The 57,671-nt window shown below is 49.2% G+C and carries 38 protein-coding genes and 2 CRISPR repeat arrays (1 of these 40 running past the window's edge); of the genes, 10 read left to right on the forward strand and 28 right to left on the reverse strand.

From position 1 onward, the window contains the following. The 8 genes from ACJ2PR_RS09695 to ACJ2PR_RS09730 form a co-directional block, all read right to left on the reverse strand. The coding region (locus ACJ2PR_RS09695) for a DUF1688 family protein (RefSeq protein WP_446876856.1) at positions 1-1,083 on the reverse strand (1,083 nt) is incomplete at its 3' end. 815 nt (positions 1,084-1,898) lie between these two features. After that, positions 1,899-3,083, reverse strand: a complete 1,185-nt coding sequence (locus ACJ2PR_RS09700) for an LptF/LptG family permease (protein ID WP_446859324.1) — start codon at positions 3,081-3,083, stop codon at positions 1,899-1,901. A gap of 28 nt (positions 3,084-3,111) precedes the next feature. After that, positions 3,112-3,840, reverse strand: coding sequence for an LPS export ABC transporter ATP-binding protein (gene lptB / locus ACJ2PR_RS09705; RefSeq protein WP_446859323.1), 729 nt, complete (start codon positions 3,838-3,840; stop codon positions 3,112-3,114). 94 nt (positions 3,841-3,934) lie between these two features. Beyond that, entirely contained in the window at positions 3,935-4,498 is a 564-nt protein-coding gene (locus ACJ2PR_RS09710; protein WP_446859322.1) for an LptA/OstA family protein, read from the reverse strand. A gap of 200 nt (positions 4,499-4,698) precedes the next feature. Next, positions 4,699-5,133, reverse strand: a complete 435-nt coding sequence (locus tag ACJ2PR_RS09715; protein WP_446876857.1) for a DUF309 domain-containing protein — start codon at positions 5,131-5,133, stop codon at positions 4,699-4,701. 210 nt (positions 5,134-5,343) lie between these two features. Continuing rightward, complete coding sequence (locus tag ACJ2PR_RS09720; protein WP_446876858.1) at positions 5,344-7,143, reverse strand: ATP-binding protein; 1,800 nt, start codon at positions 7,141-7,143, stop codon at positions 5,344-5,346. Further along, positions 7,100-8,626: a chemotaxis protein CheB gene (locus ACJ2PR_RS09725; protein ID WP_446876859.1), complete on the reverse strand. Its 1,527-nt coding sequence runs from the start codon at positions 8,624-8,626 to the stop codon at positions 7,100-7,102. Before ACJ2PR_RS09725 ends, ACJ2PR_RS09720 begins: the two co-directional genes overlap by 44 nt. A gap of 369 nt (positions 8,627-8,995) precedes the next feature. Then, positions 8,996-10,138 carry a DUF58 domain-containing protein gene (locus ACJ2PR_RS09730; RefSeq protein ID WP_446871580.1) on the reverse strand — a complete coding sequence of 381 codons (1,143 nt, stop codon included), beginning with the start codon at positions 10,136-10,138 and terminating at the stop codon, positions 8,996-8,998. Between the two features lie 268 nt (positions 10,139-10,406). Here ACJ2PR_RS09730 and ACJ2PR_RS09735 point away from each other — a divergent pair, with 268 nt between their 5' ends. Continuing rightward, positions 10,407-11,681, forward strand: a complete 1,275-nt coding sequence (locus ACJ2PR_RS09735) for a type IV pilus twitching motility protein PilT (RefSeq protein ID WP_446859317.1) — start codon at positions 10,407-10,409, stop codon at positions 11,679-11,681. A gap of 140 nt (positions 11,682-11,821) precedes the next feature. Here ACJ2PR_RS09735 and typA read toward each other — a convergent pair whose 3' ends face one another. Next, entirely contained in the window at positions 11,822-13,618 is a 1,797-nt protein-coding gene (gene typA / locus ACJ2PR_RS09740) for a translational GTPase TypA (protein ID WP_446859316.1), read from the reverse strand. A gap of 348 nt (positions 13,619-13,966) precedes the next feature. Then, positions 13,967-14,422 carry an EVE domain-containing protein gene (locus ACJ2PR_RS09745; RefSeq protein WP_446876860.1) on the reverse strand — a complete coding sequence of 152 codons (456 nt, stop codon included), beginning with the start codon at positions 14,420-14,422 and terminating at the stop codon, positions 13,967-13,969. A 131-nt stretch (positions 14,423-14,553) separates the two neighbouring features. On the opposite strand from ACJ2PR_RS09745, the gene ACJ2PR_RS09750 reads away from it, so the two are divergent. The 3 genes from ACJ2PR_RS09750 (at position 14,554) to ACJ2PR_RS09760 (ending at position 18,326) form a co-directional block, all read left to right on the forward strand. Beyond that, positions 14,554-15,369: a squalene/phytoene synthase family protein gene (locus tag ACJ2PR_RS09750; RefSeq protein ID WP_446876861.1), complete on the forward strand. Its 816-nt coding sequence runs from the start codon at positions 14,554-14,556 to the stop codon at positions 15,367-15,369. A gap of 557 nt (positions 15,370-15,926) precedes the next feature. Continuing rightward, entirely contained in the window at positions 15,927-16,205 is a 279-nt protein-coding gene (locus ACJ2PR_RS09755; RefSeq protein WP_446859312.1) for an HU family DNA-binding protein, read from the forward strand. A 300-nt stretch (positions 16,206-16,505) separates the two neighbouring features. Then, complete coding sequence (locus ACJ2PR_RS09760) at positions 16,506-18,326, forward strand: AAA family ATPase (RefSeq protein ID WP_446876862.1); 1,821 nt, start codon at positions 16,506-16,508, stop codon at positions 18,324-18,326. Positions 18,327-18,644: 318 nt separating this feature from the next. Here ACJ2PR_RS09760 and ACJ2PR_RS09765 read toward each other — a convergent pair whose 3' ends face one another. Continuing rightward, positions 18,645-20,876: a CHASE2 domain-containing protein gene (locus ACJ2PR_RS09765; protein ID WP_446876863.1), complete on the reverse strand. Its 2,232-nt coding sequence runs from the start codon at positions 20,874-20,876 to the stop codon at positions 18,645-18,647. Between the two features lie 553 nt (positions 20,877-21,429). Here ACJ2PR_RS09765 and ACJ2PR_RS09770 point away from each other — a divergent pair. Both ACJ2PR_RS09770 and ACJ2PR_RS09775 read left to right on the forward strand, forming a co-directional pair. After that, the gene (locus tag ACJ2PR_RS09770; protein WP_446876864.1) at positions 21,430-22,116 is read left to right on the forward strand and encodes a DUF928 domain-containing protein; all 687 of its coding nucleotides are present in this window, start codon (positions 21,430-21,432) and stop codon (positions 22,114-22,116) included. 399 nt (positions 22,117-22,515) lie between these two features. Then, entirely contained in the window at positions 22,516-27,402 is a 4,887-nt protein-coding gene (locus ACJ2PR_RS09775; RefSeq protein ID WP_446876865.1) for a CHAT domain-containing protein, read from the forward strand. A 632-nt stretch (positions 27,403-28,034) separates the two neighbouring features. Here ACJ2PR_RS09775 and ACJ2PR_RS09780 read toward each other — a convergent pair. Continuing rightward, positions 28,035-28,244, reverse strand: coding sequence for a hypothetical protein (locus ACJ2PR_RS09780; protein ID WP_446876866.1), 210 nt, complete (start codon positions 28,242-28,244; stop codon positions 28,035-28,037). Positions 28,245-28,588: 344 nt separating this feature from the next. Between ACJ2PR_RS09780 and ACJ2PR_RS09785 the strand changes: the two genes are divergently transcribed. Both ACJ2PR_RS09785 and ACJ2PR_RS09790 read left to right on the forward strand, forming a co-directional pair. Next, entirely contained in the window at positions 28,589-30,502 is a 1,914-nt protein-coding gene (locus tag ACJ2PR_RS09785) for an ATP-binding protein (RefSeq protein ID WP_446876867.1), read from the forward strand. 521 nt (positions 30,503-31,023) lie between these two features. Beyond that, positions 31,024-31,857: a dienelactone hydrolase family protein gene (locus ACJ2PR_RS09790; RefSeq protein ID WP_446876868.1), complete on the forward strand. Its 834-nt coding sequence runs from the start codon at positions 31,024-31,026 to the stop codon at positions 31,855-31,857. A gap of 349 nt (positions 31,858-32,206) precedes the next feature. Then, positions 32,207-32,752: direct repeats of the CRISPR family, unit length 38 nt; unit sequence GTTTCAGTCCCGTTGCCGGGATTTAGGTTTGTGAAAGC. Between the two features lie 203 nt (positions 32,753-32,955). Here the strand turns inward: ACJ2PR_RS09790 and cas2 are convergent. From cas2 to cas6, 4 genes are read right to left on the reverse strand one after another with little or no spacing between them, the layout of a single operon-like run. Beyond that, a complete protein-coding gene (gene cas2, locus ACJ2PR_RS09795) occupies positions 32,956-33,252 on the reverse strand; it encodes a CRISPR-associated endonuclease Cas2 (RefSeq protein ID WP_446876869.1) in 297 nt (98 codons plus the stop codon). 2 nt (positions 33,253-33,254) lie between these two features. After that, positions 33,255-34,232, reverse strand: a complete 978-nt coding sequence (gene cas1d, locus ACJ2PR_RS09800) for a type I-D CRISPR-associated endonuclease Cas1d (RefSeq protein ID WP_446876870.1) — start codon at positions 34,230-34,232, stop codon at positions 33,255-33,257. 1 nt (position 34,233) lies between these two features. Continuing rightward, entirely contained in the window at positions 34,234-34,812 is a 579-nt protein-coding gene (gene cas4 / locus ACJ2PR_RS09805; RefSeq protein ID WP_446876871.1) for a CRISPR-associated protein Cas4, read from the reverse strand. A gap of 2 nt (positions 34,813-34,814) precedes the next feature. Next, entirely contained in the window at positions 34,815-35,621 is an 807-nt protein-coding gene (gene cas6, locus ACJ2PR_RS09810) for a CRISPR-associated endoribonuclease Cas6 (RefSeq protein ID WP_446876872.1), read from the reverse strand. 29 nt (positions 35,622-35,650) lie between these two features. On the opposite strand from cas6, the gene ACJ2PR_RS09815 reads away from it, so the two are divergent. Further along, a complete protein-coding gene (locus ACJ2PR_RS09815) occupies positions 35,651-36,064 on the forward strand; it encodes a hypothetical protein (protein ID WP_446876873.1) in 414 nt (137 codons plus the stop codon). Between the two features lie 3 nt (positions 36,065-36,067). Here ACJ2PR_RS09815 and ACJ2PR_RS09820 read toward each other — a convergent pair whose 3' ends face one another. Genes ACJ2PR_RS09820 through ACJ2PR_RS09845 form a run of 6 tightly spaced genes read right to left on the reverse strand, consistent with a single transcriptional unit; the run spans position 36,068 to position 43,461 of the window. Then, entirely contained in the window at positions 36,068-36,331 is a 264-nt protein-coding gene (locus tag ACJ2PR_RS09820; protein ID WP_446876874.1) for a hypothetical protein, read from the reverse strand. Between the two features lie 28 nt (positions 36,332-36,359). Continuing rightward, a complete protein-coding gene (gene cas3, locus ACJ2PR_RS09825; RefSeq protein ID WP_446876875.1) occupies positions 36,360-38,645 on the reverse strand; it encodes a type I-D CRISPR-associated helicase Cas3' in 2,286 nt (761 codons plus the stop codon). Continuing rightward, on the reverse strand, positions 38,635-39,459 hold the full coding sequence (gene cas5d, locus ACJ2PR_RS09830) for a type I-D CRISPR-associated protein Cas5/Csc1 (RefSeq protein ID WP_446876877.1): 825 nt from the start codon (positions 39,457-39,459) through the stop codon (positions 38,635-38,637). Before cas5d ends, cas3 begins: the two co-directional genes overlap by 11 nt. A 2-nt stretch (positions 39,460-39,461) precedes the next feature. Continuing rightward, positions 39,462-40,517, reverse strand: coding sequence for a type I-D CRISPR-associated protein Cas7/Csc2 (gene cas7d, locus ACJ2PR_RS09835; protein WP_446876878.1), 1,056 nt, complete (start codon positions 40,515-40,517; stop codon positions 39,462-39,464). 11 nt (positions 40,518-40,528) lie between these two features. Continuing rightward, a complete protein-coding gene (locus tag ACJ2PR_RS09840; protein ID WP_446876879.1) occupies positions 40,529-43,246 on the reverse strand; it encodes a hypothetical protein in 2,718 nt (905 codons plus the stop codon). Between the two features lie 11 nt (positions 43,247-43,257). Next, complete coding sequence (locus ACJ2PR_RS09845) at positions 43,258-43,461, reverse strand: hypothetical protein (protein ID WP_446876880.1); 204 nt, start codon at positions 43,459-43,461, stop codon at positions 43,258-43,260. A 158-nt stretch (positions 43,462-43,619) separates the two neighbouring features. Here ACJ2PR_RS09845 and ACJ2PR_RS09850 point away from each other — a divergent pair, with 158 nt between their 5' ends. Then, positions 43,620-44,483 carry a helix-turn-helix transcriptional regulator gene (locus tag ACJ2PR_RS09850; protein WP_446876882.1) on the forward strand — a complete coding sequence of 288 codons (864 nt, stop codon included), beginning with the start codon at positions 43,620-43,622 and terminating at the stop codon, positions 44,481-44,483. A gap of 267 nt (positions 44,484-44,750) precedes the next feature. Further along, a CRISPR array of direct repeats spans positions 44,751-47,036; the repeat unit is 37 nt; unit sequence GTTTCACAAACCCAAATCCCGGCAACGGGACTGAAAC. A gap of 104 nt (positions 47,037-47,140) precedes the next feature. On the opposite strand, the gene ACJ2PR_RS09855 is transcribed toward ACJ2PR_RS09850, so the two are convergent. The 6 genes from ACJ2PR_RS09855 to ACJ2PR_RS09880 all read right to left on the reverse strand — a co-directional run. Then, positions 47,141-47,350: a hypothetical protein gene (locus ACJ2PR_RS09855; protein ID WP_446876883.1), complete on the reverse strand. Its 210-nt coding sequence runs from the start codon at positions 47,348-47,350 to the stop codon at positions 47,141-47,143. Between the two features lie 35 nt (positions 47,351-47,385). Continuing rightward, positions 47,386-48,123: a hypothetical protein gene (locus tag ACJ2PR_RS09860; protein ID WP_446876884.1), complete on the reverse strand. Its 738-nt coding sequence runs from the start codon at positions 48,121-48,123 to the stop codon at positions 47,386-47,388. Between the two features lie 100 nt (positions 48,124-48,223). After that, the gene (locus tag ACJ2PR_RS09865) at positions 48,224-49,273 is read right to left on the reverse strand and encodes a pentapeptide repeat-containing protein (RefSeq protein ID WP_446876885.1); all 1,050 of its coding nucleotides are present in this window, start codon (positions 49,271-49,273) and stop codon (positions 48,224-48,226) included. Positions 49,274-49,703: 430 nt separating this feature from the next. Further along, complete coding sequence (locus ACJ2PR_RS09870; RefSeq protein WP_446876886.1) at positions 49,704-52,643, reverse strand: methyl-accepting chemotaxis protein; 2,940 nt, start codon at positions 52,641-52,643, stop codon at positions 49,704-49,706. Between the two features lie 44 nt (positions 52,644-52,687). Continuing rightward, positions 52,688-55,735: a hybrid sensor histidine kinase/response regulator gene (locus ACJ2PR_RS09875; RefSeq protein WP_446876887.1), complete on the reverse strand. Its 3,048-nt coding sequence runs from the start codon at positions 55,733-55,735 to the stop codon at positions 52,688-52,690. A 468-nt stretch (positions 55,736-56,203) separates the two neighbouring features. Further along, on the reverse strand, positions 56,204-57,671 hold the 3' portion of the coding sequence (locus ACJ2PR_RS09880) for a methyl-accepting chemotaxis protein (protein ID WP_446876888.1). 1,370 nt of this gene lie beyond the right edge of the window; only the last 1,468 of its 2,838 coding nucleotides appear in the window; its start codon lies beyond the right edge, outside the window; the stop codon is at positions 56,204-56,206.

Here is a 57,671-nt window from a genome sequence, read left to right on the forward strand (position 1 = left end):
GGCGATCTGGTCGAGGAGGCAGACCGTTAGGGCACGCCATTCGATGATGATTTCTGAACTGGGGGCATGTCGCTGGTGCCAGATTTCGTCATTTTTGACTTGTAGGAGTCCCAGGTCGAGACACAAGCCGCCGTTGCGGTATTCGGGTAGCCCGGTCATTTGGTTGAGGCCGATGATTTCTAGGCCGAGTTCCTGTAGAGGTTCTAGTAGAGAATAGGTGAGCCACTGAGAAAGTTTGTGAAAGGGGACTAGCTGGCTGGAGGGGTCTAAATTGGGCAGGGCGGAATGGTGCCAGACATCGCCCAGGTTGACTCCTGAGAGGGTAATTCGTCCGGGCCAGATTTCGCTCAGTCCTTGCAGAATGGCACTCAAAACTGTGGTGGCGGATAGCTTGCCTGAGGGCGATCGCTCCAGCAGATAATCCACCAGATTTCCAGGACGCGCTTCTTGACCAAACAATTCAGGAGCGTTTTGTAGGGTTTGACCTAATTTTTGCAGGAGTTGCGATCGCCCTTCTAGCCCAACTAATGGATTTTCGGTCGTTGCTTGAAACCCGATCGCGAGAGATTTGGCGGTCACCTGTTGGAGGGCTGTGGCATCGGTTTGATAAAGGTTGTCTGGATTGCTGGAGAATGCGCCCTGACAAAAGAGATGAAAGCTGGCAATGGCTAATCCTTCTGATCGTCCCCAGACTTGCCCGGTGTCTGATTCAAAATAGTGCCAGCGATCACCTGCTCCCGCATCTAGTAGCACACTGGGAATGACAAGATCGAATTTTGCTTTGGCTTTTTCGAGTTTGGACAGATTTTCTAGAGTGCGATCGAGTCTGTCTACCCGTGAAATATCTCCAACTTCAAAGTGTCGCCAACGGCTGTGAAAGGGAATTTTTAGGTCAGGATACTGTTCTTTTGTCACCTGTAACACGTAGTCAGCTACCCGATCTAACTGCGTCAAATCACAGCGAAAATGCTGCAACTGATCGGATTGTGCCAGTGTGAACAAGATGCCACAGCGATCGCGAATGGTCTGGGGAGAACGCAGGAGGGCGATCGGAGAGCGATCGTCAAGCTGAACGGTTTGCATGGGGAAGGCGATCAAATTGACCCTGAGTGGAGCCTATTGTACCTCAGAAGTTCCAGGCGATTTGTCAGGGATGAGGAATGTGATTGGAACTGGTTTAACGAGACGTGAATTCGACAGAATCTTTCGCTGCGGTTGCAGATCCGGGAACGCCCCCTAACCCTCCATTCTGGCGGACTTTGAATCGTTGGTTTCCCTTCGCATTGGGGGCACACGTGATTTAGCAATGCCCGATTTCCAGGGGGCGATCGATTCGATTGGTAGCGTTGGATCGTGAAGAGCAATGCAGCAGATCACGCGCAAAGGCGTTGCTAATTAAAGAGATGAATCTGTGCTGTGGGAAGTGTCCATCTTTTCGCCCCCTAAATTCCCCATGCTGGGAGACTTTGACAAAGGAAAGATTTCCAAAGTTCAAAGCCATGACGACGGCTCAAAGTCCCGCATTTTTGGGGGATTTAGGGGGCGAAGGATCTGTAGCCTTAACAAATTGATAATGAAAGATCAACTTGGTATTAGACCAGTTGTTATACCAGGTTGAAAATAAGTTGCAACCAATTGATCAGTCAAACTTAGTCAAAATCCCCCATTCTGGAGGATTGTAGGAGCGAGGATCTGTAGCAAGTAACCGCTGATTTGGGATTACGCATGGCGGAATTTCCCTCTTGGTAGAATGATCAGATCTAACAAGAGTAGGGAGCTTTGAACCAAAAGTCCTCTCCTAAAGTCCCCCAGAATTGGCCGCTTGGGGGTAGAAGCTCTGAAGGACGCAGTTTGAGAGGCTACTTTTAGCTGTTGATTCAACCTACTTTGGACAAGCTTTACCGGGCAGCCCGAAACAGCAAAAATCCCGCTGCGGTCAGTCCCAGAGCTGTGGGCAACCAAGCAGCCACGTAGGGAGATAGCACTTGTAGCAGCCCCAAAGAATCGCAGATAAAAGACAGCAGATAGTAGGTGAAGATAATAATCACACTAATTGCAAAACTTGTACCCCTGCCGCTTCTGCGTTGAGGACTGGTTCCCAGAGTCGCCCCCGTCAGACCAAATACCAGACACACAAACGGAAAAGCCAGCTTCTGGTTGATACGAAGCCGCACCTTTTGAGACTCTTTCTCATCACCGCTCTGGGTTACGATATCCAACGAATTGCGTAGCTCTGCAATATTCATCTCGGCAGAGTCTTGTTTGCGGTTTGCTAGATCGAGCGGTGTGCGGGGGAGTTGAATCTGTTGACGCTCAAACTTGAGAATGTTGCGATAAGAACCGTTGGGGTCAATGATGTAGATCGTACCGTTGGCAAAGTCCCACAGATTCTTGACGGGATTCCAGGCGGCTGACTCGGCGGCGACAATTTGGTTTAACCCGTTTTGAGAAAAATCCAGTACCGTTAAGCCTTTCATCTGACGACCATCAAACCGTCGTGCGTAAAAGATGCGATCGAGAACCTGCTCGGTTTCGCCGTCTGCCGCTCTGGGTTTACGAAACTGCTGAACGAGAATATTTTTGCGCTCTTTGAATTCGGGTTGTTCTTGGTTGAGGGCCCGATCGAGCGTCAAAGACGCTTGATAGTTCGCGGCGGGCACGATCGCTTCGTTAAAGCTAAAGGTCAAGGCAGTGACGAAAAGACTCAGCACGATAGTCGGCGCGATCAATCGATAGACACTGATCCCCGCACTCCGCAGCGCAATCAACTCACTGTCAGTCGAAAGTCGGCTATACACCATCAACGTCGCCAACAAAGTCGCCATCGGAAACGCCAAACTGACGAAATAGGGCATCCTCAGCAAAAACACCCGGAAGGCCAGTGAGAAAGGCAGTCCCGCTTCGGTTACTTTGCGAATCAGATCAAATAGCGCCCCAACCGACACCAAAATCGAAGAAAATGCCGCAACTCCAAACAAAAAAGGAGACGTAAGCTGACTGGCGATATAGCGATCGAGTACCGACAACCCCAACAGCCGCCGTACGGGACGAAATGAATTTTGCTGAGATAGTCCTGGCGACATGGGCGGGGAAGTGAGGAGTGAGGAGTGGTCAGGGTTGGAAGTTGTCTCCGAGGTAATATTGTCTGACTAAGGGGTTGTTGTAGAGTTCTTCGGCGTTGCCAGAGGCAAGGATTTGACCGTCGCGCATGATGTAGGCTCGATCGGTGATAGCCAGCGTTTCTCTAACATTGTGATCGGTGATCAGAATTCCCATTTGGCGATCGCGCAGTTGAGCGACGATTTCTTGGATTTCGGCGACAGCGATCGGGTCAACTCCGGCAAAGGGTTCATCGAGCAGCAGAAATTTTGGGCCTTCAACTCCTGATGCTAACGCTCTGGCTAATTCTGTGCGGCGACGTTCTCCTCCGGAGACTTGAATCCCTAGTGTAGAAGCGACTTTTTCGAGCCGAAATTCTTTGAGCAGACTGCTGAGGCGATCGTTCCATTGCCATTGAGGGACGTTGGTCTGCTCCAGCACTAATTGAATGTTTTCCTGAACAGTGAGATATCGAAAAATGCTTGCCTCTTGCGCCAGATAGCCGATCCCCAATTTTGCTCGCTGGTTAATGGGCAGAGCGGTAATCTCACGATCGTTGAGCCAAACCCGTCCGCTGTCTGGTTTTTCTAAACCTGTGGTGATATAGAAGGTCGTGGTTTTTCCGGCTCCGTTGGGCCCAAGCAGTCCGACGATTTCTCCTTGCGAGACCGAGAGGCTGACTCGATTGACGATCGCCCGTGGCCCATACGACTTATGAATATTCTCTAGTACAATCCTCACAAACTCGCTCCTTCAAATAGCCCAACCGGGAGTCTGGGATGTCTCCGTGGCTCCATTCATTCCTGAGTGACAATTTTCTCTTAATTAAAAGATTCTAGCGCTTGGTAGAAGCGGGTGTCTGAAACTGTGGCTTTGAGTCAAAAGGAGCGGCGGCGGCGGGTGGAGGAGCGGTGGGGGCAGCAGCAGACGGGGCAGCGGGGGGCACAGGCGGCACATCTTGAACCAGATAAATCGCTTCGACCTGCTTGTTGGAGTCTGGCAGCGCCTCAAATCGCCCCTCATTGACCAGGTAGGTAATCGTTTCACCCCGCAAACTGTTGCCCTGTTGCAGCACGTAGACATTTCCAGTCAAGACAATTCGATTTTCTTTGCTAAAAAAGACAGCCTGGGCGGCCGTAGCTTGAATCTGGCGAGACGGATAGTTGATCTGGACGTTTCCTCTGGCGACGACGACTCCAGTTTTGGCATTGGCCACGGTGCTATTGGCCCGCAGCGTCAAGGGTTGAGAAGGTGCAGCCGCTTGAGCAACGGCCGAGCCGGGGCGAGTAGGAACGGCATCAGCAGCCCGATCGACCACAGCAGACCCAATCATCAACGTTGCAGACAGCAGCAGGGCCAAGCGCTGAAATGAGAAGCGGAAGACGGGTAAGAATGTCATGATGGCTACAGCAAGCAGAGGATAGAAAGCGGCGTAAACTTGGCGAATCGTCTCGAATATATCACTATCAGCAGGTTAATCACTCTTACCTGAGCGCGACAGATGCAGTTTTTGGCAGACGAGCCCTTACGGGTATCTCAAGGAGATCGACTCCCATACATGACGTGCGACAGATTGAGAAGTTGCTCTACTGTATCAAGTCACTCTACAGCCGATCGCCCAAGCTTCTGGATTGTTGGCTGACGAAGGAAGACTTTCTGCGATTCGTGATCAGAATCCGCGTCAAAAGAAGGTGTCAATACAATATCTTGAACGCAGTTGCTTCCGGCTAGTTGCAAGGCTGACAACAGTTCGACAGATCGATCGACCAGATCTCCAACATCGATCCCGGCATGGTCTTCTGGATATTTGCACAGTCGATTGGCACCTTCTCCCAATAAAATGACTGCCCCATGCCAGTTTTGGTTACCTAGGTGGTAGAGGGCGACCGCGATCTGGAGAATTCCCTGGTAAAAATTTTTCTCTAAGGGAGGGGCTTCGATCCAGATGGCTTCTAGGGTGTCGTGACAAGCATAAAACTCGCCCTGATTAAACTGTTCAACCCCTTGCCAAAACTCTTCAGGTATGTCGCTCATGGGTCACTCAGGATCGCAAATTAAATAAGATCGTTTATCGCCAAGCTACTTCGCCCCCTAAATCCCCCATTCTGGGGGACTTTGAGATCAAAAAAATTCTGGAATTCAAAACGGGTTCGAGCTTCAAAGTCCCCAAATTTGGAGGATTTAGGGGGCTGCAACCCATTGAAACGAAGCCAAAATCAACTGACCAAGCACATTTAGAGAATTTTAGGTTAATAAATTCGCGCCACTCAGCAATAAAGGCAGATTGACGAATAGAGTGGTGCCTTGCCCTTCTCCCGGACTTTCTGCCCAAACAGTGCCCTGATGAAGCTCGACGAGATGACGAACGATCGCCAATCCTAATCCCAACCCTTGACTGATTGTAGTGTCAGATGCTCCCTGCCGAAACCGCTCAAAGATATGAGGTAAAGCATCCGCCGCAATGCCGCGCCCCGTGTCGATGACTCGAATCTGAGCTTGCGTCTCTATAGTGTCTAGCGTGACTTCGACTCGGCCGCCTGAAGGGGTGAACTTAATCGCATTTTGCAGCAAATTGCCCAGCACTTGATTTAAGCGATCGACATCTCCCATCACCGTAACTGGAGCGAGGCGAGACGTAATCTGAATATTTTTTTCCTCAGCAGAGAGCTGAATGGTGGCGATCGCCGTGTCTATCAGCAAATTCAGATTGAGGGGTCGAGTCTCCAACTTGATCTTGCCACTTGTAATGCGGGCGGTATCGATCAAACTTTCGATTAGTTGAGATTGCGATCGGGCACTGCGTTCGATCACATCCAAAGCATGGGTAATTTTTTCTTCGTTGAGTCTACGAAGTTTGAGCAATTGAACGTAGCCTAGGATGGCGTTCAGTGGGTTGCGGAGTTCGTGAGAGACGGTAGACAAAAAATCATCTTTTGCTTGGTTTGCAGCTTCAGCGACATTTCGGGCAGCTTTCAGGATGGCTGCGCTACGTTTGAGGTCATTAATATCGATCAAAATCAAGACTGCGCCATCAATTTGATTTTCGATCGTGCGGTATGGGCGAATTCGCAAGTTATACCAGTGTCCATCCTGGGTTTGCAATTCAAACTCCTGGACAGTGAGCGTCTCAATCACCTCGACGATCGATCGTTCTAAGTTGGGAAGATCAAGATTGGGTCGAATGTCACTAAAGGGTCGCCCAATGTCAGTGGCAATTAGATTAAAAAGGCTCTGAGCCATCGGGGTAAAGCGCCGAATTCGCAGATCGCTTTCGAGCATGACGATCGGAATATTGATTCCAGCCAGCAGATTTGTCAGATCGTTGTTGACTTGATAAAGGGCCAGATTGCGGCTGCGAAGCTCTTCGTTGGTGGTATTGAGTTCCTCATTGGTCGCTTGAATCTCTTCTTTTGCTGTCTCAAGCTCCTCATTAGTGCTTTGCAACTCCTCATTGCTCGACAAAATTTCCTCGTTGGCGATGCTCAAGTCTTGATTGACATTTTCATGCTCCTGAACGATCGCTTGCAGATATTCCTGGGCGATCGTGCGCTCCTGATTAGCGATTTCCAGGGCTTGTCGAAGCTGGATCACTTCTCGCTCTGAGTCTGTCTGTTCTAATTGTGGAGAATCGATGATCAAGGGTGCGATCGCAGGTGCAACGGGTTGAAATAGCACGAGAAAATAAGGTTCATCGGCGATCGGCGCTCTAAAAGGAATCACCTCAAGATTGACCAAGCCGGAATCTGCATCAGCGTCAATTTGTAGTCCGTTTTTTTGAGCGGGAGCATTCTGACTTTTGGCTTGATAAATGGCGGCTTGCAGCCCGACAACCAGCCCTTCTCGCACCATTTTGAGCAAATTTAGGCTGGCTTTTCCGGGGGCAAATCTGAGATAGCGGCTGGTTTCTCCTCGAATCTGTAAAACCTCTAACTTGGAATTGATCAAGACTCCGCTCGGAGCAAACCGTTCTAAAGTAATTCGATCGGCTTCTTTGAGCAGGTCAAATGGCGCGATCGGTGATCGATCGATCGATCGATCGATCACCGATCGGCTGATGGGCAGTGTCTTTGATCATGGGATACTTGCTCGTGACAAACGAAAAACTGGGGCGAGTCGCTGTCAGCTTTTTAGAATAAATTTTGTACTTGCGATTCTCTAGCCCAAACAAATCAGAAAACTGACCAATACTCTCAGACGTGCCCAGCAGCAAAAAGCCATTTGTCCTGAGTCCATGATGAAAGATGGGAATCACCTGCTTTTGCAGCGTCTCGCCCAGATAAATCAGCACGTTGCGACAGCTAATCAAGTCGAGGTGAGAAAACGGCGGGTCACGGCTCAAATCTTGTCTGGCAAAAATACACCGTTCTCTGACAAGCTTACTGATCTGATAGCCACCTTCGACCTCAAAAAAGAACTTGCTGCGCCGCTCTGGTGAGACATCCGCCATCTGACTCTCGCGATAAACGCCCGATCGAGCCGTATCGATCGCCCCTTGACTAATATCCGTTGCAAAAATCTGAATTTGAGGATTGATCCCGGCATCCTGCAAAAATTCTAAAAGGCAGATGACGATCGAGTAGACTTCTTCACCCGTCGAGCAGCCGGGTATCCAGATCCGAATCGGGGAGTCAGCTTTGTGTCGCGTAATCACCGGAAACACTTGCTTTTTGAGCGCTTCAAAGGCTTCGGGGTCACGAAAAAAATGCGTCACATGAATCAAAATTTCTCGATAGAGCGCCTCGACTTCAGTAGGGTTGTCTTGCAAATATTGGACATAATCCTCTAGCCGTTCCAATTTATAAACCAGCATTCGTCGCTGAATCCGGCGATCGAGCGTCTTGGGTTTGTAGTGCGTAAAGTCAACGCCCATAAGCGATCGCAGCAGCCCAAACAAGGTAGACAGCGCACCTTCACTATCTGGCAAAGAAGCCACCGTTTGAGGCGGAGCCGAGACAAAGGGGTGACGGCTGAGGTTGGCCAGTTCTGCGGCGATCGCGCTCGGAGTCATCACAAAATCGACATGCCCAGTGGCGACGGCGGTATTCGGCATACTTTCGTTTTTCGCCGTTCCTTCACATTGAGCAAACGTCACGCCGCCTGCTGCTTTGATTGCGTCAATGCCCACCGATCCATCTCCATCGCCACCCGACAAAACGACCGCGATCGCAGTGTGTCCTCGATCCAGGGCCAATGATGTAAAAAAAGCGTCAACCGGAAGATAAGTCCCCCGAATTTTTTCACGCGGCATCAGTCTCAGTGCCCCTTCTACCAGCGTCATCTTAGTATTGGGCGGAATAATATAAACCTGATTGGGTGCAACGATCGTGCCGTCTTGCGCCTCACTCACAGGCATCGAGGTCGTTTTGGTCAAAAGCTCAGTGAGCAGGCTCTTTTGATAAGGCGCTAAATGTTGGATCAGCACAAATCCCATGCCTGTGTCGGTTGGCAAGTGACTCAGCAACTCACTAAAGGCTTCTAAACCGCCTGCCGAAGCGCCGATGCCGACGATCGCAAAGCGTGCAGACAATTCCGAAGCATCTCCAGAAGCCAATTGAGAAGAATCAAGCTGAGAGAATTCGGAGAAAGAGTCAGAGTCCATGCTACTACCACAAAGATTGTAGGCTAGAGCGTCGCCTCTCTAACTTGAAGGGTGTCTTCACATTAGCGGATATGAAGCCAGGAAGCTGTGTTTTGTTTTTGACGTGAATTCGATGGAGTTTTTTCGCTTCGTTGTAGAAGAATTCGCCCCCTAAATCCCCCATTCTGGGGGACTTTGGATCAGCGTATCTTTGAACTCTGGAACTTTTTCTCTATCAAAGTCCCCCAATTTTGGGGGATTTAGGGGGCTGCCCAGAGTGATCACCGCAGCGAAGAAGTTTTATCGAATTCGCATTCCTTAGAAGCGATCGAGCGCGTCTTGAAGCTGAGATTGAAGGGAGCGATCGTCTCGAATCAAAATACCAGGAGCCAAAGCTTTTTCTTTTAACGCTGACTGCCACAGTACCCAGCGGCTCCCTTGGGGCAACCCATCCAGACTGAGCGGATTTTGGGTCAGCCAAATGAGCGGCAAGGTTGGCAGATCGCCCCGCAAATTTTCTTCGCCTGCATCGGTGGCCGCCAGAGTTTCCAAAACCCGCTGTTCGCCTTGAATTAGACCTGTGGCGGCTGTCCAGAGACGAATGTTGAAATTTTGGTGAGCGGCATAGAAGTAGAGTGAGGCAGCCGCGATGACGGCCGATTCAAACGCTTCGTGCTCCCAGGTGGCTCCGCTGTCCAGACAGACGATGACTTCTTGACCTCCGGTAAAGCGTTCGAGTTCGCGAATTCGCAGTTCTCCATAGCGGGCACTGGTGCGCCAATGAATTAGACGAGTCGAGTCACCCCAGCGATAGGGACGCAGCGATCGCGTCAATCCTTCACTCGCAGTCTGAGCGCGACGATCGCTGTTAATTTGCAAACTCGATTCTCGACCGATTTCATCCACGAGCGGGCAGCGCGTTAGCGGTAAGACAGTTGGATACACGATCGCCGTTGCCTTCACCGTCTGGCTGCGTCGCCCCCAAAATAGCCCCAACGGAGCCGCCGATCGCACCTGAACCGTTTGCCAGTGATAAACTCCGCGTCGCTGCGTGGGCTGCTGATAGACCCAATACTGCGGATTTTCGACATTTACCGTCTCGATCACTTTGCTGACTGGTTCTCCCAATACATGAGGAATCAAATCGTGAATTTGCAGCAGGCTTTTGGGCTTGGCGGCTGTGTTTTGAATCAACAACTCGATCGTCAGGTCGTCTCCCGCGCTAACCGGATAGATTGGACGACGCACAATCTGAATGCCCCGCAGATTTTGGGCCGAGAGGAAGGCTGCGATCGCCAACAGCGCCACCGTCACCCCACTGATTACATACAGCCAGCCCGCCAGCGTATTTGTCGCCGCCATAAAAAAGAACAAAGCCAACCCACCCAGCACCCAACCGCTATAGGCAGGGGTCAACCAGTGAGTTTCTAGCCAGTGTGCGAATCGAGTTTGCAAGCTCATTCTCAATTTATTCAAAGAGTCTTCATAAAATATTCACAAAATACTCAAGAGATAGTCACAAATCTTCTTAAATTTCTCTCGTTTCAGGCTTTATCTTGCCCCTGAATAGACAATAATCGTAAAAAACATGAGTGACAGGATTTATAGCCGATAGAATTTTAGGTACATTCGCAAAAGCTAGAAAATCTTTGAGTTGTCCGATAAAATTTGTGGACGCTCAAACTAGTCCGGTCAGGAGCTTACTTTACTGGAACCCGCCTGATTTATTATGACCAACTCCAACCCTTTAGACGAGAAAGCGAAAAGAGATATGCCAATGCAGGGCGTTCCTTCCCCTCGATCCCAGGCTGATTCTGTTCCGCCGCCACCGCCTCCCGTGCAGTTAGGAACACCTAGAGCCAAACCGATCGGGGGAATTTTGACGATCGAGCAAATGGTTAAAGAGGCCCATTCTCGACAAGCTTCTGACATTCACATCCGCGTGGGTGAGCCGCCTCGATTTCGGGTACGGGGGCAAATTACGCGCGTCGGCGAGCAGGCATCTGTCAGCCCAGAATTGTTTAAGCGATATCTAGAGGAAATTCTCAACCCTGAGCAGCGTAGACGGTTTGAAACTGAACAAGAATTGGATACCGCGATTTACTATCCAGGGTTTCTGCGCTGTCGGGTCAACTGCTTTGAGACGCTAACAGGTGGGGCGATCGTGCTGCGTCTGATTTCTCTGGATGTGCCGTCGATCGATGGGTTGGGGTTGCCCCCCGTTCTCAAACATCTGGTTACCTATCCCCAGGGTTTGATTTTGGTCACGGGCCCGACTGGATCAGGAAAATCGACCTCGATCGCCGCGATGATTCGAGAACTCAACGAGTCAGACAGTCGGCATATTGTGACGATCGAAGATCCGATTGAGTACGTTCACGCTTCTAATAAGTGTCTGATCAGTCAGCGAGAAGTCGGACTACACACTCACGAGTTTCACCAGGCGCTACGAGCTGTACTGCGGGAAGATCCTGACGTGATTCTAATCGGGGAAATGCGGGACAGAATTACCGTCGATACGGCGCTCAAAGCCGCTCAGACCGGGCACCTGGTTTTGGGAACCCTACACACCAAGAGCGCGATCGGGACGGTCAATCGTCTACTCAACATCTACAACCCTGACGAACAGGCCGCCATGCGGACTCAGATTCTAGAATCGCTAATCTCGGTGGTTTCGCAGCAGTTGTTGCCTACCACAGACGGCAGACGGACGGCAGTCCACGAGATCTTGCTCAACACGCCCGCGATGCAAGATTATCTGCTCAAAGGTTTAGAAACCGATGCCTTCCAACTCATGGAGACCGATACCAATGAAGGAATGCAGGTGATGAATCAAGCCCTGTGTGAACTGATCCTGTTGGGTCGGATCAGCCCCGACGATGCGGTCAAAGCCTCGCCAGATGCGGGAGATCTGCGCCGACGTGTGCGAAATGAAGGGTACGATCCGGGACGATCGTCCAATCGCGAGTTTGACCCGACGGCACGAGAATACAATCCGGTGTAGCGGCTGGAATAAATTCAGACACCGAGCAACAAACAACACAAGACAACAAACAACAAAAGAAGGGACAGATCGCGAGCTTGCTGAATCTGTCCCTTTTGAGTTTTTGAGGCAAGAGGCGGTTTGAGTATCGCCCTGCTCAGCTATTTTTTCGCCAGCTTTTTGGCTTTGGCGATCTTTCTCAACCGGATCGAGGCAGGTGTGACTTCGAGCAGTTCATCACCGCCGATGTATTCTAGAGCGCGTTCTAGACTCATGTCGATCGGTTCTTTCAACTGCACCAATTCTTCGCCCCCAGAGGCGCGGTGGTTGGTTAGCTGTTTGGTTTTGCAGACGTTTAGCTCCAGATCTTGAGGGCGATTGTGTTCGCCGACGATCATGCCTTTGTAAACCTTGGCACCTGGACGGATAAAGAACACGCCGCGATCTTCCGCATTCTGCATGGAGTAGAAGGTGGCCACGCCTTCCTCAAAGGAGGTCATCACGCCATTGCGACGAGTTTCGATATCGCCACTGAGCGGACGGTAATCAAGGAAGCTGTGGTTCATGATGCCTTCACCGCGAGTCATCCGCATAAACTCACCCCGGAAGCCAATCAGCCCCCGTGCCGGGATTACAAACTCCAACTGAGTGCGAGAATTCGCGCCCACCTGCATGTCTTGCATTTCACCTTTGCGCTGACCCAGGCGCTCAATACAGCCGCCCACCGCTTCTTCGGGTACGTCTAAGACGAGGGTTTCGTAAGGTTCGCAAGGCTGACCGCTGACTTCGCGGAAGATGACTTGCGGCTGAGACACCTGAAACTCATACCCTTCTCGGCGCATGGTTTCGATCAAGATGCCCAGGTGAAGTTCGCCCCGCCCTGAAACGGCGAGTTTGTCAGGAGAATCGGTTTCCTCAATTCTCAAAGCCACGTTAGTTTCGAGTTCGCGGAAGAGACGATCGCGTAGCTGTCTTGAGGTGACAAAATCGCCTTCCTGACCTGCAAAGGGGGAATCGTTGACCGAGAAGGTCATTTGTAGGGTCGGTTCGTCTACTTTGATCAAGGGCAGCGCTTGCGGATCGTTGGGATCAGTAATCGTTTCACCGATGTTGGCATTAGCAAACCCAGCCACCGCAACCAGATTTCCCGCTGTGGCTTCTGCGATTTCGATCCGCTTGAGACCTTCAAAGCCCATCAGTTTAGAAATTTTGGACTTGACGATCGCCCCTGTTTCTGTGACGATCGCAGCCTGCTGACCCATGCGAATTGTGCCGTTGTGGATCTTGCCGATCACAATCCGACCCAGATAATCTGAGTAGTCGAGCGTCGTAACTTGAAGCTGCAACGGCTTTTCAGGATCGCCCACAGGTGGCGGAACGTGGCGCAAAATCGCCTCAAACAGCGGCTTCATGTCGGGCGATTCTTCTTCGAGGGTGTCTTTGGCAAACCCCGACAAACCCGACCCAAACAGGTAAGGAAACTCGCACTGATCGTCATCAGCCCCCAGTTCTAGAAAGAGATCCAGCACCTTATCAACGGCGACGTGGGGATCGGCACGCGGGCGATCGATTTTGTTGACGAAGACGATCGGGCGCAGCCCTTTCTCTAGCGCTTTCTTCAACACAAAGCGGGTCTGAGGCATCGGGCCTTCGTTGGCATCGACGATCAGCAAACAGCCATCTACCATGCCCAACACGCGCTCTACTTCTCCGCCAAAGTCAGCGTGTCCGGGCGTATCGACAATATTAATCAGCGTCTCTTTGTAGCGGACAGCCGTATTTTTGGACAAAATGGTAATGCCTCGCTCCCGCTCGAGATCATTAGAGTCCATCACGCAGTCCGGAACGGCTTCCCCTTCGCGGAACGTGCCAGCTTGCTTGAGCAGTGCATCGACGAGAGTTGTTTTACCGTGGTCAACGTGGGCAATAATCGCAACGTTGCGAATCGGGAGAGTCATAGGAAGGTTCCTGCGAAAAGGATTAGGGAAGTCTGCAATAGGGTTGGGGTCTTCTTTATAAAAACGCAGATGAAGCGAACACAGTAAAGAAGCCTTAACAATTCTATCTTAGCGGTTACAAAAACAGATGAAGTGTTAAGCGTTGCCTTGGGCTTCTGTAAAACAGATCGATTTGTCGATTTGTCGATCGACTCCATCTCTTGATCTCTGGACACAAGAGACGATCGAGCAATTTCGGTGAGGGTGAGTAACCATTCTTTCGCTTTGGGTGCAGAAAGGCTTTTGTTGGGTTTCGCTCTGCTCAACACCAACCTACAGAAAATGAGGAGGTTCAGGCACCCAAGGCATTTACTCAGGCAGGATCGTCAGAATCTTTTTAGCTACCGCTTCAGGAACTGGCATTACGGAAAGTCGATTGCCCTGACGCACGACGAGCAATTCATCTGAGGTGAACGTAGATCGCAGCATTTCTAAAGAAACTAAATCGGGCAATTCTTCGACAAATTCCACACAAACGGTTTGCCATCGGGGAGAATCTTGCGTTGATTTTGCGTCGTAATAAGGACTATCAGGATCAAACTGCGTTGGGTCAGCAACCTCTGATTTGATGACTTTCATCACACCTGCAATCCCCGGAGGCAGCGTGTTGGAGTGGTAAAAGAAGACCAGATCTCCAGACTGCATTGATCGCAAAAAATTTCGCGCTTGATAATTGCGGACTCCATCCCAAATCGTTTGACGATCGCGCTTGAGGTCAGCGATCCCATAGACATTGGGTTCAGATTTCATTAACCAATAATTCATGACAAAAATAGTGAAAATTGTGCGATCGAAACCAGTTGCTTTAAGTCAGTTAAGAACGGTGCTTTCTAGCGTAATCGCCATTTTTAGATCACAACCTGCTATAAAGGTTTCGAGAGAGGAGTGAACACAGCATGAACCCACGTAAAGACGCTTTAGAGATTCTGAAAGAGACCAGTCGGACTTTTTTTATTCCCATCAGTCGTTTGCCTTCAGGTCTTCAAGAAGCCGTTGCATCTGCTTATTTATGTATGCGGGCGATCGATGAAATTGAAGACGATCCCCTGCTTGAAAATGCGACTAAAGCCAAAATTTTACGGGAAATTAGTCTCACTTTGCAGTCAGGAATCGACGGATTTGGAGAAGATGCGTTCAAATCTGCGTTTGGTGAATCGGTCGATCGCTTGCCAGAGGTGTCGCTGAGAATTGGAGAATGGGCAACCCTGGCTCCCAACTCGATTGCGCCGCGCATCTGGGAAGCTACCGCTGCAATGTCCGATCGCATGGCGCACTGGGCCGACTGCAACTGGAGAATTCAAACCGAACAGGATCTCGATCGCTATACTTTTAGCGTAGCGGGTTCGGTGGGTCTGCTGCTCTCGGATCTGTGGGCCTGGTATGACGGCACGAAGACCGATCGAGTTGAAGCGATCGGCTTTGGTCGAGGGTTGCAGGCGGTCAACATTCTTCGTAACCACAGTGAAGACTTGACGCGCGGCGTTGATTTTTACCCAGACGGCTGGACGAGCGATGATCTGCAAGCTTATGCCCGTCGCAACATTCAGTTAGCCGATGCCTACACTGCTTCGCTGGTTTTGGGTAGCCCTGCAATGGATTTTTGTCAAATCATTCTCGCGCTGGGTCACGCCACCCTCGACGCAATGCTGCATGGATCTGAAAAGCTGAGTCGCAGTCAGGTCTTAGCTCTAGTGCAACAGATGACGAGCTAGAGAATTGAGGCAAGAAAATTAAGCCGAAGGTGCACGAAAGCGTTGTCCCTATTTGTCCTGTGGACTGTGGGCTGTGGGCTGTGGACATCAGGGGAAGGCAGGGATTCTTTCGTCTCTGGCTAATGTCTTTGGGTTGAACTCTGTTTGGTTAAAAACGGGGCGTTGCTGAATCAGGGGATGAATTGCCCCAAAGCGCGGGAAACCCAAGGTTCAAAGTCCCCCAATTTTGGGGGATTTAGGGGGCGAAAAGATGGACACTTCCCACAGATTCATCCCTGCTTGAGATCTCGACCTAAGCGATCAAGCCGCCAAACGGCGAAAAGTATGGACACTTCTCACAGATTCATCCCTCCAATCAGCAACGCCAAAAACGGATACTTGAGCTAGAAGATCCCTTCCTCAGTTTGAGAAACTTTATGCCGAAAGTCACGGGTCAGCGTCTTGTGTTTTGTAGAAAATCTCGTTAAGTCTCTGACCAAAAGATGATTTCTTCTAGTACACTTGCACACCAGACGATCGTGAACTACAATTTAGCGTCTGTTATGTGAGGAAACTCAATGAATAAGGGCGAATTAGTCGATGCGATCGCGCAAAAAGCCGATGTCACCAAAAAGGAAGCGGATGCCATTTTGAGCGCAATGCTCGACACGATCCTGGAAACCGTTGCTACAGGAGACAAAGTGAGTCTGGTAGGCTTTGGCAACTTTGAAGTCAGAGATCGCCAAGCTCGCGAAGGACGCAATCCCAAAACAGGCGAGACGATGCAGATTCCTGCGACCCGTGTACCTGCTTTTTCTGCGGGCAAATCCTTCAAAGAGCGCGTGGCTCCCAAATAGTCGAGTCACTTTAGGCGGTTAGCTTTTAGCAACTAGCGTTGGACTAAACCTCTTGATTTCTCAATCCAGCGCATTCAATATTACGACTTGTGAAGGGATTTGAAGACTGTCCTGGAGTCGATCGAAAGTTGCTAAAAGCTAACCCTTATTGAGGCTTTATCCAAAAAAATCGTCGCTAAAGGTTCAAGCCATCAAAGTTGTCCAGAGTGCTTTTGAAGATAGGGCAGACAGGCTCAGACATGCCAAAAACACGCTCTAGACTCTGCCAACTATACTAAAAGCATTGGCGTGTGCGAACCTATGGATAACCTTTTTAGAGAGCTTGAAGAACGGCTAGATCAAGGATTTGAAGAACTTTTAAGCTTTGTCAGAGAGATCGAAGGCAGGGGCGAAAACTCATTTAGTCCAGACGTTTCTAACCATTCTCGCGGCGAGGCTTCCAGGGTTGGCACTGCGTCACGCACTTCGAGTCAAACGGTCGATGAGTCAGATAGTTCTAGTGGCAATGTCATTATTACGCCGCCGCCTCAAGCTGACATTCCTGCCGTCACGCTCACCGGGGTTGGGGGATTGTCTGAAGTTTTGCGAGAACTGCGAGAACTGGTCGAACTGCCACTCAAGCGATCGGATCTTCTGACGCTATTGGGGCTAGAACCGCCGTCTGGTGTCCTTTTGGTCGGCCCACCTGGCACAGGCAAAACCTTGACCGCCCGCAAGCTGGCAGAAGATTTGGAGGTCAACTATATTGCGATCGTCGGCCCAGAAATTATGGGTCGATACTACGGAGAAGCCGAAGCCCGATTGCGAAGTTTGTTTGACAAAGCGGTGAAATCGGCTCCCTGTCTGGTGTTTATTGATGAAATCGACAGCCTTGCGCCCGATCGCTCCAAAGTCGAAGGCGAAGTCGAAAAGCGAGTCGTAGCCCAACTGTTGAGCTTGATGGATGGATTTGCTCAGACTCAGGGCGTGATTGTTTTGGCAGCGACGAATCGCCCCGATCACCTCGATCCGGCCTTGCGTCGTCCCGGTAGATTTGATCGTGAAGTGCAGTTTCGGGTGCCCGATCGCTCAGGACGATTGGAAATTCTCAAGCTGCTGACAAAGACAATGCCGCTGGGAGATGTGGGGTTGGGCGCGATCGCCGATCAGTCGGTGGGTATGGTGGGTGCTGATTTGAAAGCACTTTGTCAAAAAGCTGCCTACACTGCGCTGCGTCGATTGATGCCTGCTTTGAATGCCCCGGTGCCAACGACGATAACCGTAACTCAGGCCGATTTTCTGCAAGCGCTCAAACAAATCAAGCCTGCTGTCTTGCGATCGGTCGAGGTTGAATCTCCTAATGTGGCGTGGGATGCGATCGGCGGACTGGATGACCTCAAGCAAACGCTCCAAGAATCAGTCGAAGGTGCCTTGCTGTATCCCGAACTCTATCATCGAACCAAAGCAAAAGCACCACGAGGCATTCTACTCTGGGGGCCGCCCGGAACCGGAAAAACCTTGTTAGCCAAAGCCGTCGCGTCTCAAGCACAAGCAAACTTCATCGCCGTCAATGGGCCCGAACTGTTGAGCAAATGGGTGGGCGCATCCGAACAAGCGGTCAGAGAACTGTTTGCCAAAGCACGTCAGGCGGCTCCCTGTGTGGTGTTTGTTGATGAGATTGACACACTGGCTCCAGCGCGGGGTAGCTTTCAGGGAGATTCGGGTGTGAGCGATCGCGTCGTGGGTCAACTGCTGACTGAGTTAGATGGACTACACGACTGTCCCAATGTGCTCTTAGTCGGCGCAACCAATCGTCCTGAAGCGCTCGATCCGGCTTTGTTGCGATCGGGAAGATTGGATTTGCAGCTAAAAGTAGATTTGCCCGATCGTACGAGTCGTCTCGCGATCTTGCAGGTTCACAACCACGATCGACCTTTGGCAGAAGTAGCGTTGGCCACCTGGGCCGACCTGACCGACGATTGGAATGGAGCGGACTTAGCCCTATTGAGCAACCAGGCAGCTCTAGAAGCAGTGCGTCGCTATCGAGGTCAAGGACTGAGCGATCCAAGTGCGATTCAAATTACCCAGGAAGATTTTGCAGCAGCCTACGATCGACTCTGTAACCAACGTCAAACTAGATAGCGATTCGAGCTTAACGTTATGTGAATTCGATGAGGTTACTCACTGCGGTTATTGGCGTTGCTGATTGGAGGGATGAATCTGTGAGAAGTGTCCATCTTTTCGCCCCCTAAATCCCCCACTCTGGGGGACTTTGAACCTTGGGTTCCCCTTCGCATTGGAGGCAATTCATCCCCTGATTAAGCAACGCCCGGTTATTAATTCGGCAGCCCCCTAAATCCCCTAAAAGTGAGGGACTTTGAGCCGGAAATCTGGTCTAAAACTCTCTCAGAATTAGCAGCTTGGGCGGCAGAAGATTCAAGCAACGAATCGGAAATCGCCTTATTGAATCGATGGGGAAATGAAGGTAGATAATATCTGTTTCGTCGCTGCGGGTATGGACGTAAAGTAGCCATGATAACAGGGCTGATCGGCGATCGCTTGTTCCACAATTTTGATGTAGAGGTCTTCTCCGGGGGCGGCGGCGAGCGTGATTTTGAGGTTACTGAGCAAGGGAATGGGCTGCTCGGTTTTGAGTTCTGCTTGTTTGGGCGAGAGTTTTGTAATCCATCCAGAGCGTTGACTGCCTGAAATGTGTTTGCCGTCGAGAACAAAAAACTGGATAGGAATGGGGGCGGTGAGTTCGTGAAAAACCTGTCCTGTCTTGGGTAGAAATAGATTGAACGGTTCCCCAATGCCACCGATGTCGTAGATCATAATTGGTTCTTGAAAGCCTTTGGGCTGGATGGGAATTTGCCCATCAATGCGAACGATCGCCCCGACTTCGTGCAGTGTGGATTCAGAAATCAGAATCTGACCGCCGACGGTGTAAGACTCGATGCGCCCGGTCAAATTAACATTGCTGCCGACGACCCCATATTTTGCTCGCTTGATCGATCCAATGTTGCCAACGACGACTTCTCCTGTGTTGATTCCGATTCCAGTTTCTAAATTAGGGATGTCTAAAGACTGGATCTGTTGATTGATCTGATTCATGGCCAATTGCATTGCAATGGCGCAGGCGATCGCGCGATGGGCATCATCTTCTGACGGCTGTAGCGCCCCAAAAATTACCAAAATTCCATCACCGATAAACTCATCGATCGTGCCGCCGTATTGGGTGATCACATCGGCCATCACTTCGAGATAAATGTTGAGAAAATGCACGACTTTTTCGGGCGGACAGCGCTCAGAAATGGCCGAAAATCCGCGAATATCGGACATGAGAATCGTGACTTTGCGACGATCGCCGCCAAATTTTAGACCGTCCGGCGTTTCTAATAAGCTGGTGACAACCTGTTCGGTGAGATAGCGGCCAAACGTACTGCGAATTCTGGCGGAGAGTTGAGCAAAATAAGCCGTCACCGCCAAAGTCGAACCGCCCAAAGCCAGCAGTCCCGGCACCAAAGGCAGCCACCAACCCACGAGAAACGCTGCATAAGCCGCCCCGATCGACCCCACCGCCGCTAAGGGAATCAGCGATCGCCGCCCAACAATCTGAAGCGGATGCCGAACCTGACCCGTCGGACGCAATAACCAGCTACCCGCCGTTCCTACAATCGACCAGACGAGAATCCACAGTAGCTCGATCGATTTGTCCCAGGTTTTGATCAAGGGGCGATCGTCGAGGGCAGTACTCAACAGTTGGCTGGTCAGATTGGCATGATAATAAACCCCTGGCATCTGAGGAGGCAGTTTGGCAATGTTTCGCAGATCGTTACTGTAGGGTGTGTAAAAAACATCTCTGAGACTTTCGGCAACGGGGCCAATTAGAACAATGCGATCGCGCAGTAAGTTAGTAGGAATTTTATTTGCCAAAACGTCTGACATCGAAACCCTCAAAAAGCTGGATTGAGTACCGCGATAGTTTAATAAAATTTGGTAGCCGCCATCGTCCGATCGGACATAGCCACCATCATTTTCACGAAAGGCAGGTAATACAGCTTCACCAAATTTGATCTGTTCTTGCTCAGATACGGTTAAAGGTTTATTTTTCTGTTCTAGATAGATGGCCGCCAGCATTAACGGAAGTGACATCACATTGTTGTCATTTTGATCCGTAAGATAAAGAATTCCCCGTCTAATTTTTCCATCTGAATCGACGATGACATCGTTCGCTGCAACTTGATCGAGTTCTTTTAATTTGGGTGGCGGATCGATTGCGGCTCCTTTTCCATCACTGATTGCTTTTTTGATTCCAATCAGATTCGGGGTCGTTTGAAAAATTTGATTTAGCTGTTGATGTCCCGGTTCGACGGGCAAATCTCGGTAGAGATCCAGCCCGATCGCGGCTGGGGTTTGTTGTCTAATTTTGGTTAATAAATCTGCCAGCATCGTGTCTGACATGGGCCATTTTTTGACTTTTCTCAGATCAGCTTCCTGAACCTCAACGACGACAATTCTTGACTCTGGCGATTCTACAGGGCGCAGACAGAACAATTGATCCAGGCTCCACCACTCTAGCGGTTGCAGCGATCCGCTATATCGAATGAGCATGACAAGTCCGGCGACACTGGGGGCGATCGCAATCACAATTCGCCATTGCCAGACTTTGTATCTTAACTGCTTCCACATAGGTTGAACGCCAAAGATTTGATGTAGTTATCATGCCCACATGCTAGAACCTAATTCCTCTGGAATGTTAGACCGGAGTGCGAGAGGTGGGACGTTAGACATTATTGGACATTAGACGTTAGAAATGAGAGTTCAATAATATCGAATCTTGTAGAGTGGGTTGAGCGCTAGGGAAAGGCCCCGCCAACGGTTGAAATCGTGTCACTTTGCGTGGCTCAACCTACCTACCAATCGTCGGTTTTATTCAATCTACACCCCTTAAACTCGAACCTTACGTCCAACGTCTTCTTCAAGCCTCCTGTGTTGTATCCGAATATTTACTTAAATGAATTCCGGAGGACTGGATCAAAGCTTTGGTAAATATAAACATCCTCAACTATGTATTTTCTGTAGGGAATAATTTTTTTGGGCTATAACGATTGAGTGTTAGCCGTAATGTTCGCAAAGCTTTTTGTATAAAAATCACAAGACAATCGACAGACTTCTCAATCAAACTACTGTGAAAATGATGCGTCCATTTAGATTAGCGACTTTGATTTTGACGGCCGTTTCTATGTTGACTCTTTCAGAGTTAGCAGCGATCGACCTGACTTCTAATCCTTCGCCCTTGAAAGAAAACGCTGCGATCGCGGCTCCTCGTTCTAATTTTCGCTATCAACTGCCCAAAACCCGGAAGATTGTCAGCACTCAAGGAGCCGGGTCACGGACGGGTGGAGAAGCCTTACGGGTCAAAGTAGAACTGCTGGTGCCCAAAGATCACATAGCATTGACGACGGCTGGGCATCCTGCTTTTTTCTGGTATTTCTCCAGCGTTCCGACGGTGCCCGTAGAAATTGCTTTGTATAAACGAGGCGTGGGCACTCCGATTTTTGTGCAGCGTGTCCAGGTCAAGCAGGCGGGAATCTCGAAAATCGAAATGCCACAAAACTTACCAGAACTCACCCCCAATGCTGACTATCGCTGGTCAGTGTCTTTGATTCGTTCTGAAGATGAACGATCGACCAATCCCACCTATCAAGCCTGGATTCAACGAGTCCAACTGTCTGCCAAAGAAACCAAACAATTTCGGTTAGTTAACTCTGCTCGCGATCGCGCCATGCTCTACGCACAATCGGGCTACTGGTATGACGCATTGACGGCGATAGCCACTCCCTACATCAGCAAACCCAACCCCACATTACAGTCAGACTTAGCTCTGTTGCTCGATCAGGTTGGACTGGCGAGAACGATTCAGAAATGAGGGAGGAGGGAGGAGGGAAGAGGGAAGAGGGAGGAGGGAGGAGGGAGGAGGGATGGGTTCTGTGTTTTAAATTGATCTGAATTTGATGAATTTCTTTGCTTCGGTTGTAAATTCAGATTGCCTCCCAAATCTCCATCAATGAAGGCTCAATTAGAACGCTTGTTTAAAGTCCTCCAGAATGGGGGGTTGGGGGGCAGAAGCGCTAGACAACGAAGCGAAAAATCTCGACCCCTTGCGGGTAACTCGAAGAGATCGAACTACCGTCAAACCACTTATTCAACAGTCATTCCTCAAACCCAAAATCCAACACTCTGAACCCAAAATTCCACATCACCTTTTATCCCTCCTCCCTCCTCCCTTAATACCCTTCATCCTTCATCCCTTAATTTAGAGGTTTCCATGACTACGCTAGTTTCTATTGTGATGCCCAACTACAACCGGGAAAAGTACTTGGCAGCCGCGATCGAGAGTGTTCTCAAACAAACCTATTCAAACTTTGAGCTATTGATTTGGGATGATGGCTCGACGGATCAATCAACAGCGATCGCTCAACAATACGCGCAGCAAGACCATCGAATTCGAGTGGTGACAGCAGAACATCAAGGCGTGACGAAAGCGGCTCACGGCGCGATCGCTCAAACTCACGGCACCTACATTGGCTTTGTAGACAGTGACGATCTTCTAGCATCGACTGCACTCGCACAAACAGTTAGCATTTTGGAGCGGGAGGCGGCGATCGGGCTGGTCTACACCGACTATGTTGAAATGGACGCAGCCAGCAAGATTACAGGATATGGTCATCGCTGTCACATTCCCTACTCTTCAGAACGGCTGCTCGTCGATTTTATGACGTTTCACTTTCGGCTGATGCGGCGATCGACCTACGAACAATCCGGCGGCATCGATCCCAGCTTTTCGGGAACGGCTTATGACTATGATCTATGTTTGAAATTGTCCGAAGTTACCAAAATCCATCACCTCAGCCAACCGCTTTACTTTTATCGTCGTCATGCTGAGAGTATTTCAACCACTCAAAACGTGGAGCAGATTGTTTGGTCACAGCGAGCGATTGAGCAAGCGCTTGAGCGTCGAGGATTAAACGATCGTACAATCGAAGTGCAATGGTCTAATCGTGAGTTTCAGCTACGACGACGGACTGTAAACCCTTCAAAACAGATTCGTCAGGCTGCTGTATGTTCTCTGTTGGCAACCATTCCGCTAATGGTCGCCGAAACACCGCTTTTAGCTCAAGTCACACCTGCGATCGATGGAACGGGTACGATCGTGACTCGCAATGCTACCCAAGTTAACGTCACGGGTGGAACACGCAGTGGAGCAAATCTGTTCCATAGTTTTAGTGAGTTTGGAGTAAGACCAGAGCAGATTGTTAACTTTGAATCAAGTTCGGCGCTACAAAACATTCTGGGGCGGGTTTCGGGCGGAAATGCATCGGTCATTGAGGGGCTGGTGCGGGTTAGTGGCGGTAGTACCAATCTGTTTTTGATGAATCCGGCTGGCATTGTTTTTGGGACGAATGCTCGGTTAGATGTGCCAGGTTCCTTTACTGCAACCACTGCAACGGGGATTGGATTTAACAATCAATGGTTCAATGCAGCGGGAGCTAACAACTACACCACGCTAGTTGGAACGCCCAACGCCTTTGCTTTCACAACCACTCAACCAGGAGCGATCGTCAACGCTGGAAATCTCAGGGTGAACACTGGCAGTCTGATGCTACTAGGCGGGACAGTCATGAATACGGGACAACTCACAGCCCCACAAGGACAGATCACACTAACATCGGTGCCTGGGCAAAGTGTAGTTCGTCTCGGTCAAGTTGGGAGTCCTCTGAGCTTAGAAGTAACGCCCGATTCTACTTCCTCAAACTGGAGGCTCCCGATCGCGACGCTGCCCCAACTACTCACAGGCGGCAATCTTAGCAGTGCAACTGGCATTACGGTTAATCCGAATGGCACGATTCAACTGACTAGCTCGACAACTCCACTCCCGACCACACCAGGAACAACTTTAATTAGCGGAGAAGTAGTAGCTCCCGAAATCAATGTATTTGGCAACCAAGTTGGACTAATTGGAGCGAATCTCAATGCCTCTACACCCCAACAAGGAGGAACCATCCGGATTGGTGGTGACTACCAGGGCAAAGGAACCGTTCCCAATGCTGCCCAAACGTTTGTGAGTCCTGACACTCAAATTTCGGCTAGTAGCCTACTAGATGGCGATGGCGGGCGCGTCATTATCTGGTCAGATCAGAACACTCAATTTTTTGGGTCGATCGCGGCTCAGGGTGGTAAGAATTCGGGTAATGGAGGCTTTGTCGAAGTGTCGGGCAAAGAGGCGCTCACGTTCAAAGGTCAGGTCGATGTGTCAGCGCCCAATGGTCGTTTGGGTAATTTGCTACTTGATCCAACGACGCTGACCATCATTGATGCCCCCGCAGGCGGAACCTTTGATGCAACAGCGGGAAACATTCCTTTTGGACTGCCGGACAATGGAGCGAATACAGTCTCGTGGGGAGCGATCGGCGCATTAGGATTTGGAGCGAATGTTAGCTTACAGGCGACGGGTGATATTACGATTAATCCGATCACAGGCAATACGCCCGGAATTACAACACCTGGTCTAGCTAGTTTGAATGCCGCTAACTTTAGTTTGACTTCTACCAATGGCTCTGTTATTTTTGCTAATCCAACCGACACTATTCAGGCGAGAGGCGGCAACATTACGATCGCTGGAAACAGTCTAAATTTGGGCAATCTAGATACTCGTTTTTTAGGCAGTACTAACAGTGGCATTGTCACGCTGACTGCAAACGGCAACATTACCGCCAATGATATTATTACTACGGGAAATGGCTATTCGGGTGGCAATATCAACATTACTAGCAATGCTGGAACCATCAATCTCAGAAACATCGACTCTAGTACTCTCGAAAGTGCCGGACTTGCGCCAGTTGCCGGAAATGTCCAGATCACAGCCCTGGCAGGAAGCATTACGGCAAACTCTATGAACGCATCTGCGACAAAAATCAACCCAAGTGGAGACTTTACAGCAACCGCAGGAACCATCAATTTAACCGCTAGAAACAACGTTACGGTGAACGGGGATATTAACGCTTCTGCGATCGCCACCAATGTCGATGGAGTAGCAGGCGCGATCGCAGGAACAGTCACCCTCAACTCAACCAATCCAACTCCCGGCAACAATATTCTGTTTAGTAGCATTAACACTCAAGCAACCAGCGATTTTGGAGCAGCCATTCTCACGGGCGGGGCTGTTCAGATTGCGACCAACGGCCGCATTCAAGGCATCGGAACAACCGCAACAGGTGACACCATCAATACACAGGGGATTTTGGCTGGGGGCGGCGCAGTTCCAGATGTTAGCTTGCAAGGAGGTGGCGTAACCATTCAGCAGGATGGCGGAGCGAACAATGATCCCTTTACGATCGGGAATTCTGCCCTAAACGGAACAGCCGGACCGATTAATACAGGCGGAGGCACGACGATCGCCGCAGGGACTTTTCCCGTTCTTCCCAATGGTGGCACTGCTGCCGGAACGCCTCCCGGTACTACCATCATCTCGGTAAACACGCCGCCCACCGTCACCACTAATCCGCTTTTATCTAACAATGCTCTCCCCAACCAAGCATTCTCTTTTACCTTCACTGCGAATACAGGAGATACTAACTTAGATAATACAACCGTAATCATTGATGCGATCGCTTCAGGAACGCTGCGTCGAGGTAATACGATTCTCAATGTAGGCGATACGATCGTCGTCGGTGAAACACTCAACTACACGCCACCGACTAACACACTGGGCTTGCTGAATGCCTTTCGGGTGAGGGCCAGCGATCAGGTGTCTGACTCAACTCCCCAAGCGATCGCACTCAACATTCCCGGCCCGACAGTGACAAACTGCACAGTTGACTGCGTGAACAATCCCCCTGGCGGTAAGCTCCCCACGCCCGATCAAATTACTCCTGCCAATCAGCCGCTACTCAATCCCAACATCACCCCCGAAGACCGATTTACGTCTTCTTTTGCCGACTATTTGGGAATCTTTAGCCCCGCTCGCAAGACCGAAGATGATGGTCAAACCCTGGCTCAAAAGGTTGAAAAAGCCACCGGGGCCCGACCCGCATTTATCTATGCTAGTTTCGTCCCGGCTGACTTGAGTGGCACTGCTAGAACGGCCCGCACTACAGCCGCCCAGGAAAGCGATCAACTAGAACTACTCGTCGTCACTGCCAAAGGGCAACCCATTCGCAAACGCATTCCCGCCGCGACTAGAGCCAAAGTCCTGCGCGCAGCAGACGATTTTCGCAACGAATTGATTAATCAGAGAAACTTGGGAACCGACACCTACTTACAGTTATCACAACAGCTTTACGGCTGGATCATTGCTCCGATCGAGTCCGAACTTCAAACTCGCAACATCAACAATCTCGTGTTTTTGCCGGATACTGGATTGCGCTCAACGCCGATCGCTGCGCTCCATGATGGCAAAGGGTATCTCGTCGAGCGGTATAGTGTCGGATTGATGCCCAGTCTGAGTTTGACCAATACAGTGATCACCGATATCAAGGATTCTCAACTGTTGGCGATGGGTGTGTCTCAAAGTACTCAAGGTCAGGAGCCATTACCCGCCGTCCCGGTAGAGTTGTCTACACTGGTCGCTAAAATTTGGCGTGGTCAGCTAGTTCTCGACACCCAAACCACGCTGCAAACTCTGAAAACCCTCCGAGGTCAACAGCGCTACGGCATTCTCCACATGGCCACTCACGCTTCATTCAATCCGGGGCCCGTCGGAGACTCTTATATTCAACTTTGGGACGACAAACTGAGACTTGATCAGGTGCGGCAGTTGGGGTTAAACGATCCGCAAGTTGAGATGATGGTATTGAGCGCCTGCAAAACCGCCCTGGGTAACGAGGAAGCCGAACTAGGATTCGCAGGATTAGCCGTCCTTTCGGGGGTGAAAACAACGGTTGCAAGCCTTTGGGCCGTCAACGATGCTGGAACGGCTGCTCTAATTATCAAGTTTTATGAGAACCTGAAAACGGCTCCCACTAAATCAGAAGCCCTACGACGGGCACAGTTGGCTATGATCAAAGGAGAAGTCTATCTCAAAGACGGACAGATTCAAGGATTAGGGACGATCGGAGGCATTCCGTTACCTGCTGCCAGCGTCGATACTGTCGATGAGCCACTTTCTCATCCCTACTATTGGTCAGGCTTTACAATGGTCGGCAATCCCTGGTAAGCGTCTGCTGATACAAAAGATTGAAGGTCAAATAGAGGGTTGAATAGGGGCATCCCAATTGTGCAAAATCTCGGATTGCCCTCCTCACGAAGTGGGGCGAAGGGAGTCAGATCTCTGTTCCCTCTCCTTGGGGAGCTACCGTGTACACACAAGTCCGGAATCGCTTCGTTTCAATCGGCTTCAGCCCCCTAAATCCCCCATTCTGGGGGACTTTGACAAAGAAAAGATTTCCAAAGTTCAAAGCCATTACAACATCTCGAAGTCCCCCAATTTTGGGGGATTTAGGGGGCGAAGGGTCTCGGCAATGACGGATCAATCAACTTGTGTGTACACGGTAGCCTTGGGGAGAGGGTTAGGGTGAGGGCAGAAAGACTGTGCTACACAATTGGGATGCTCCCGTTGAATCGTCTTCTGACAGAAGTGTTCAACAGCCGCAAAACCTGTCCTAGAATGCTGATGTGATTGATGCGTGATTGCGATCGGGTAAGAGACTTTAGACCATAGACTTCGGACTTCAAACTAAGTAGATTCTTGATTGTCTGTCTAATGTCTTTTGTCCAGGATCTAAAGTCTCTGCTACCCATGCTTCACTTGTTTGGAGGGTAACGGCTAGCCGCTTATTGTTAGCTCGGTTACTCTGCTACTTTGTTGCCACTTAAGAGATCTGTTAGAAACGATCGCGCTTGCTCTAGTGGCACATGTCTGGGCTTGCCTTTGTAGACAATCTGATACTCGCCTTCAAACTCTCCGTCGCCATACCCAGAGATCAAGTGTTGGTGAAAAGCATCTTCGGCAAGTTGGTGAACTTCATCTCTAAGACCAGCGTTTTTTGTAACAGTCATTGCTGTCTCCTTATGTACGCTTATAGACTAACTGTATTAGATTTTACTTAAAAATACACCTACCTATAGTTCTAGCCCATTGGGAGGAGTTTATTTACAGTTGCTTTCTAATGGAATTGCAGCAAAAACCGCAGCACACACAACTTACAGAGAACGATCGAGACAAACTCGTGGTGAAAGTTCTTTAAACCCAAAGGGCAGAAGCTCTGAGCAACGCAGCAGGAGAAGTCTATCGAATTAAGTTAGGAATCAGTAACACTCAGGATAGCGGCTCAACTCCTTAGATAGACGCGGACGACTCAAGCTAATGTTATTGTCTGATCGCACAAAATTACGGTTTAGCTATGGTTCTTGATCAGGGCACTGATGTCGTTCGCGTGAATGCTAGGAGAACCGATGCCTTCGACATTTTTAGCATTCAATATTATGTTGGGCCAAATCCTTATTTAGAAACAGCGGCAACGGTTTTTGACTTTGCGCTAACAGGGAATGCAGAACTGCTCCCTCTAGAGGAATACATCGCTGGCGTAAGCGATCGCTATCCCCATCTGCGCGAAGACTCTTATCCTACAGTCGCCCATTTATTTGCTCGTACCCTGGCAGAAGTCAGCAAACTAGAAATGGATTTGCACTCCGATCGCTGGAGTCTCACCCCTATATCAAATTCTTCTGTTCGCATTGCGGTTCAGGCGCTTCATGCTCGGACTAGTCGCTCGATCGTTTATTGTGTATGGGATTGGTTTGAGGCACTGACCCAAAAGCAGCCGTTTTATCTCGATGATCAAATCGAAGTGCTGCAAGTGCTATTTCGGCAGTCGGTCTATGGTGGCCCGACGGTCTATGCATTGCTCAAAACGGCTCACGAGTTAGACATTCCTGCTTTCTATTTGTGGGATGAAGGGCTAATGCAGTATGGCTATGGTCGAAAACAAGTGCGAGGAGTGGCGACAACGTTTGATACTGACAGCCACCTGGATTCTGACTTCACCACTCGCAAAGATGACTGTAAGGCGTTTCTGACTATATTGGGATTTCCGGTGCCGACAGGCAAGATTGTGGGCAATGTGGAAGCGGCTCTCGCAGCAGCAAAACGAATTGGCTATCCGGTAGCAATCAAACCTGTGGTTGGACATAAAGGAATTGGGGTGACAGCGGATGTTAAAGATGCAGATGATTTAGAGTTGGCATTCGATCGCGCCGTTCAAGCCATTCCTCCAGAACAGTCGATTCGGGTGATTGTAGAAACGAGTATTTCGGGGGCAGACTTTCGGTTGCTCTGCGTGAATGGTCGATTTGTAGCAGCGACTGAGCGCCGTCCGGCTTCTGTGGTCGGAGACGGAAGTTCTACGATTCAGGAATTGATCGATCGGTCTAATCGGACGGTCGAGCGATCGGATACGCCCACTTCTCCACTCGGAAAAATCAAGTGTGACGATGCAATGGAGCGTTATCTAGAGGAGCAAAATTTAACGTTAGATAGCGTTGTCGAATCTAATCGCACCGTTTATCTGCGTAAGGTTGCAAATTTATCTTCTGGTGGTCTGAGTATTGATGCAACTCGTATTATTCATCCTGACAATATTGTGTTGGCGCAGGATATCGCCCAGCATTTTCGGTTGACTTGTCTTGGGATTGATGTGATTGCCCGTGATCTGAGCCAGTCCTGGAAAGCAGGAAATTTTGGCATTATTGAGATCAATGCGGCTCCTGGCATTTTTATGCATCTCAAGCCGTCGATCGGCGATCGGGTTGATGTCACCCATCACATTCTCAAAACCTTTTTCTCATCCAGCACTGATGCCCGGATTCCGACCATTACTTTCAACCGAATTTCTGTCCCACAGCTTGAAGAGATTATTGATCACATTCTGCTACACCACCCTGACTGGACGATTGGGGCCGTTTGTCGGTCTGCTGTGTTTGTCAATCGGTCTAAAAAGAATCTACATCCCGATTACAATACCAATGTTCAAAATCTATTACGCAATCCCAAGCTAGATTTACTGATTGCTGAGTATGATGAGGCGGTACTAGACAAAGAAGGAATGGGCTACTACGGAAGTAACCTTGTAGTATTAGACCAGCCTACTTCTACTGAGCAAATGCTGGCGCGGGATGTCTTTGAGGACTCGATCGTGGTCACAACCGAAGGAGAGAATGTTTCAATCCGCCGTGAGGGTCTTGTCGAACAATATCAACTCGGTGCCCAAGAGCCACTAAGTCGTGTCTATCTCAAGGAGATTGCAACGTTTTTATAGCAGCTTGTTGAGAGTTTAATCAGCAGCGTTGCCGAAGGCTCCTACGAAGCTAGGGTGTGTTTTAAAGCCTTTGGCTGCCGTTGCATTCTCCCCGTGATTAAAATCCGGGCTAACAGAACAAAGTCCACTGAAGGGACTGAAACTAAGGAGTACTCCCTTTAGTGGACTTATACCCAATCAATTAGTTAATGCTACAGATCCTTCGCCCCCTAAATCCCCCATTCTGGGAGACTTTGAGAATCCAATACTTCTTTGTCTTAAAGTCCCCTACAAGTGGGGATTTAGGTTGCTCTCTAAGATCTGTAGCACTCAAAGATCAATTTGGTATTAATTCTGTTAGCGTGAACTTTCAGTTCAATGTGGGTCTGCAACAATAGCGAGAGAGTGTTAAAACACATCCTAATATTACCTGGCAGATATTCATGCAGGAAGTCGATTGATTAGATCGTCTAACTGTAGTGCCAAGTCTAGAAATTATTCTTCTTAGTGACTATGATTACAGAGACTCACACCCCAGAAACATGAAAGAAATCACACGTCGTCAATTCATTACAACCGCTACGATCGCGACAGGGTTTGCGCTGGCAGTGCAGCCCGTTTCCGCTAAAACAATCACTACAGATGCGAAGGGGTTAGTTGCAGGCGCAGTCAAGATTCCGGTTAAAGATGGCTCGATTCCTGCTTACAGAGCCGCACCTGCTACAGGGAGCAACTTCCCGATCGTGCTTGTCATCCAGGAGATCTTCGGCGTACATGAACATATTCAAGACATCACTCGACGGTTTGCGAAGTTGGGCTATTTGGCGATTGCTCCCGAATTGTTTGTGCGCCAGGGCGATGTTTCTAAGTTGAGTAGCATTGATCAGATTCGTCCGATCGTGGCTAAAGTACCCGATGCTCAAGTTCTATCTGATCTGGATGCGACGGTCAATTGGGCTACTAAATCTGCCAAGGGTAACGCCGACAAACTAGCGATCACAGGCTTTTGCTGGGGAGGGCGAGTTACTTGGCTCTATGCGGCTCACAATCCTACAGTGAAGGCGGGTGCTGCTTGGTACGGGCGATTGGTTGGGGATGCGACTCCGTTAAATCCTAAGCACCCGATCGACATCGCATCAACCCTGACGGTTCCCATTCTCGGACTCTACGGCGGCAAGGATACCGGGATTCCCGTTAACACGGTGGAACAGATGCGCGATCGACTCAAATCCAGCCGCAGTAAGTCTGAAATCATTGTCTACCCTGATGCCCCACACGCCTTTTTTGCAGATTATCGTCCTTCTTATCGAGAGACGGATGCTAAAGACGGCTGGAAGCGATTGCAAGCGTGGTTTAAGCAGAATGGAGTTGTGTAGGTTAAATTATTTTGTGCTGTTTCTCTCAACTTTATCCATTTGATGAGATTCGATGCGTAGAAAAGGTAGCACAATCAGAACAAGAATAATGAATGGGTTCTGATCAGAGAGGCTACCAAAAGACTGATTAAATTTGATGCTTCCGTTTGCCGTCGTGTTTTCCAAGTGGGTGTGGCAAATCATATTAGTTGTGGGAGCCATTAGCACTAGGGAAACGGACGGTGAGCGCGATTTGGCGAGTGATGAGGTTAGAGCAATGTCTTTCCAGAATTGTCATCGGGTGCTGAATCGAGCAGTGTGGTCAAGCCACAGGCATAGATTGCAGGAGAATTTGTTGCTTACCTCAGAGGTTTCAGTCCCGTTGCCGGGATTTAGGTTTGTGAAAGGATAATCTGGTTTACTGCCCCTGGTAATAATCCGTGTTTCAGTCCCGTTGCCGGGATCTAGGTTTGTGAAAGCACAGACGGCTCTACAAAGTTTGAGACGTACTCAGGTTTCAGTCCCGTTGCCGGGATTTAGGTTTGTGAAAGCGCTAAGTCCAGCAAGATGACAATCCTACAGTCCCAGTTTCAGTCCCGTTGCCGGGATTTAGGTTTGTGAAAGCTTATGGGATGAATGAAGCGGCTCTGGCGGGATGGGGTTTCAGTCCCGTTGCCGGGATTTAGGTTTGTGAAAGCCCTGGTAATAATTCGGCAATCCAAGCGATTATAGCGTTTCAGTCCCGTTGCCGGGATTTAGGTTTGTGAAAGCGATCGTAATTGGATTCAATGAAAGGCAACTTAAAGTTTCAGTCCCGTTGCCGGGATTTAGGTTTGTGAAAGCATGTCTTTTTCACTCGACTTCTCAGCCAACTCCCTGTTTCAGTCCCGTTGCCGGGATTTAGGTTTGTGAAAGTCCGCGCTCTGAAACATCCTCTGGCAGAGGGTTCTACAACCGATTTTGGCAAACCTCAACTGAAACATTGATTTCAGCCAAAATAGTTTTACCAGAGCATATACGCGATTCTTGAAACTATTGGATTGTCAAGGTTCTGGGTTTTGGCAAACCCCCCAGGGTTTTCGCCCTCGCTTTGGTTTGCCAAAAATCGAATCACGCTCATCATAAGATAATACTCGTTTCCTGTCGAGGCTTTTCTGACCCATAAGAAATCGTCCGCCTCACCGCCCCCGCATCCAACACATAAATTCGCACCGAATCCTCATCCGGCTTGATCAACTTCTCCACTTGCACCTGAAGCTTTGCAAACTGAACCGCACTCAAAAAACACTCAAACACACTGTATTGCGTCCATTTGCCATAGCCACACAGCAACTTGTGCAGCCGAGTCCGTCGTTTGTTGGCAGCCTTGCTATCCGGCAGATCATAAATAATCAAGTAAAACAAAGTAGACATCATGATTAACGAAGGATCAACGGCTTATAGTCCACCCCCTCCTGCAAATGCCGCGCCAAAAGCCTTGCCTGCAACTCAATCGATCGCCGATACGTACAGCGATACCCAAACACCGGATGCGTAAACTCATCACTCAACTTTCGCTCAAACGCCACCAAAAACGTCTTCCGCCCCCCATCCGAAAGCAAATACGCCCCCAAACTCTCCGTAAAATCCTTGGGTTGAAGCTCCCGATTGTTTAACACCGACAGCACCACATTATCTGCAATCAGCGATCGCATCTCCTCCATCAGATCCAACACCAAAGCTGGCTGTCCCCGCGTCACCTCATGTAAATAGCCAACATAAGGATCAAGTCCTGCCAAATGAACCGCCGCCGTCACCTGCGACTTTAACAACCCATAAGCAAACCCCAACAGCGCATTTACCGGATCAGTCGGCGGGCGGCGCGTGCGTCCCGAAAACGTCCAAGGTTCCTTCAACATCTGCGACCAGCAGGCAAAATACTCCCGCGCTGCTAATCCTTCCATCCCGCGCACCTGGTCGATCGACGACTGCCCCTCAACACTCGCCTTTCGCTGCTTCAAAGGATGCTCCTTGACCCCGTGACGATACAACACCGTCGATTGATTGTGAATCTTGGCAGTCACGATCGCTTTCACCAACGCCAACTTCTGCCCCTGATCCTCATACCTCCGATACTGCGCCAACCGCAACTGACCATTACGCGACTCAGACGGCAAAGCAGACCCCAAATGCTTCCCAAAACTGGACAGATAATGCACCGACATCCCCAACTCCAACGCATACATCAAGGCATCGCCTGTCACTTGCGGATTGCCCATCAGCACCACTTGATCAACCGTCTGCGCGGGAATCGTTTGTTTTTTCCAAGACCCATCCGGTTGTTTGAGCTTAACCGTAAACGCTTCATAGGATTTATTTAGAATGGCATCTGGCTGAGTCACATAGAGAACAGGCATCTTAGCTCCTTAATTGCTTTATCTCGATCGGTAGACAAATACTCTGCAAACTACACGCCTGACATTTTGTTTTGTGGTCGATCGGCGCAGGCATCGGACGAGATTCAGCCATCTGTGCCGCCCAAATCGCTTCCTCCGTCATCTGTCGCAGTTCAGTCGAAAACTCCACCCTCTGTCGTCGTCGATTTGCGTAGTAGAAAATTTCACCAAAAGCAATCGCTTTCCCGGTACGCTCCTCCAAACACAACGCCGCCGCACAAAGCTGAAAATGATCGCTCAAATGCCGCCCCATTTTCCCCTTCTTGTACTCCAGCGGAACTAGGTTCCCCGATCGCTCCTCCACTGCATCAATGATTCCGCTCACCCGTAGGCGTTCTGACCAAACCCACTGCTGCTGATGGATTACCGTCTCGCCTTCTTGAGTCACCCCGGCTTCATTAATGTTGCGATGCAAATGAGTCCCCAACACGATATGCTCATTTTCCGCCATTTCTCCCAGCACATATTCCAAATAAAACCGCCGCGAACAGTACTCCCAAGCATTCAAATACGAGAGAGGCAGATAGTTTTCAGAATTCATGATTATCTTCTTCGTACCATTCCCATTCCCATCGGTGTTTTCCGGCCCACTCCGGCATACAGTGCAAAATCTGCTAACGTGTTAATCTGCCGAATTGTTTGAGCATCCACATCGCCCAAGATTTGAAACGTCACTTCCCCGACACAGCCAATCAACTTACTGCGACTATCCATCACGATCTCAGTCCGAATATCAAAGTAACTCGGAAAGATCGCTTCAACGATCACGTCAGAAAACGGAATCTCACTGTATTGATTCCACCGCCGCAACAAACTTTGAAACACTAATTCTTTCGTCGGCAATGCGCTGTCATACTTAGTTTGCCGAAACGTCGTCGGCGTACAGAACTGAAATTTAATCTGGCGATCGCGCTCTGATGCCTGCTCATACAGTTGGGTATACGACCTAAAGCCTGCCCAGGGCTGTCTCGCTTGCGCCGTTCCCAAAATGCTCGTCACACTCAGATTGGCGGCTCCCAGATGCCACGGTTGTTTTGGACTCAACATCAGCCAAAGCTGCGCCAACTGACCAAACAATGCATCATCCAGGAGTGAGATTCTCCACCAGCAAGGGGTTGCAGCCGCGATCGCCCGTTCATGCTGATATTGAAGTACATGACCGCGATTCTGAGTCTGCAAAGCACTGAGCGTAAAGGACTTATCAGCGGTCTGTTTGTGCAGGGTTTCGCTAAGAGTGGGATCTTGTGACCTTACCAAATCCAAAAACAATGCATGGAGATGTCGCCCACTCAAATGACTTGCGGGAATTGGAGATTGAGGTAAGAGATTTAGGACTAAACTATGAGGCATAAGCTGTTCATCATGGGATAGGAAGAGCAATGCAAATTGATGATTACGCACAGGCGATGGAGCTAACTGAAAAACTTAAAGCCAGCCTCCCGCTCCAGGTTTACCCTACTAAGCAGATGGCAAAAAGGTTGAAGGCTCAGGGTAAATTCCTTGACCCAAGTCGTGAGTACACCGTAGATTCAGTGATCTACGCTGGAGACATGGGTGGCATTACTTGTTCCCTCAAGGGTGATCCCGAAGGTAAGGAGGTCTTTTCAGTTTCAATTACCCATTTAAAGGTTGATCCAGCGCATCCTTTAGCAGAAGAGCTACAAGCCTACCAGAGCAGACGTACCCGTGGGCTGGCGATTCAAGATCGAGGTGGATTTGCAGCAGAATTTTTGGGGGAGCAACCAACGTCTGCTAAAAAGCAGATTAAGAAGGGCTTTGGCAAATCGCTGTAAAGATCACTTGCCATGCCAATCTTCATCAGCAATGTGGTTGTAGCTATGAAGGTAAGCAACCTGAGTCGTCGGAACATCAGGAAGTGGCTTTAGCTGGTCATCGTTGCTACCATGAGCGCCGTAGTACCAGATGCGATTCACATTTAGTTGAATTGAGCATTTCTCAACTTCAATGATGTCGTTGTAGCCGCCTTCATAGCCGCGAACAACCACGGGAGTCGATGGATCAAACTGAGAAAGTGCTTCTATGAGTTCTGCGATCGTCATCGTAAATTTTCCTCGCTGTATTGCAAACTTAGAAGATCAGAAATTCTTCATCATCTGGTAGTTTAAGCTTTACGCCACACATTGCCAAAGTTAAAATTCCTGGCAATCCCGGCAAAAAAGCGTACTCTCTCTCAAAATCTTTTCCACTAACAACAATTGGATACGCTGTAATTCTCTCTTGCCGAAGGCGATAATAGGCAGGTGCATTTGCAATTTGACACATCACAACGCCTGGAATTAGCTCTTTTTCTAATTTCTTTAGCAGCGGGGTGGGTGCGATCGCATTGTCTCTTCTGCGTTCAACCCGGCAGTTCTCGAATGCTTTCAACTTATTCATCTGAGTTGCTAGAAAGCTCAGACGATCTCCGTGGTAGCGAAGGCGAAAACTGATTTGATAGGGGGGGTCAGCTCGATCGATGATCTCAGTTTCTTCACTTTGACTTGCAAACTCGTAGTAGCGCAGTAGATGAATGGGATCAATCAATGTTTCCTCTGAGAGATCCAGCACAAAACCCTTTGGATCTTTGATGTTAAGGCTCTCAAATAGGCTAGAGCGGAATCCAAATAAAGGAGCATAGGTAGCACTAAAGGACTTACAAAATTGCTTCAGCGCCGCTGCTGCCTCAGAATCTTCTTTGAAAACGGTTTCATACTGTTGAAAAGTTGTTCGGTTTTCTTCAAAATCTGCCCATTCTTCGGGACACTCTGCTTTCAGAAATGTCGTAACGAGTTCCCATCTAGCTTTCCCTTTGACGAATTTGAGTGGGTCACCTGTCGGTTTTTTCTCGTTTGCGATTGACTCCGCCGCTTGCAAAGCTTGCATTCGCCTTCGATAATAAGCCCAATCTCGCTTTCCGCCTAAAACTCTTTTTAGAGTGTTGTAAAGCTTGGGTATTAACTCACTTTGCGCTAGTCCTTGCATCATTTCTTCTAGTTTTAGAAGAGGACGAGCAATTTCCAAGAAGGCTTCAGATTGCCAATAAACGCTGAGAAAAGGTCGATCGAGACAAGCAAGTTCAGAAAGTTTTTGCTGAAGGCTGAATCGTCCACCAGAGCAATCTAATGAACCTAATCCTTCTTCCCAGGCTTTTTCAGATAGATAAGCGATCGCTTCCGAAGGTCTGTCTGTCTGTTGTCTACCTAAAACTCGTCCAACTCGCCCAATGCGTTGCCAAAATGCAGCGCGATCGCGGGCGGAAAAAATTAGCCAATCTAAAGTTTGGCGATCGGAAGCAGGATTGCGCTCAAAGTTAAACCCGACATCAACAGTACTGGTTGCCAGAATGATTGAGCATTGGATAGCTCGTTGACGATCAATTAGAGAAGAAGGCCCTGTAATGCGTCCAACCTGATTAGCTAAGCCCTTTTTCTGAAGCAGATCCGAAAGGCGATTGATCTGATCTAGAGAATCTAAAATGACTGCACCGTATTGATCCGGTCTAGATTGAAAGTGCTGGATCACTTTATCTCTCAGCTCCAGCAGAAATTGATCAGAATCAGGCTGAGGACATAGTTCTAAATTGACCTCTGTTTGAGAGGGTAAGAGATGGGTAGTGCTGGTTTCTCCATCCACAAACGCAATTTTAACTCCTTGATTCTTCAGACTGGCAAGTGCAGCATCACAGGCAGGTTCAGGCGTTGCGGTTAGTAAAATAGCTCGGCGACCACTTTTGAAGAAGCCAAACTCGTGGGATAAAGCTAGGTAGAACAGCAGTCCAACCAGTTGTTTAGCATCGTACAGGTGAAACTCATCGAATATTACTGTTGCAAACGAACTATAAAACTGACTTGCAATGTTGACTCGATCCAGCCGTTGATAGGCAAAGAATGTTGCATAGTAAAAGATATCAGGATTCGTCACCAGCAACACGGGTCGATCTCCGCCTACTTCTGGAAAGACCGTAGCAGGATTTCTCAGCAAGTTGTAAATCTTTTCTCCTGGTCGTGTTCCTACTTGACTAGGCCAAGTTTTCACTTCTTTTGCCGAAGCTGCAATCACAAAGTGAGGTAAGCCTGCTTTTCGCACAAACTCTTCGGCCGCTTGCTTTTGCTGCTCAACCAGTGCATTAGTCGGAGCAATGTAAACAGCATTCTGAGTTCGGTTGCATTCGTGAAGAAGAACCGTGAAAGCTGCCTTCGTTTTGCCTGTTCCAGTTGGAGCAAGATCCAGAATGATGTCGTGATTGCGAGCTTTTTCAAAAACATCGACCTGATGCTGCAAAGCTTGACCCATAAAAGCGAGTTCGCCTAGTAAGTCAATGTAGGCAGCGATGCTTTTAGGCTCTAGCACGATCGCCAATTTCTCATGCACCATTCCGCCCTCCACAGAATTGCAGATTCGCTGGAACAATGAGATCCCCTATTTGCCATGCAGCACCTCGAAATTGCAGGTTCTTAATCAGTGACACAGGTGGGATCGAAATCAAATCGAACGCCAGTAGGGTTAGATCAGGTGGCAAATCAGCCGTGTTTAGCAATGCTTGGCTAGTGTACTCACCCACTGGTAGAGTTACCAATTGGAACTGTTGTAAAATTGAAAGCCGTACTTTGCTTCTAAACTTACCAATTCGGAAATATTCTGGTAGTTCACGATCACCAAAAACCAACGTCTGGAAGCGATTTCCTCGATCGATCATGCGGAGTCGTCCTGTTTGAGGAAAATTGCTGGGACTGAACGATCGATGCTTGGGCTTGTCTTGTCCCTTTTCCTTTTGCAGTCGCCGATATTCGGGTAGGTCTTCACGAGAGGTCGCAACCCGATTATTGGTCATAGCATACCAATAAGCATCCGAAAGTGCATTGAATCGCTCAAACCGAAACGTCACCTCCCCCTTTGCTGCCCATGCTGGCAAGATGTAGGAGTTTTGGGCGATCGGCACTAAATCCTCAAGATATGTCGGTCTACTCGCTGCTTGTCCAACCAAGCGATAAGGAGATCTCACCCAATCCAGGGCATATGCAAGCGCATAGTTACCAATCATTCCTTCTGTGTAGTAGCAGTCAGAGATTTCTCTGGAAGCAAAGAACACAGGTTCTGCACACCACAATTCAATCAATCGGACTTGCTTGAATGTCGGCTGAGGTAACTCCTTCGATGGCAGCAGATCAAGTTGCTGAGTTGTTGCCATATTTAACTCCCTGCCTCGACCGTTGCTGCACTTTTGCCTTTCCCTTTCGTCTTTTTAGTGTCGGTTGCAGGCGGTTGACGGAAAGGTTCATAGGACTGATCTAGACGCTTTAGAAAGACCTCTCGTTCTGCATCTGACCAATGACGATCGACATCTGCAATTAAAGCTTGTACTTCGTCAGGAGAAAGTTTCACAGAAATCCCTCGTCGATTTTTCCAACTATCAATCACCGTCTCAACTTGGCTGATCAATCCACTGCTTTCCATCGGATGTTCTAGAAGTTCTTCACGAGTCGTCATCACATCATGGACAGCCTGGACAAGCTCTAATGAACTTGGCAACTCAGCAGTTCCACCAAACACACCTAGAATCTGATTTTCCATCCGTCCTACTCGACTAGAAACAGCCCCGTAACGACTCGTTAGCAGAATGTTGCCAATAATGTACCGTAACTCATCAGCAGTGACATCCTTGAGCGTGACAACATCCAAGAAATGCGCTCCTGGTTTGATGTATTCACTTGTGTTCAGAGATTTTGATGCTTTTTCTTTTTCATCTTCCTCTCCTTTCCGTAAACGCATCGTGCCATTTTCGTAAACACCATTGAGAGTGCGATCGCCCAACAAGTCATTTGCAGACAACAAACTAAAGGCATCCTCAGTCCAAATTCGACTTTTTTGAGCGCCGCCACCGCCTGCCGCAAAGCCGTAAAGAAAACAGTCCACACACATCTCACAAGGAGCATTAGTATTGAGTGAACAAATAGATTCTTCCTTCTTGCTGGTATATAGCAGATTATAAGCTCTAAGAAATTCGCGCCCGCGACGACGTTCTGGAGCAACTTGCTTACGCTTGGTCATGACGAGCCGTTCAAGGATTCGTTTATCAGTGTTGATTCCCGATTGAACAAACTCTCGACACATCGGTTCTCCAGTTCCTTCAGTGCGAAAGATGGTTTCAGACAAAGTAGTTCTGAGAACAACTAAGCCGATAACTCGACTTTTGGGAAAGTTCTCGTAGGTTGTGGCAAGAAATGGAGTGAGTGTTTCAATCGACATGATTAGTTCTCCTATATAGCGGTTTGGGCGGACTCTGAAGTTTCATGAGCTTTTGCCTTCTTTTCGGCTGCTTCGGCTTCTCTCTTTGCTTTAACAACCTGGTAAGCTTCCTGCCAGAAAAACAGGTATGCTGCGGTCAAATTCTCTCGATCGTTCAATAGTTTTTCGGGACGAGCATTGTAAACTTCCTCATACAGTTTCCGTAAGATGTTGTAGTACTGGGTGATTTGGTTGAGTTTAGTCTCTCCAACTTTGTAATCCCAAATCCGGTCAAGATGGTTATGGAATTTTTGAGATAGCGCAGCAAACAGAAAGTCCAAATCTACGTAACCTTTGCAAGAACGAACGTCTTTGAGGAAATCTGTGAAAGGCTTGGTGATAGAAGTCCGATTAAAAGAACTACCTTTCAAATTTACCTCTGCTGCAAGTTGAGCAGCCTCCTTAAGATATAAAGTTAGCTTTGTATTTTCGTTTGGCATAAGGCTCTCCAGAAGGTGATTGAGTGGAACCCGAATCTTTAGCCAATTAGCTTCCAGATTAGGTTCAGTTTGTTCACGTAAAATCCAGCGCAACAAGACATGGTAGAGACTGAAAGGTTGTGTAGCAGCACGAACTAGGTCATAAAGACAGTCATCAAATTTGGAAATACTGGCAACAGCTTGCACAAGATTCCCCATCCAACGGAGGCGATCGCGCACAGTCTCTGCTGTTTCTCGGCTGTACCGTCCAGATCCCAGCAGTTTAGAAAAGGCAGTTGGAATACCTTCTACCCGCCCGTAGAATTCCGCCGATGGCTCAATCTGCAAACTTGAACTCAACACAAACGGAAAACCAAAATCAAGTGATAGTGAAAGCTCCAAGGCTAATCGCAATGACTTCAATAATGCCACCGAAGTATTTGCTTTCCCCCAAACCATTGGCAAGAGAACCACGTTGTGGACAAATTCTGGGCGGTTCGGAAACGCAAAGCCTTCACCTCTACCAGTCTGAAATTCAACAATGTTGTCTTTGTAAAGCTTGATGGGATGGACTGATACCGCTCCTTCTGCATTGATTGCAGCAAGACTTAAGAGGCATTCTCGCCAGATCCTTAGTAGTTCTGGGCAAGAACCTTCTGGTAATGCTAAGTGCAAGTAGTAGGGTGGTTCTTTTTGTTTTGCAGGAAAGTTAGCCCCTGTGCTTAAAAGCTGGTATGCCAAGAGTGTTGTTGGTTCTGCTTGTCGCTTGGGTTCAGCAATTAAACCCCCAGGAAGCCGATTGGAAAATACTTGGACTTTAGTTCCAGAGGGCATAGCAGTCGAAGGCAATTCATCAGTTTCATTCACTGTAGAGCCGAGAGAACAGCGTTTTCTAGAATTCGCGTTTGTGTAAGCTTCTAACTCGCTAAACCCTGGTAAATGAGCAGCATTCGGCAGATTTAGAGTCCTAGCAACAAGGGCAATTAGCTCTTCTGAAACTTCTACTTCTTCAGATTCACCACTGGTTGATCCTTTCCTCATTTCCAGAGATTCTACCAGAGCCGCCTGGATGCCTTCAATTCCCTTTGTGATTGCTTTCGCTGCTAGAAGCGATCGCCCATATTGCTCGTCAAACGGTTGCAAAGCCTGACGTTGCTGTTCTGATAGACCAACATGAGCAGCGATCTTATCCCATACTTGGTCAACAGAAATTTCAGGTTTAACCTTTCGATAGCTGACAAAAGCAGCTTTGAGTCCTTCTGACAACGCAAACTCTTCAGCATTGCTAACAGGCAACAATCCCACTTCATTCGCAGCAGCTAGAGCAGTTTGATCAACTTTTGTAAGATGTTTGCTGACTTCTCCTTGCACTCTCTCTGCCTTGTATCCAGCCTTTTTTCGTTCCAAATGATAGAGAACAACTTTGACGACTTCCTGTAAGTTTTGCTGAACCGCTTGAGGCATAATCCGAATTCCGTTATTTCCAGGCTTTACAAGCTGATCAATGTTATTACCAAAGACCGCATCGATTTTGCACTGCCAACGGTAAGCAATTTTAGGAACAAGGTCGATGTCTGGAAAATCTCCACCTTCAAACAACTCACCATCTGGAAAAATTGCCAGCGGAGTCAGCTTGTACTCGATCAAAATCTCTTCACAAGCTGATAGCAACAAAGCCGTCATATAGCCCCGATCTTCAGAGACTCGAACCCTATACAGCTTGCTAGGACGGTTTAACGCTACGGTCAACTCTTTTTGTAGCTTTTTTGTCAAGTCATCGGCTGGTAAACCTAAATCAAACAAGTCTGCTGCAATTAAGATTGCTGCCCAACGTTTGATCTGAGGATCTTCGGGCAAGAACAATGCTCCATCACTGGCGTTATGTCCTGAATGCCGCTCGATTAAGCGTCTAGCTAGTTCAAGTTCAGCATCTCCCGACACAAAACTGCTGACTCCAGCTTTTTCCAGTTGTTCTTGCAGAAAGTCCTTGTTCCTGGCTAATGTCTTCACATTACGCCCAGATTCATCTAGCTTGTTCAGATCGTGTACAGCGGTGGCTGCAAGAATCACAGATCGTTTGTCGTCTGGTATCTCTGCCATTCGACTAACCGTTAAAACAAACTGGCAAGCAGAATCAAGATGTTCTGCTAAAGTATGCTTCTCTCTTGTTCCCCATTGATGATGGGTTCCATGCCGTTCGTAGAGCAATGGGCGAATTTCACTGAAGTAGCGTTCTTCGAGAGTTTTAGGCGGACGGTTTAACAAGCGCATCGCAATTATCCTTACTTTCTTTTTGCTGCAACTAACGATCGATACTCGAATTGGTTGCTTTGCCCAACTCGTCGCTTTTCGATCTGATAGTGATGCTGATGAATTGCGACGTGAATTGTTGCAGAAAATCGATGTCCCACGCTTTGCACCAGTTCTTCGGTCGAATGCCAATTTCCATCCGCAAAAACGCTCTCTAGTCTTTCAATCTTTGTCATAATCTATACCCGCTGAACTAGTGATTACCGGAAGTTTAGGAAAGTTTACATTCTTGACTTGCCTTTATTTTCTGTCCGTAAAGACTTGATTGACTCGAATATAACAGCGATCATAGGGATTGAGAAGATACTGAACGGACAAAGTATACGGACAAATTATGAGTCGAAAAGGTCAGTCAATTACGTTGTCGATTTCGGAACGGGATAAAGCGCAACTCGAAAGTCTTGCTCTGGAATTGGGCATGACTTGGGGCGATCGTGCCAACATCTCGAAGCTAGTGGAAGCGATCGCACGTCGTCAGTTGCTGATTGCTCCCAATCACGACTGGAAGATTGAGCGGATTAATGCTCTAAACCAAGCCCGATCTGCTTTAATCGATGCTGGAAAAATTGAGGCTGCTTTGGCGATCGCACAGCTTTTACTAGAGCGCGGTGAACTCACGATTCCTTTGAGGATGCAGTTAGAGCAATTTGTGGCCCAGCCGACTCAGCCTTGGCGATTGGGGGTAGAGCAATATATCCGACAGCAGCAACCATTTCAGTTGTCGTATCAGGATGCGGCGGAGCGGTTGTGGCAGTTTACGATTCGCTATGCTGCGATCGCGCCCCACGAGGATCGGCAATATCTCGATTGTTGGTGTGAGGAAACGGAGGACACACGAGGATTGCCAGAGTTACAGCACAATCGATCGCTGCGGATTGATCGGATTACCGATGCGGCGGTTAGTCGTGTTTCGGGGCAATGGTTGTTGTCTGGGTTGACCACGATTCCGGTGGAGTTACATTTGTTTCGGGGGTTGGCGTTTGCTTATCGAAGTAAGCGTGCGATCGATGAAGTTAATGAGTGGCATGAGAGTTTGCCGCAGGTAAAGCGGGTTGTCCGGCAAGTGTCGAGTACGTTTTGGCTGATTCGGGAGATTCTGCGATATGGACAAGATTGTGAGGTTGTTTCGCCGGGGTCTGTGCGCGAGTTGGTTAAGCAGGAAGTGTTGGGGATGTGCGATCGCTATGAGTTGCGGTAGATGAGGGTTGTTGGGGTTATGGCTGGTTGGAAAAACATCGACAGATCAGGAGGTTGGGTTTATGATGTGGCAAGTGACTTTTGGCAAACCAAAGCGAGGGCGAAAACCCTGGGAGGTTTGCCAAACCCCAGAACCTCGACAATTCAATAGTTTTGAGATGGAGCTAAATTATGTCGCTAAATGATTTTGGCTGAAACCAATATTTCAGTTGAGGTTTGCCAAAATCGGTTTTGAACATCCCTCCTCGTGGGGGTTTTAGCTGACGGGGTTTCACAAACCCAAATCCCGGCAACGGGACTGAAACAAATTCGAGTTTGCATCGTAGGAAAATTGATTCACAGTTTCACAAACCCAAATCCCGGCAACGGGACTGAAACCGCCGTCGCTTAAACGCTCTAACAGCGTATTGAGCCGTTTCACAAACCCAAATCCCGGCAACGGGACTGAAACAATGTAATCGGTCTGCAAGTTTGAGGGAAATTGCTCTTGTTTCACAAACCCAAATCCCGGCAACGGGACTGAAACACCTGATCTCCCGCAAGCTCTCAGAATCTACCGTCAAGTTTCACAAACCCAAATCCCGGCAACGGGACTGAAACTCGAATACAAAAGCCGATCTTTCTGAGTCAATGACGTTTCACAAACCCAAATCCCGGCAACGGGACTGAAACCAATTCTTGTGATATCAAATCCTAGTGATGTTGCTGGTTTCACAAACCCAAATCCCGGCAACGGGACTGAAACGATCATCCAGCGCGCCAGGACACCCTGGTCATCTGTTTCACAAACCCAAATCCCGGCAACGGGACTGAAACAAAATAACAAAAATAAAAACGCTGAAACTATTTCTAGTTTCACAAACCCAAATCCCGGCAACGGGACTGAAACTCATTTGAATTGACACCCTTGGAGGAGAACCGATTGGTTTCACAAACCCAAATCCCGGCAACGGGACTGAAACGATATAGCGATCGCTGCTTATCACCAGGGGTTCTTGTTTCACAAACCCAAATCCCGGCAACGGGACTGAAACATAAAGATTCTATCGAAACCTTTGCGCGTGGACTGGTTTCACAAACCCAAATCCCGGCAACGGGACTGAAACTTATTTCCAAACGTGATACTAGAATTCCCGTTTGCGTTTCACAAACCCAAATCCCGGCAACGGGACTGAAACGGCTAAAAACAGGGGTATCAAAGGGGATCAACTTACCTGTTTCACAAACCCAAATCCCGGCAACGGGACTGAAACATGGAGATCGTACAGTTGCAAGAAGTCCCACGCGCGTTTCACAAACCCAAATCCCGGCAACGGGACTGAAACTTGCAGTTTGTTGTCAGCACCCGCGGCCGCCGGAGGTTTCACAAACCCAAATCCCGGCAACGGGACTGAAACAACAAAGCTGGGTTCTCCACCCGTCGATCGACGGTTTCACAAACCCAAATCCCGGCAACGGGACTGAAACAGCACAAGTCGAATGGAGCTTGCTTTCCCCGCAAGAAGTTTCACAAACCCAAATCCCGGCAACGGGACTGAAACCACGCGTACTTTTCCAAAAGGAGATCAAGCGATCGGTTTCACAAACCCAAATCCCGGCAACGGGACTGAAACACAGCCTGCTGGGCCGCCTGACCTCCCAACCGAGGTTTCACAAACCCAAATCCCGGCAACGGGACTGAAACGCATTGGATCAGGCGGACAAGGGCCTCGCGTCAAAGTTTCACAAACCCAAATCCCGGCAACGGGACTGAAACAAGCGCGAGTGATTGACAGTATCACCTCCAACACGAGTTTCACAAACCCAAATCCCGGCAACGGGACTGAAACTAAGCCGATGCCAAGGTAATGATCTCCCTCATTTGCCGTTTCACAAACCCAAATCCCGGCAACGGGACTGAAACATTGGAGACTGATTGGCTATGGCGATTAAACACCGCGTTTCACAAACCCAAATCCCGGCAACGGGACTGAAACATCTAAACTCAGTGAGGTAGAAGACCACGCACAAGGTTTCACAAACCCAAATCCCGGTAACGGGACTGAAACAGAATGGGAATCGCCCATCCCCAACAGAACGCATTAGTTTCACAAACCCAAATCCCGGCAACGGGACTGAAACTAAGAGATACTCCAACTTGCGCCCGTGATAATTCCGTTTCACAAACCCAAATCCCGGCAACGGGACTGAAACAACCGCACAAAAGGGAATGTGCGAGGATGCAGGATGTTTCACAAACCCAAATCCCGGCAACGGGACTGAAACACGGTTGCTCAACTGTACAGACTGGGAGTTCCCACAAGTTTCACAAACCCAAATCCCGGCAACGGGACTGAAACCTCTCATGCCGATTGTTAATAGCGGGACGAAGTTCGTTTCACAAACCCAAATCCCGGCAACGGGACTGAAACATCGCCTGGATTTCGTCTGGCTTAATAGCTCTCTTGTTTCACAAACCCAAATCCCGGCAACGGGACTGAAACAGGCATCGGTTTCCCGGTGCGCGGGTAAGGTAGCGTTTCACAAACCCAAATCCCGGCAACGGGACTGAACCCCCCTGCAACCAGGCTGACAGTTACTTGGGTCTATAGTTGGATACCGACTTGTGAAGATGCCCAGGAAAGCAGAGCGATCGCGCTTTCCACATTCAGCTAACTTTTAGCTTAGGTGATCAAATGTTCTCCTAAATTGATTCGTTGCCTTCAGACTTTGAGCATCTGGGGGCAATTCATTTTGAGTGCGTTGCTTGTAGTCCGATTGATTTTCGACATAGGCTCTCGATCGCCGCCCTTTGGGATAGGTTATCGCAAAGCGCAACTCCGTGGAAACGCAAACAATCCCATCTGTCGCATCAGGCGTTGAACTCATTTAGCGATCGAGCCGATCATATTTGATTGCATTTTCTAGCGAATAAATTCTGTTGGGGCGGGATGAGCATTCGTGCGGCGGTTTTCAGGAAACGCTAAGTTGTTTGGATTGGGAGCTTCTGGTGGAATTAGATAGCGTCGTCCCCAACCGCCATTAATATCTTTGTCCTGTATAGGCGGTGGCGTAGTACTGCCTGTGGGCAAAGCAACTGTCAACACCTGATTGGACTGGAGATAGCGATCGCCGACGACTGTTTGCCGAATCAAGGCAGTGTCGATTACCTTCTTACTCTTCTGCAAACTAACTTCGACCTGCTGGAGTTGATCAGCTTTATCACCCGGAGCCAGGGTCGCCAGAAATACAACATCTGAAGCTGGTTTGAGGGAGAGTTTTAGTTTTTCGTGGAGTTGCCAATCCTCCTGAAATTGACCATTGGGGGCAACTTGCCAGAGGTTCAGTTGTGCTTGCCACTGTCCCTCTTTCACCTCTGTCGTCTGATAAGCCAGAATGGAGTACGTGGGTTTGGGAGTCAGGCTATTGGATGCCAGGGTTGTGGGATAGAGATATCGGACTGCCGCAACGCGAATCTCGGTCTGGTCGGGCAGATCAGCTTTACCGACTACTTTGTATGAACCGGATAAATCACCCGGCGTTACTTGAAACTGAAGGTTAGCTTGCCCTAATTTTTCGCGCCACAAGTTTCGCACCTGCGTACAGCCACCCAGCAAAACCAAGGGAAGGATTAACCAAAGAGTACGATGATTGTGGCGCATAGTTCCTCAAGCAGGCAAACAGTAATATCAGCGATCGAGCACTATAAATCTTGCATCCCATCGGTCAGTAGCTTGCATTGTGTCATAGGACTCCTTGCCTCTACGACTCATTAGCCAGGATGGTATCTGTCAAGTTAGCTTCTAGCAAATTAGCATTGGTTAACTCAGCGTCTTCTAAAGTAGCACCCGTCAAGTTAGCGCCCCAGAGGTTAGCCTGAGTCAGATTTGTGCCCGTCAGGTTAGCGTAACTCAGGTTAGCTCCCCAGAGATCAACACTTTCAAAGTGAGCATCGCTGAGATTGGCGTAACTAAGATCGACCCCGACTAACTTGGCTTCACTTAAATCCTGACCGCTGAGATCAATGCTAGGAGCAATTAAAAGCGCTCCCAACTTAACCGGATCAACGCCTTCAGGAAATTGGGTATCAAGGTCGTAGAGCGCTCCTTCTAGTTGGGTTTCACTCAGGATAGCCGTGGTGAAGTCTACTCCAAACAGGTGGGACTGCCGCAAATCAGCCCCCGTCAGGTCAGTGTTGATCAAGTTAGCATGATTGAGCAACGATCGCCGCAAATCGGCACCCCTCAAATCGGCAGCTTGCAGATTAGCACTACTCAAGTTAGCAGCGCGTAAGTCCGCCTCGGTCAAGTCAGCAGCGGTTAAGGTTGTTCTTGTGAGAATGGCTTTTTGGAGACTAGCCCCAAAGAGAGTCGCTTGCTGCAAATTGCTTTGAGTGAAATCAACCTGAGTGAGGTCTGCCCCACTGAGGTCGGCATCTGCTAAATCAGACTGACTGATGACTGCACCCGGAACTAGCTTAAAAGCTGCGATCGGCTCATAGTTACTCGGAAACAACGTGGTGTCATCATACAAAGCACCTTGTAAATCAGCAGACTGCAATTGAGTTTCCCGCAGATCGACTTCGCGCAGGTCGGCTCCCCGCAGATTAGCGCCCGTCAAATTAGCGCCCCGCAGGTTTGCCCGTCGCAGGTTTACTTGTTGCAGGTCGGCTCCCCACAGATTAGCGTCGCTCAGGTCAGCAGCCCATAGATCAACGCCTCGCAACAGCGCCCCACTTAGCTCAACTGACTTTAGCTGGGCAGCAATAAGGGACTGGTCACCAACTTGTTGTTGTAAATCATAAACATTCATAAATTTAGCAAATCGCAAATTGAGATTGTTTTGTTGAGTGCCGAACTTCGGTTCCTCTAAATCGCCCTGAAAAGGAGAGACGTTGCCTCAAAAAGACTGACTTTGAATCCGGTTCCCTCCCTTTTTAAGCTACCGTATACACACAAGTCGTAAATCGCTTTGTTTCAGTTCAGCCCCCTAAACCCCCCACCCGTGAAGGACTTTGAATCCCTGAGAAATGGCTTGAACCGTGGAAATCTTTCTAGTTCAAAGTCTCCCTGACTGGGAGATTTAGGGGGCGAAGCATCTTGGCAATGAATGATCAATCCACTTGTATGTACAGGGTAGCCTTTTTAAGAGGGACTAGGGGAGATCTCTTGACTTAGGGCCGACTAAAAATCCTCACTTGCGATCGTACTTAGCTTTAGACCTCCCAACCATCTTTTTAGACTCATTCCACATCCCCTACTTCAAAGGTTTCAACCGATGCTTGCAGTTCTTGAGCGACGACCACTGTTTGACGGAGAGCACTCGATACTTGCCGAGACGAATTAGACGTGCGCTCTGAGATTTGAGTCATGTCTTTAATTAACAAGGCAACCGATCGAGAAGTCACCGCCTGAGACACCGTTGCTTGAGAAATCGCTTGTACCAGGTTATCAATCTGACGAGAAACTTGCACCACTTGACCCAAACTTTGTTTTGCCGCTTTTACCCAATCCGCCCCTTCGATCACTTGAGTGGTGCCCTGACTCATCGCAACCACCACCGCATTCGTTTCGCGCTGAATCGTTTCTACAATCTGTTCGATTTCACGGGTAGCCGCCGCCGATCGCGCAGCCAGTTGTCCCACTTCTGAAGCGACGATGGCAAACCCGCGTCCCTGCTCTCCGGCGCGAGAAGCTTCCAGTCCTGCATTCAGAGCGAGGAGATCAGTCTGAACGGCAATCTCATCAATGAGAGAGACAATTCGAGAAATCTGCTGTGTGGCATCTCCTAACTGCTTGACTTGAAGAACGGCTGCATCGATCGTTTCCCGCAGAGTAAGAATGCTTTGCACCGTCTGATCCATCGCAGCTTCCCCACTAGCGGCCGTTGTAAAAGCGGTCTTAGCCACCACAGCAGCCTGACTAGCATTGTCCGCTACTATCTGGATAGATTGAGTCATGGCTTCCACCGAGTCCAAAATCCGGCTAGTCTCCTCCGCCTGCTGGAGGGCTTCTTCAGACAGTTTTTGCATTGCGCCTTCGTTGGCACCCAGTAGACTGTTAACCTGCACCGCAGAGTGTTTGACGCTGGTTACAATATGGCGCAAGTTTTCGACGATCGCATTAAAGAAGTCAGCCACAATGCCAATATCACCCGCCGTCACATCAGCCCGCACTGTCAAATTACCGCCCGCAACGCCTTCGACATTCGCTAAGAGCGCCACTAACTGCTGCTGCAACATCTCTTGTTGACAACGCTGCTCCTCAAATAGGGCGGCGGCTTGTTGTTGGGCTTGTTCTTGCTGATACAAGGTGTCTGCCTGGTCAAGCGCATAGCCAATCTGAGCAGCGAGTTGCTTAAACATTGCCACATCGGAGGGTTGCCAGAGTCGAGGGCCGTCACATTGATGGGCACCCAGTAACCCAAGCAGTTGGTTGTCTTTGAGAATGGGAGCAATCATGCTGGCTCTGATCTGAAAGCTGCTCAAAATATCGCGGTGACAGTCAGACAACCCTTCAGCATTGACATCAGGCATGACTCGCACCCGTCCGTTGCGGTATTCCTCAATTAACCCTACGCGAAAGGGGTCGTTGACGGTTTCATTGAGAATGGCTTTCCAACCAGGTTGCACTGATTCAGCCACGATCGTACCGCTCCAATCTTCGTGAAACTGATAGATGACGACGCGATCGGTTTTTAGAGCCTGCTGCACTTTTTGCACCGTGATCCTGAGAATGTCTTCTCGCTTTAAGGACTGTCGGATTTGTAGCGTAATATCGCTGAACTGTTGAGCGCGTTGGGCTTCGACGGCCAGGTTGGCTTCTGATTTGACAATGTAATCCGCCATCTGGTTAAAAGTCATTGATAGCTGCCCCACTTCGTCAATAGAACCGACCTCGGCGCGAACATTACGATCGCCCTGCACAAAGTTTTGGCTAGTCTGGTCGAGATGGGTGATGGCATTCAGCACAGTGCGCCGAAAGATCACACTCCAGGCGACGATCGCAAACAGTGACAGCAAGATTAGTAGTGCTTCTTGATGGAGGCTGTTCCAGAGCAGGGTGTCGAGGTTGGCTTCAGGCGTACCGCGCACTAAGAAGGCAGTGGGGGTGGCACTAAACACCGGAGTAGAACCATCAGGCGTTTCAATGATTCGTTCTGGTAGCGCAATGGCAGCCAGCATATAGGGCTGGTTATCGATCGTCAGACGTTGGGTGACTGGCTTTCCGTTTTCGGCGGCCGCGGCCTGCGTCAACAGCGATTGATCGGGCAACTCTATTTGTAGGCGAGGCGGGGCTGCGAGGCTACTGCGCTCTAGGGCTGTGGCCAGGGTAAATTGTCCTGTGGACTGGCGTGAATAAACAGCACTGTAGCCGCCTCCCAGAGCATTGACGGTGCCTTCGACGATCGACGGCTTACTGTTGACAACATCCCCAAACACCAGTGCGCCGATCACTTCCTGAGTATCGGGATTTTTGATCGGAGTAACCACATAGCGGATCAGAGCGCTGCGAGTTTGCGGGTCATAGGTGCTGGGCAGGGGCGCGCCTTCTTGAATGAGTTCTGTTTGCTCAACTAGCGTACTAGCTCTTACTTGTCGAGCATTTCTGAGCACGTCACTCACTAAACTATGGGGATCAAAAACCTGTCCGGCTCGATTGTTGTTAGCATTCACAATGATTTTGCGATCTTTGCCGACAAGGGTGGCGTATTCCATTTTGTGGGCTTTGACTTCGCTTTGCAAAATTTTCTTGGCCTTTCCCTGCAAATCACTCGGCAAGCCGCCCTCAACATTGCTTTTAGCCGCACTAATCAACGCGATATTGTCCGATTGCCCTCGCGCACTAAAGCTCATTTGATTAACTTTGACAGCATAAGTCAGATCGATAACAGCGACTTCAGACTTTGCCTGGTCAGACAGTTGGGTTCGCAAACTATTGGTTAGCACCAGGGTAGAACCAACCCCCAACCCCAAAATGGGGACTAATTCACAGGTGACTAGCGCGATCGAGTGTTTACGCCTAATTGGAAGATTTGCAAACCAGTCCCTAAAGAACGATTGACGAGGTGAACTAGCAAGTGGTCGTGATTGGATCTTTGGCTGACCAATAGGAGCCTGCGGACGGGACACGATCAGAGGCGCTGGTTGTTCGAGGATTTTGGAGCGAGTGCGATTGTTCATACGAATTGGGGGAAATAGACGATCGGGCTGTCGGGAGTTGCGCTCTAATGGGCGGCGGCGATTATTTGGGTCAGGGTATTGAGGAGATCCTGTTCGTTGTAAGGCTTCGTAAAGTAAGCAACGGCTCCCAATTGAGTTGCGAGTTGACGATGTTTGTTGCCATTGCGAGAGGTGAGCACCGCGACTGGAAGGTGACTAAACTGCGAATGGGCTTTTAGTTTTGCTAGAAAGCCGAAGCCATCTAGTCGAGGCATTTCCACATCACAGATCACGGCGGTCACCGACACAGTGTTTAATCGTTCCAAAGCCTCTTGTCCATCTTTGGCTTGTTCGACTTGATAGCCTGCCCGCTCTAACATCAAAGCCAGAAAGCGGCGGACATGAATGGAATCATCCACAATCAAAATGGTCTGGGTGGACGAGACGTGCGGCAACTCAGATATCAGGACGGGGTTGGGCGAGTCGGGTAGCGGAGTGTCTGCCCCAAACCGCTCGTAGCTGGCGATCCACTTGAGCAGGTCGGGAATATTTACCAAAGGCACAACCCGACCATCACCCAAAATAGTGCAGCTACTAAAGCCAGTAGGCAGGGGTAAAAGCCCTTCGACTCGCCGAATCGTGACTTCTTGCTCGTCCCAACAGCGATCGACCTGTAGCCCGGCTAGTTGATTTCCTTGCTGCACAATCAAAACGCAAGCAGAGCGGATCGTAGCGGGCGTTTCAAAGTTGTGGGGAGGGTGCGGACAGTTAAAGTCTAACCAGTGGTTTAATCGCACCAGTTGCACTAGCTTACCCTGCCAGTTGAGAAGTTCATTGCCAACACTAGAAATGATCTGCTCTGGTTTTAGCAAAAACATCTCCTGAATCATGTCTGTTGGAAAGGCCAGCAACATCCCATTGCTTTCGGCTAGTAAAATGCGAACAACAGACAGCGTAAAGGGTAGCGACAGCGTGAAAGTCGTGCCGACACCAGCCTGAGTATTCACGTTGATTTCCCCGCGAATATCTTTGAGATTGCTCCGCACAACATCCATACCGACCCCCCGACCGGAGAGCGTTGTGACTTGACTGTTGGTACTAAAGCCAGGTTCAAAAATCAGTGATAGCAATTCTTCATCGCTGGCGGCATCTAGTAGCGTCGGATCGAGTCCCATTTGCTCGGCTCGATCGCGGATTTTGTGAATCGGGATGCCTTCACCATCGTCTCGGATCGTAATAATGGTACGATTACCCCGATGTACAGCATGAATTTCAATCTGTCCAGTCTCCCCTTTGCCTCGCGATCGACGAGTTGCTGAATCTTCGATACCGTGATCAAAGGCGTTTCGCAATAGATGCATCAGCGGATCATTAAGGGCTTCTAGAACATTGCGATCGATCAGAGTATTAGCCCCAGTCACCTTTAGATCAACGGGTTTACCAAACTGCAAAGAGAGGTCTCGGAGTGCCCGTGGAAAGCGATCGACCACATCCGCGAGGGGACGCATTCGCAGTTGGGTTAGCCCTGTTTGTAGTTGTTTGGCGGTTTTGTTAAGGACACGAGTTGTTTGTTCGGTGTCATCCAGGCTCAAATCCACGTCATCGGTGATTTCTTGAATCTGAACGATCGTTTCCATCACCTGTTGCGATAGCGTGTGTAGATCGTTGTAGCGATCGAGTTCTAAGGCATCAAATTTGAAACTAGCAACGGCATGATTAAAGCTGCTACTTGCCCGACTAGTCGAATAATCGCCACTGTGTGAGCCACTCAGGAGAGGTAAGGTTGGATTCAAGGTTTGCCCCTGATCATAGGCAGTGCGAATCTGGGCGTTGATCTGTTCTAATGTTTGCATCCGTGAGCGAAGCGCTTTGCTCAAATGGCGCAACCGATTAACGTGAAGATTTAAGCCATTGCGCTCGATCGTCAGTTCCCCAAACAAGTCATTGAGTTGATTGAGTTGCCGAACTGGAATTCGCACCGTGCTATCGGAGTTGTCGGCTCCCTGCGTTGTATCAGGCTGAGTATCTAGAATTTTGTAATGGGTGATCTGCGGCGAGTGGGCGGCGAATGGCTCCTCGTCTACGGATGGCTCGACGATCGGGGAAGGTTCGGGTTCTGCAAAAGATTCGACCGCAAACACAAAAGGTTCAAACTCAGCGTCGGAACTAGTTAGATCAGGTGGGGTGGTCTGAGGAATCTCGAAAGGCTTGGAATTCGCGGTCGTCGTCTCCCATACAATCGTTTCCTCTTGAAAGGTCTCCTCTACAGTCATCTCTTTAACGAAGAAAGTCTCAACAGTCGGAGCAACTTCCTTGTCTGTAACGATGATGGGCAAAGGGGCTGGTGGAATCCAATCTAGCGTGGTGGGTAACTGTTCTGATTGTCCGACTAAGATAAGAGCCTGCGATCGTCGCCAAGCCTGTAAAGCTGCTTGAGTAATGGATACAAGGTGAGTGGGGTGCGTCTGGAGTGTTTGGGCAACCGTAGTACACAAGTGCAGAAAGGCGGGTAATTGCAGCATTTCGCCGAGGCCACCAAGTTCTTGCACTACAATGTCTAATTCTTCGGCCAGGTCAGGATGAGCAGGATTATCTAACACTGTCTCCAGGCGCTGCAAACAGCTTTCAACCTCGGTTTCAAACAGCAGTGGGATAATATCTTGCCCCTCTTCTGGTGACAGTAAAGAGGCGGCATTTTCATCTTGAGGATCACCCAGGCGTTGATGTAATTGCTCAAAAACGGGATCGATCTGAGCTGCAACCCACTGGGGTTCGATCGCTTGATGCTGTCGATCGTAAGCGACTACCCAGCGCAGTCGGTCGATCGCAGTGAGCAAAAGATTTTCGAGGGGCGGATCAATTTCGAGAGAGGTATCTACCTTCAAAACTTTGAATGAATCTTCGAGTCGATGTGCCAGAGTACTCAGCACCTGAAACCCCATCATTCCGGCTCCCCCTTTGATAGAGTGGGCGGCTCGCAGGGCAGCATTAATTTTCTGCGGATCGACCCGCCGATTTGACAATCCCAATAGAGAACTATCCAAAACGCTCAAGTATTCTTCGGCTTCCTCGAGGAACTGGTGACGAATTTCAAGTTCCTTATTCTGTGTCATAGGGGTCTAGGGGCGTGGAGTAATGGGGCTGTAGGGTGAATTTGATGGAAACTTACCGTCAATTGTTTTTTGATGCTCGTTTTTTGATGCTCGTTTTTTAATGGTCGTTTTTTGATGAATTAGCGCGATGTGCAACTTTAATTTCATGTCCCCTTTTTTGAAGGGCTACCGTGTACACACAAGTCGATTGGTCAATCATTGCTGAGATGCTTCGCTCCCTATATCCCCTAGTCTGGGGGACTTTGAAATAGAAAGATCTCCACAGTTCAAGCAATTTCTCAGGGATTCAAAATTTAGGGGGCTGAAGCCGACTAAAACGAAGCGATTTACGACTTGTCTGTACACGGTAGTTTTTTAAGGGGAACTCAAAGAAATCGCCGCTGCAAAGATGGTAGACAATGCCCACGACTGAAAGCTGCTGGTCAGGTCGGACGCGATTTTTTGATTCAGGGTTGACTTCAGGTTAAGTTAGCTGATTTTGAATGTGCCGACAGATGCTTGAAGTGCCTGGGCAACTTCGACCGTTTGCCGCAATGAGTGAGAAACTTCCAGGGAGAATTTAGAGGTGTTGCCAGAAATGTGAGCAATTTTTTCCATCAAAGTGGTGATAGTTTTGGAGGTTTGCACCTGAGAGACAGTAGCGGTAGAAATCGACTGTACTAGCTGATCAAGTTCGCGTGAAACCCCGACAATGTTCTCTAAGCTTTGTTTAGCGCTTTCTACCGATCGCGTCCCTTCTACAACCTGAGTCGTGCCCTGTTCCATTGCTTGCACAACTTCGCTAGTTTCTCGCTGAATCGTCGCAACAATCTGTTCGATTTCGCGGGTAGCAGTGGCCGATCGGGTCGCTAAATCAGCCACTTCTTCGGCCACCACCGCAAAGCCCTGACCATCTTCACCTGCACGAGCGGCCTCGATCCCAGCGTTAATGGCTAGTAGATTGGTTTGCATCGCGATCTGGTTGATCAGCGACACCACTTTAGAAATTTGTTGAGACGATTCGCCCAACCGTTTCACCTTTTTAGTGGTTTCGCCAATGGTTTCCCGCAGACCCAAAATGTTGCGGACTGTCAAATCCATTGCTCCCCCTCCTGCTTCGGCGGTGTTGAAAGCAGTGCGGGTGACGGCGGCAGCTCGTCGAGCATTGTCCGCAATTGACTGAATAGAAGACATCATCTGCTCCACCGCATTTAAGGTCTGAGTCGTCTCCTCGGCTTGCTTGAGCGATGTGTCGGCTAGATGGCGAATAGATTGTTCATTGTCGTTGAGGGCAGTGTTGACCTGCACCGCAGACTGCTTGACCTGAGTCACAATCTGCCGGAGACTTTCAACGATCGCGTTAAAGAAGTCAGCCACAATCCCAATGTCACCCGCTGTCACATCTGCCCGCACGGTGAGGTCTCCCTGGGCAGCTCCTTCAATGTCTTCTAGTAGCTGCAAGAGTTGAGTTTGTAGTTCCTGCTGCTGGTGCTGACGCTCTGCTGCCGCCTGGCGGGCCTGTTCGCGTTGACCAAACAGTTCTACTTGCTCTAGTACAAAGCCGACCTGTACAGCCGCTTGACGCATAAAATCGAGGTCAGCATTGTGCCACGATCGCGGGACAGAGCACTGATGCACTACCAGCAGACCAATTAATTGGGCATTCACCATAATGGGAGCAACGATACTGGCTTTGATCTGAAAGAGGTCGAGTTGAGTTCGATAACAGGGATCGAGTTGGGCGGTGTCAATGTCGTTGATCGCCTGAACCCGGCCTTGCCGATACTTCTCGACATAGTTTTGAGCAAAGCAAGGATCAGCAATGTTGGCATTGAGTGTCGAGTTAAAGCCAAAAGCAACGGATTCGGCAACAATGCTGCCTTGCCAGGTGCTATCAAACAAATAAACGATCGCGCGATCGACTTGTAGCGCCCCCCGCAGATCTCTCACAGCCGTT

It is taken from the genome of Phormidesmis sp. 146-33, from assembly GCF_052939515.1.

What these genes read in the sequence shown, in the direction of transcription:
- ACJ2PR_RS09700 (WP_446859324.1), bottom strand. Translation starts at nt 3,083, where the DNA reads ATGTCGCCAGGACTATCTCAGCAAAATTCATTTCGTCCCGTACGGCGG.
- ACJ2PR_RS09710 (WP_446859322.1), bottom strand. Translation starts at nt 4,498, where the DNA reads ATGACATTCTTACCCGTCTTCCGCTTCTCATTTCAGCGCTTGGCCCTG.
- ACJ2PR_RS09715 (WP_446876857.1), bottom strand. Translation starts at nt 5,133, where the DNA reads ATGAGCGACATACCTGAAGAGTTTTGGCAAGGGGTTGAACAGTTTAAT.
- ACJ2PR_RS09730 (WP_446871580.1), bottom strand. Translation starts at nt 10,138, where the DNA reads ATGAGCTTGCAAACTCGATTCGCACACTGGCTAGAAACTCACTGGTTG.
- ACJ2PR_RS09735 (WP_446859317.1), top strand. Translation starts at nt 10,407, where the DNA reads ATGACCAACTCCAACCCTTTAGACGAGAAAGCGAAAAGAGATATGCCA.
- typA (WP_446859316.1), bottom strand. Translation starts at nt 13,618, where the DNA reads ATGACTCTCCCGATTCGCAACGTTGCGATTATTGCCCACGTTGACCAC.
- ACJ2PR_RS09745 (WP_446876860.1), bottom strand. Translation starts at nt 14,422, where the DNA reads ATGAATTATTGGTTAATGAAATCTGAACCCAATGTCTATGGGATCGCT.
- ACJ2PR_RS09750 (WP_446876861.1), top strand. Translation starts at nt 14,554, where the DNA reads ATGAACCCACGTAAAGACGCTTTAGAGATTCTGAAAGAGACCAGTCGG.
- ACJ2PR_RS09755 (WP_446859312.1), top strand. Translation starts at nt 15,927, where the DNA reads ATGAATAAGGGCGAATTAGTCGATGCGATCGCGCAAAAAGCCGATGTC.
- ACJ2PR_RS09760 (WP_446876862.1), top strand. Translation starts at nt 16,506, where the DNA reads ATGGATAACCTTTTTAGAGAGCTTGAAGAACGGCTAGATCAAGGATTT.
- ACJ2PR_RS09765 (WP_446876863.1), bottom strand. Translation starts at nt 20,876, where the DNA reads ATGTGGAAGCAGTTAAGATACAAAGTCTGGCAATGGCGAATTGTGATT.
- ACJ2PR_RS09770 (WP_446876864.1), top strand. Translation starts at nt 21,430, where the DNA reads ATGTTGACTCTTTCAGAGTTAGCAGCGATCGACCTGACTTCTAATCCT.
- ACJ2PR_RS09775 (WP_446876865.1), top strand. Translation starts at nt 22,516, where the DNA reads ATGACTACGCTAGTTTCTATTGTGATGCCCAACTACAACCGGGAAAAG.
- ACJ2PR_RS09780 (WP_446876866.1), bottom strand. Translation starts at nt 28,244, where the DNA reads ATGACTGTTACAAAAAACGCTGGTCTTAGAGATGAAGTTCACCAACTT.
- ACJ2PR_RS09785 (WP_446876867.1), top strand. Translation starts at nt 28,589, where the DNA reads ATGGTTCTTGATCAGGGCACTGATGTCGTTCGCGTGAATGCTAGGAGA.
- ACJ2PR_RS09790 (WP_446876868.1), top strand. Translation starts at nt 31,024, where the DNA reads ATGAAAGAAATCACACGTCGTCAATTCATTACAACCGCTACGATCGCG.
- cas2 (WP_446876869.1), bottom strand. Translation starts at nt 33,252, where the DNA reads ATGATGTCTACTTTGTTTTACTTGATTATTTATGATCTGCCGGATAGC.
- cas1d (WP_446876870.1), bottom strand. Translation starts at nt 34,232, where the DNA reads ATGCCTGTTCTCTATGTGACTCAGCCAGATGCCATTCTAAATAAATCC.
- cas4 (WP_446876871.1), bottom strand. Translation starts at nt 34,812, where the DNA reads ATGAATTCTGAAAACTATCTGCCTCTCTCGTATTTGAATGCTTGGGAG.
- cas6 (WP_446876872.1), bottom strand. Translation starts at nt 35,621, where the DNA reads ATGCCTCATAGTTTAGTCCTAAATCTCTTACCTCAATCTCCAATTCCC.
- ACJ2PR_RS09815 (WP_446876873.1), top strand. Translation starts at nt 35,651, where the DNA reads ATGCAAATTGATGATTACGCACAGGCGATGGAGCTAACTGAAAAACTT.
- ACJ2PR_RS09820 (WP_446876874.1), bottom strand. Translation starts at nt 36,331, where the DNA reads ATGACGATCGCAGAACTCATAGAAGCACTTTCTCAGTTTGATCCATCG.
- cas3 (WP_446876875.1), bottom strand. Translation starts at nt 38,645, where the DNA reads ATGGTGCATGAGAAATTGGCGATCGTGCTAGAGCCTAAAAGCATCGCT.
- cas5d (WP_446876877.1), bottom strand. Translation starts at nt 39,459, where the DNA reads ATGGCAACAACTCAGCAACTTGATCTGCTGCCATCGAAGGAGTTACCT.
- cas7d (WP_446876878.1), bottom strand. Translation starts at nt 40,517, where the DNA reads ATGTCGATTGAAACACTCACTCCATTTCTTGCCACAACCTACGAGAAC.
- ACJ2PR_RS09840 (WP_446876879.1), bottom strand. Translation starts at nt 43,246, where the DNA reads ATGCGCTTGTTAAACCGTCCGCCTAAAACTCTCGAAGAACGCTACTTC.
- ACJ2PR_RS09845 (WP_446876880.1), bottom strand. Translation starts at nt 43,461, where the DNA reads ATGACAAAGATTGAAAGACTAGAGAGCGTTTTTGCGGATGGAAATTGG.
- ACJ2PR_RS09850 (WP_446876882.1), top strand. Translation starts at nt 43,620, where the DNA reads ATGAGTCGAAAAGGTCAGTCAATTACGTTGTCGATTTCGGAACGGGAT.
- ACJ2PR_RS09855 (WP_446876883.1), bottom strand. Translation starts at nt 47,350, where the DNA reads ATGAGTTCAACGCCTGATGCGACAGATGGGATTGTTTGCGTTTCCACG.
- ACJ2PR_RS09860 (WP_446876884.1), bottom strand. Translation starts at nt 48,123, where the DNA reads ATGCGCCACAATCATCGTACTCTTTGGTTAATCCTTCCCTTGGTTTTG.
- ACJ2PR_RS09865 (WP_446876885.1), bottom strand. Translation starts at nt 49,273, where the DNA reads ATGAATGTTTATGATTTACAACAACAAGTTGGTGACCAGTCCCTTATT.
- ACJ2PR_RS09870 (WP_446876886.1), bottom strand. Translation starts at nt 52,643, where the DNA reads ATGAACAATCGCACTCGCTCCAAAATCCTCGAACAACCAGCGCCTCTG.
- ACJ2PR_RS09875 (WP_446876887.1), bottom strand. Translation starts at nt 55,735, where the DNA reads ATGACACAGAATAAGGAACTTGAAATTCGTCACCAGTTCCTCGAGGAA.